This is a genomic window from Pseudarthrobacter enclensis (assembly GCF_001457025.1).
Classification (GTDB): Bacteria; Actinomycetota; Actinomycetes; order Actinomycetales; family Micrococcaceae; genus Arthrobacter; species Arthrobacter enclensis.
In genome coordinates this window covers 341,402-397,704 of record NZ_KQ758599.1, presented here as the reverse complement: position 1 = coordinate 397,704, position 56,303 = coordinate 341,402, and the positions used below count along the sequence as shown (strand labels likewise).

Here is a 56,303-nt window from a genome sequence, read left to right as displayed (position 1 = left end):
GGCAATCCATACGTCGGTCCAGGCCGGCGGGATGCCGATGCCCTCAAGCCGGTCCCGCACAGGCCCCGGCGGCACCGTCGTGCCGTCCAGGTCCCGGTAGCTGAAGCCTTTGCCGGCGGCCACCCGGCGGTACCCGCGGCCTGAGGCGTTGCTGCGCCGGAGCCTCATCGGAAGGCTTTCGGAAGGTTGGCTGCATCCATGAAAGCAAGCCTACTGACTAATTGCCGGTTTTCGGACCCCGCCGCTTGGAATACCGCACCGGCTGCTGATGTTATGGGTTCCGTGCCGATCCCCGATCCGTCCTCCCAAGCCAACGTTCCAGCCCCTTCCGCGTCCGCCCCCGCGCCGCCTCCGGCCGGGTCGCCGGGCGCAGCGGCCCGGACGGCGGACAAGGACACGACGGCGGGAATCCTCTTCGGCATCGGCGCCTACGGGCTGTGGGGGCTGCTGCCGCTGTACTTCTTCGTGCTCAAGCCCGCCGGCGCCGTCGAAATCGTGGCCAACCGGGTGGTCTGGTCGCTGCTGTTCTGCGCGCTGCTGGTCACCGTAACCAGGGCGTGGCCGGTCCTGGTGGCAGCGCTGCGGAACCGGGCAGTCTTCGGCTCTTTGGCCCTGGCGGCGTTCCTCATCGCCATCAACTGGCTGACCTACACCTACGGCGTGACCACCAACCAGGCCGTGGAAACTTCCCTGGGCTACTTCATCAACCCGCTGGTGTCCGTCCTGCTGGGCGTCTTTGTCCTCAAGGAGAAGCTGCGGCCGCTCCAGTGGGCCGCGGTGGCAGTAGGGTTCGTGGCGGTGGGCGTCCTGACCTACTCCTACGGAAAACTCCCCTGGATCGCCCTGACCCTGGCGTTCAGCTTTGGGCTGTACGGCTTCGTGAAGAAGCGCGTGGGCTCCCGGGTGGATGCCATCACCAGCCTCAGCGTCGAAACCATCGTGCTGGCGCCGTTCGCCGCGGCGGCCATGGTGTTCCTGGACACCAGCGGCGTGGCCACGCTGACCACCCAGGGGCCCGGCCACTTTTGGCTGCTGCTGGCCTCCGGCGTGATCACCGCCGTCCCCCTGGTCTTCTTCGGCGCCTCCGCCCGCCGGCTGCCCATGACCACCATCGGGCTGCTGCAGTACTTCGCCCCGGTACTGCAGTTCATCGTGGCGCTGGTGGTGTTCGGCGAGGTCATGCCCGCGGAGCGGTGGATCGGGTTCGGGGTGGTCTGGGCGGCGCTGCTGCTGCTGACCGTGGACATGCTGCGGACCGCGCGGAAGAACGCCGCGGCCCGGCGCCGCGTCCCGGTGCAGGCCGGATAGCCGGCTTCAGCCGCCCAGCACCTTCCTTACCGCATGGTAGGGAGCCGTAGGCTGCCCGTTCTCGAACAGGTAGTCGTGCCCCTGCTGGAGGCTGCCGTCGTCGTCGATCAGCCAGTCATAGCGGTTGTCCACGCCCCACGTGGTGTAGGAGACGCAGGCGCTTGACCGGAGGCAGGTTTCCACGACGGCAGCGTACTGCTGCGCCTGGGCTTCGGTGCCGTCGTCGTCCACGACATCGTTCTCCGAAATGCGCACGAGCAGGCCGGCGTCCTGGAAGGTCCTGAGTGTTCGGGCCAGGTCCCGGGCGGGAATGGCGTCTGTTTCCAGGTTGTAGACGTGCGCCTGCAGCCCGACACCGTAGATGTGCCCGCCCCTGGCGTTGGTGTCCAGCGCGAGCCTGAGCAGGGCGTCCTGGCGGGGGCCCGGAACGTCGGCCCCGTTCTCGTTGATGTACTGCTTGACGTCCGGGTCGGCGTCGTACACGGCCCGCGACACGGCAGCCGGGTAGCCGGGGCCGAAGACCCGGTACCAGATGTTCTCCTGCAGCCCGGTACCCTGGTCGGTGTCGAACGGTTCGTTGACGACGTCCAGGGAGTCCAGCCGCCCCTTGAAGTGGGTGACGACGGCGGACACATAGTCCAGCAACGCCGTGGCGCTGCTGCGCCGCTCGGCGTCGGTGCCTGCCGGCAGGTCCTGCATCCAGCGGGGCATCGCCTCGGTGAAGGCGATGGTGTGGCCGTGCACGGCCAGGCCCTTGCTCTCGGCGACGGCCAGGATCGCATCGGCCTCCCCGAAGGTGTAGACCCCCTGCTGCGGGGAGATGTTCTGCGCCTTCATGGCGTTCTCCGGGGTGATGGCGCCGAAGTTTCCCACGAGCACCCGCCCGTAGTCCGGATCGGAGGCCAGCGGGCCGAGTGCCACCGCGGCTCCAAGGCGGAAACCCGGCCGGATGCGCCCGGCCAGGGCCTGCAGGCCGTCTTCCCCCGCGGCGGCCTGTTCGACGGCGGGACCGGCCGCGGTCAGCGGGCTCCCCTCGGGTGCGGTGGCGGTGAGGGAACTGACCTGGAAAGTGCCGGCGTCGCTGGCCAGTCCCAGCCACAGCTGCCCGGAGCCGAACACGCCCTGGAGCGGCTGCGACAGCAGGGTCTTCCCGCCGCCCGCCACTTCGAGCCTGTCCCCGGCGCGGCGGACCGACAGCTCCGTGTCCGGGTTTTGGAGTGTCACCCGCTCCTCATGCGCGGGGCGGGGGGCGGTGGCGGTCTCTTGGCGCGAACCGTCGAAGACTGCGATGTCGAGCTCGTTGCCGCGGAGGGTGAGCCGCACCCCGGCGGGTTCAATCCGGAATTCGTCCGCGATCACCGGCGGGCTGTCGTAGACACTCCAGGACGCGTCCGCCGTGACGTCCGTGAGCGTGGCGCTCAGGGTGAAGTCGCCCTTGGCCTCCAGGTGGGTGCCGGCAAGGTTGAGCGGCGGGTTCGGCTGGCCTCCCCCGCCGTCCTGTTCCACGATGGTCCGGGACGTCGCTGCAACCCTGAGCCCGCCGCCGTCGGGCGTCACCCCGGGGGTGTTGCCCCAGTCCTGGCGCAGCAGGTCCAGCACCACGTCAGGCTCCGGGTTGTTCGGTGTGCAGCCGGCGGCGGCGAGCAGGAGGCCGGACGCGAGCGCCATCAGGATTCGCCGGCGCCAGGCCATCCTGCCTCCTTCCCTTGGTGTCCGCCGTTGCCGTCATCGTTCCCGTGCTGCCGCCGTAATCAGGGCTTGGTCCAGCGGACGTCGTCGAAATACGCCTGCAGTCCCGAGTTGCCCTGGACGATGACCTGCAGGCTCGCCTTGGCCACCGACGAGGTGCTTGGCGAGTAGGTCAGGTCGACGTTGGTGACGCCGGTCGCCGCCACCCCGAGTTTGTACTGCCCGGAGATCCACTGCCCGGCGGCGTTGTACTCGTCGATGTAGAAGCCGGTTTCACCGCTGGTCCGTGCCGTGACGTTCAGGTACGCGGCGATGTTGTAGGTGCCTGCCGTGACGGGCACCTGCGGCGAGAACAGGTGCTTGTTCGCCGTGGTGGACGTCAGCCTGACCGAGTTGACCGGGTTGGCGGGGCTCCCGTGGTTCGCAGCGTCAGCCAGGATGGTGGAAGCGGAATCGGTGGTCCAGCCGGAGCTGATGCCGCCGTCGAAGGTGCCGTTGGCCACGAGATTCGTGGCGGCCGGCGGCGGCGGGTTGGTTCCGGCGGCGAGCGCCAGCATCTGCACGTTGTCCAGGTAAGCGGTGATGCCGGTGCCGGTCACCCAGACCTGCAGGCTGGCCTTGGCCACGTTCGTGGAGCTGGGCGTGTAGGTGAAGTTCATGGCCTCCACCCAGCGGGTATTTTCGCGTTTGCGGAACTGACCGGAGATCCACTGCCCCGCCGCGTTGTACTCGTCCACGTAGAAGCCCACTTCACCGCTCGTGATGGCGGCGACGTTGAGGTAGGACTTGAACAGGTAGTTCGTGGTGGGCGAGACCGCCACGGCCGGCGAGAACAGGTGGCCGGTGGCCGTGCCGGAGACCATCTTGACGGACCGGGCCGGATCCGGGAAGCTGCCGTTGGTGCCGGCGTCGGCGGTGATGGCCGCCGGGGCGTCGGTCCGCCAGCCGTCCGCGATGCCCGTATTGAAGGACGGGTTGGGCATCAGGTTCGGCGACCCCGTGACCAGGCCCTTGCTGACGTTCACGTTGCGGATCTGTCCGGCCGCCACTTTGGTCTTCACGTACGCGGCGAGCTGGTCCAGTTCGGCGGTGCCGTACTGGTAATCGTCCGGGTTCTGGCTGGGGTTGGGCCGGATGTCATGGAAGGTGAATACCACCCACTGCTTGTTGGCGATCGCCGCGTCCACCTGGGCCTTCAGCGCCGACACGGGGGTGGTGACTTCCTGTACCGGAACATTGCGGAGCAGGTAGTCGCCCAGCGGCCAGATGTTGTTGCCCGTGTCCGCGAAGCCGCGCATGGAACTGTAGTACTTGGCCACCCGCGCAATGATGGGCATGTCGTAGTCGCCGTAGGGCGGTGCGAAGGCCGTGGCGTTGATGCCCTGGGCTGCCAGTGCTGACTTGCTGTTGGCGAGCTGCGCCTCGACCTGGGCGGTGGTCAGCTTGGTGGCCTGGCAGTCGTCCCCAGCGCTGACCAGGCACTGGTGGTTGACGGTGTGCGAGCCGATCTCCCACCCGTAGCTGTTCTGCAGCTGCAGGATCTGGCTCCAGGTCATGTACGGCACGTCGGTGTCGGCCCGACAGGTGTTGGGGACCGTGGTCATGCCCACGCAGCCGGTGATGACATAGTTGGTGCCCGTCAGCCCGTACTTCTGCAGCGTTGGAGCGGCCTGCGTCAGGGAGCTGAGGGCTCCGTCGTCGAAGGTGAAGGACACGAGGGGCCCGGGTGCGGGGTTGTCCACGGCCGCGTTGGCCGCCCCGGGCGTCAGCAGGGCGGCGGCCATGGCCACCACCGCCACCGCGGTGCTCATGAGCCTGGCGCGCCACCGCGCCATGCCCGATCTGGTTCCGGTCATGTGCTCTTCCGTTCCTCTATGGTTGCCGGCGGCGCCGGGTTACACCGCCGGACACTGCTCACGGTCCCTGCAGCTGCGCGTATGCCTGGGCCACCGGCTGGACGTCGATGTTGCTGTCATCGATGAGCTGGAGCTGCGCGGCCAGGACGTCGCTGGTGATGGTGCTGCGGTCCGCCGCGATGGTGTGCTCCTGGGTGCCGGTGGATTCGGGCGTGGATATCTGGTGGTAGACCAAGATGAGCCACCCGTTCATCCGCCGTGTTTCGGCGAGCGCCTGGGACAGGGTCTCCAGGGTGGTCTGGTCCGTGACGTAGAAGACCTTCAGGTCCTGCGGGTCGAGGCTTTGGCGGGTGTTGATCCCGTCATCGGTGCCCCGGATGAGGTCGAAGTATTTGCCCGCGTACCAGTCCACCTGCGGGTCGGTCCGCCCGTACGGAGGCGCCAAGTCGCGGGTGTCCAGCCCTGCGGCGGCCAGTGCTTCCGAGCTTCGCCGCACCTGGTCGTCCAGCCGGTCGGTGCCGATGGATGTCAGGTCCACGTGTTCGTAGCTGTGGGCGGCGATCTCGTGTCCGGCCTGGTGCAGCTGCTGCACCTCGGCGGCTGTCATGAAGTTGGGCGTCTCGATGGAGCTGGCGTTGACGTACTGGGTGGACCGGAATCCGTGCCGGTCCAGCAGCGGGAGGGCGCGGTCGTAGACGGACTGCCAGCCGTCGTCGAACGTAATCGAGACCATGGGCCGGTCCCAGCGGAGGGGGCCGGGCCTGGTGACGTCGGTCAGCGAGTAGCCGCGGACACTGGTGGTGCCGTCACCGTGGGCCACCAGGGTCACCATGGCGGAGGTGGCTCCGACAGGCGCCTGGAAGGATTCGCTGACCGTGGTCCATTCATCGGCGGGCAGCACGGTTTCCAGGCTGTGGAATGCCCGGCCGCCGCCGGCCAGTTCGAATTCCGCCACGATGTCCACTTCGCGGTCGGCCCGGTAGGACGCGCCGAATTCGAAGTACCGGTCCTGGGCGACGGGGACCGGCTGGTACTGCCACTTGGCCTCGCCGTTGCGGTAGTTGGTGATGCGGGTCCACAGGAAGCTGCCTCCGCCGTCCTGCCCGCGGCCCGATTCTGCCGTCAGGGCCCCGGCGGAGTAGGGAGACCAGCTGTCAGGGCCGTCAGGCTGCATGCCGGCGAATCCGGGATTGGGCACGAGGTTGGTCCCGGCCTGCGGCGCGCTGCCGGGCCGGACGTCGCTGGCGGGTTCCAGGTAGGCGCCCTCCACGGTGAGGGTGCCTTCGGACGCGAGCCGGAAGACGTATTCGACGGCGGTGGTCGCGTCCCCGGAGTCAAAGGCGTCGCTCACCGTGAAGGGAGTGTTGCCGGGCCGCTCGAGCGGGTTGCGCAGCTGTTCCAGGGTGCTGCTGCCGTCCGGGTGGTGCCGGCGCGCCAGCAGGGTGAAGTCGGTGTCGCTGGAGGCAAAGGCCTTGAACAGGTAGGTCTGGTGCGGCTGGACGGACACCCGGGGTGTCGCCAGGGTGACGTCGCCGGACCTGTAGTCGGTCACCACGAGCTTCAGCGCCTGGCCGCCCAATTCCCCGTCGGCCAGCTCCAGCGACGCCTCCGCGGCGCCGCCGTGGGCCTCGGTCCAGCCGCCCACCTGGCTGGAGGCCCGGGCCGGTGCCGATGCGGCGGGTGTGACCTCCGCCGTCGTGCCGAACGCCGGAAGCAGGTTCGCGCCCGGCCTGGCCTGCGCCATGCTGCCTGTGCCGCGGGTGAACAGGAACCACGCGGCGGTCATCACGGCCACCACCGCCAGGATGACCACCAGCGGATTCAGCAGCACACGCAGGATCAGCCGGCGCCTACGTGGCATGGGCCACCGCCACGCTGCCGGACCGCTGTGGCGACGTCCAGGTATTGATCTCCGGACGCCGGAACAGCCCCCGGGAGCTGGCGATACAGCGCAGTGCGGCCGTCAGCTGCACCAGGTCCATGATGTAGAACAGGAAGTAGGCGGTGGGCGCGTAGACGGACAACCGGGCACGCTCCCGCACCGTCAGGTTTTCATCCAGCCAGACCGTGAGCAGCGTGTAGGCGGTGATGGTGGCGTACGCTCCCAGGATCAGCGCGGGCGTGCGGGTGGCCAGCGACCAGTACACCGCGTACGTCCAGGCCAGCGGCGAAATCAGCAGCGTGAATTCGCTCAGCAGGGCCATGGGCATCCGGTAGTAGGTCAGCGTGGGCGCATACCGGCGGCTCGGATTCAGCATCATTCCCCGGTACTTGATCAGGTTCTGGATGCTCCCGTACTTCCAGCGGTACCGCTGCTTGGCCAGGGCGCGGAGGGACAGCACGCCTTCCGTCTTGGCCACCACGTCGGCGCCGTAGACCATGCGGAAGCGCCGGTTGCCAAGGTTGGTGATCTTGGCGCTGAGTCCGATGTCCTCGGTGACGGTGTCGGTGTCGTAGAAGTCCACTTTCCGCAGCACGCGCATCCGGTAGGTGGATGCCACGCCGCCCACCACGAACTCGGCGTTCATCAGGGAAAAGAGCTTCTTGGAGCGGTAGCCGATCATGTGCTCGAACCGCTGCAGGATGCCCAGCACGGTGGTCTCCTCCAGGATCTGGACGTTCGCCGCCACACCGGCCACGCAGGGATCGTCAAAGTAGGACAGGGCGTTGGTGATAGCGTCGGGGCTGATGACCGAATCGGCGTCCAGGGTCATGACGAACTGTCCCCGTGCATGCCGTCGGAGCACCGCGTTGAGGGCAGCACCCTTGCCGATGTTCCGCCGCATCCGCACCAGCCGCAGGCGCATTCCCGGGTGCCGCACCTGGTAGTCGCGGACCAGGCGGCCGGTCAGGTCGGAGGACGCATCGTCGGCGACGAACACCTCGTAGGAGCGGTGTGTGCTCCGGCTGATGGAGTCCAGTGTCCGGACGATAACGGCTTCCTCATCGTGGGCTGCGATGACGATCGAGACCAGCCCCGGCACTTCGGGAAGTGCGCGTCGCGTCCAGGTGGCGGTCGCCGCACACTCGGGTTCGAAGTTCCCTGGCGCGCGGACGCCCGGCATCCCTTTGCGCCGTTGCTGCCAGATGTCGTAGAAGTTGGCGCCTGCCAAGTAGAGGCCGAAATGCACGACGTACAGGATGCTGACGCCGGCGAACAGCCAGAAGATGACCAGCGCGAAGTCCATGCTCATCCGTCAGTGGAGTTGGCCAGGGCGGGTACGTGCCGGCGCCGGAGGCGGAAGGCGCGGTGGGCCACCTGCACGGAAGGCACGACGGCGGCCGGGGCCTGCGCGGGCTGCAGGCCGTCGCTGAAGGTTGCGTCTGCCGCCAGAACCTCGGCGAGGGCGGCTCCGGTGGGGGCCGCAAGGCCTGCGGGAGAGGGAAGCAGCGCCGGTCCCGCTGCACTGTCTGCCGTGCCGTGGGCGGCGGTGCCGTCGGTTGCTTCGCCGGCCATCGCGGCAGTCGCGGCTGCCCGGGCGCGGGCCCTGCGGGCGGCGCCGTGGCGGTAGAGCCCCACGCCGGCAAAGCGGATGACCACGGTGAGGACGACGAGCCCCCACAGCACCAGGCTGAGTTGGGCCACAAAGTCCAGCAGGCCTTCGAACATTGCCCCGTCCCGGCCGAAAGTTGCCTGTGCAGGAACCATCAAACCTTCAATGTGCCTCACCGGAGGGCCTCCCTTGCTGCATGCGACAACTTCATCTCGCGGTTCCCCTTGTCTTGAGCAGAGTGTCCCGGGTCCGGGTGCGGCGCTTGCTGCGGTGCGCACCCCGGGGTGCCGGGCCGTTGGTAGGTGCTTACTCGTATCGCTTCGAGGCGTTGGTCATTGTAGAGGGGCTCCGCAGTCCGGAACCTCCTCATAGGTGCACTCCAGGGGCCACATCCCGGGCCCCGGTGTGTCCAAGTTACGAGTAGCGCAGAAGGGTTAACACGAGTAGCAGGTACTCCAATAAAAACTTGGGGATACTTACCGCAAGTGCTCGTTTTTGCAGGGTGATTAGGTGTTTGCCTTCCGGGCAAGTAGGGGGGATTAGGTAGTTTGACAAAACCGGGCCGTGCAGGGGGTAGCAGCCCCTGACGGTACCTGCGGGCGGGACCCCGCCGGTGGTTAACCACGAAGGCAGCACCCCCGCGGTGCGGGGATGCTGCCTTGGCGTGGAAGCGGTGGTTCCTAGGCGTTGGCCTTGATGGCTGCGGCCAGGACCTCCAGTCCGTCTGCCAGCAGGTCGTCCGTGATGACCAGCGGCGGGAGAAGGCGGATGACGTTTCCGTAGGTGCCGCAGGTGAGGATGATGACGCCCTCCTTGAGGCAGGCGGCAGCGACGGCCTTGGTCAGTTCCGGGTTGGGTTCCTTGGAGCCGGCCTGGACCAGTTCGATGGCCAGCATGGCGCCGCGGCCGCGGACGTCGCCGATGACGGCGTTGCCTGCCGCGGCGAGTTCCTCCTGCAGGGCGCGCAACCGCGTGGTGGCCAGTTCCTCGATGTGCTTGGCACGGGCGTTGAGGTTGTACTCCTCCATGGACCCGATGGACGCCAGGGCCGCGGCGCAGGCCACGGGGTTGCCGCCGTAGGTGCCGCCGAGGCCGCCGGGGTGGACGGCGTCGAGCAGATCGGCGCGGCCGGTGATGGCGGAGAGCGGCATGCCGCCGGCGATGCCCTTGGCCATGGTCATGATGTCCGGGATGACGCCCTCGTGGTTGACGGCGAACCATTCACCCGTGCGGCAGAAGCCGGACTGCACTTCGTCGGCGATGAAGACGATGCCCTTGTCCTTGGCCCAGGCGGCCAGCGCCGGCAGGAAGCCCTCGGCCGGGACGATGAAGCCGCCCTCGCCCTGGATGGGCTCGATGATGATGGCGGCAACCTGGTCGCCGCCGATCTGCTTTTCGATCATGGTGATGGCACGCTTGGCGGCCTCGGCACCCGTGATGGCGGGGTTCTCCTCGCGGTACGGGTAGCTCATGGGCATCCGGTAGACCTCGGGCGCGAACGGGCCGAAGTTGGTCTTGTAGGGCATGGCCTTGGCGGTCAGCGCCATGGTCAGGTTGGTGCGGCCGTGGTAGGCGTGGTCGAAGGCGACCACCGCGTCGCGGCCGGTGGCCAGGCGGGCAACCTTGACGGCGTTTTCCACGGCCTCGGCGCCGGAGTTGAAGAGGACGGTGCGCTTCTCGTGGTCGCCCGGGGTAAGGCGGTTCAGCTGCTCGGCGACCGCCACGTAGCCTTCGTAGGGCGTGACCATGAAGCAGGTGTGGGTGAAGTGCTCCACGGCTTCCTTCACGGCACCGACGACGGCGGGGTCGGAAGCGCCCACGCTGGTCACGGCGATGCCCGAGCCGAGGTCGATGAAGGAGTTGCCGTCGACGTCATGGATGATGCCGCCGTCGGCGTCCGCAACGTACACGGGGACGCTGGAGGCGACGCCGGCAGCCACCACGGACTTGCGGCGCTCGGTCAGTGCCACGGACTTGGGGCCCGGGAAGTCGGCCTGGACGTTGCGCTTCTGCTCGAGGCGGAACGTGATGTCTGATGCGGTGGTGGTCATGGTGATTCTTTCAGTGCTCGTGGTCGAAAATCAGGCGTCGAGGGCGGACATGACGTGCTTGATGCGGGTGTAGTCCTCCACGCCGTACATGGACAGGTCCTTGCCGTAGCCGGACTGCTTGAAACCGCCGTGCGGCATCTCGGCGGTGAGGAGGATGTGGGTATTGATCCACACGGCGCCGAAGTCCAGGTCGCGGCTGAGCCGCATGGCGGTGCCGTGGTTGGTGGTCCAGACGCTGGAGGCCAGGGCGTACTCAACACCGTTGGCCAGCTCCACGGCTTCTTCCTCGGTGCTGAACTTCTGGACCGTGATGACGGGGCCGAAGGTTTCCTTCTGCACCACGTCGTCTGTCTGCTTGGCGCCGGTGATGATGGTGGGTTCGAAGAAGTAGCCCTTCTCCCCTGCCCGGTGCCCGCCGGTTTCGATCCGGCAGTTCGCCGGGAGGTTTTCCACCACAGAGGTCACGGCGTTGAAGTGGTTGACGTTGTTCAGCGGGCCGAAGTAGTTGTCTTCGTCGTTCTGCGAGCCCGTGTGCAGGGTGCGCGTGTGTTCCACCATGGCGGCCACGACGTCGTCGTGCACCGAATCCTCCACCAGCACGCGGGTGATGGCAGTGCAGTCCTGGCCGGCGTTGAAGAAGGCGAACTCGGCAATGGCCGCGGCGCTCTTCTTGATGTCCGCGTCCTTGAAGACGATGGCGGGGGCCTTGCCGCCGAGTTCCAGGTGGGCGCGTTTGAGGCCTTTCGCCGCGCCGGAGGCGACGGCGATGCCGGCGCGGACGGAGCCGGTGATGGATACCAGGCCGGGGACCTTGTGTTCAACCATCATGGCACCGGTTTCGCCGGTGCCGAGCACCACGTTCAGGACGCCGGCGGGCAGGATGTCGCCGGCCAGGCGGGCCAGCACCAGCGTGGACTCGGGGGTGGTGTCGGAGGGCTTGAGGACCACGGTGTTGCCGGCAGCCAGTGCCGGGCCGATCTTCCAGATGGCCATCAGGAAGGGGTAGTTCCAGGGGGCAACCTGGGCCACCACGCCGATCGGTTCGCGGCGCACGTAGGAGGTGTGGCCCTCGAAGTATTCGCCGGCGGACTTGCCTTCCAGGATGCGTGCGGCACCGGCGAAGAAGCGCAGCTGGTCAGCGCCCGCGGCCACCTCTTCGGAAGCGATCAGGGACCGGACCTGGCCCGTGTTGCGGTGCTGGGCTTCCACGAGCTCGTCGCTGTTGGCCTCGATGGCGTCGGCGAGCTTGAGCAGCATCAGCTGCCGTTGGCCGGGGGTGACGTGCTTCCAGCTCTTGAACGCCTCCGCGGCCGCGGCCATGGCGGCATCAACATCCGCCTGCACCGAGATGGGCGACTGCGCCACCACGTCCCCGTTGGTGGGGTTGACGACATCGAGCAGGCTGGTGCCGGCGGGCGTAACGAACTTCCCGTTGATGAAGTTCTGCAAGGTTTGGACCACGGTGTGCAACCTCTTTCCTTAGGGGCCATCTGTGCCCTGGGGAACTCAGGGAGGATGGATGGAACTGCCTTGAGCCTATGACAGCCCCCACACTGAGTGAATAGCCACCTGCACACCCTTCCCGCCGGAACTTAGTGCGCTTGTCCAGCATGCCCGTATCCTTGTCCCATGGCCATTTCCCTCGCTGCCCTGCTGGGCGTGAACTCCCTGAAGCTGTCCAAGGCGGGGGTGGCGGAGACCACCTGGCACCAGGACATCAACTGGGTGGCGGTGACCGAACTGGAGGATCCGCAGCGGTTCCTCAACGGCGGGGAGCTGATCCTCACCACCGGCCTGCGGCTCAAGTCGGCCCCGGAACAGCGGCGCTTCGTCCGGCAGGTCCAGCGGGCCGGGGCGGTGGGCATCGGCTTCGGGGTGGGCCTCTCCCATGACGCGGTCCCGCCGGCGCTGCTGGCGGAAGCAAACCGGTGGGGCCTGCCGGTGGTGGAGGTGCCCTACGAGACGCCGTTCATTGCCATCACCAAGCTGGTGGCGGACGCCCAGTCCGCGGATCACTACTCCAAGCTCGAGCGGCTGATTGCCGGGCACCAGGTCCTGGCCCGGGCGCTGCTGACCGGCGGCGGGCTGGCCGAGCTGCTGAAGCAGCTGGGCAGCATGCTGCGGACGGACATCGCCCTGACCCAGTTCACGGCCCAGCTGTACAACAGCAGCGCCGCCAACCCGGCGGCGGATTCCTGGTCCTCCTACCCCATCCCCACCGGCCGCCGGGACGCCTGCACCCTGTGGGTGCGCCAGCCGTTCGAGGACACGGGCATCATTGGCTACGCCCAGAACCTCATCAGCGTGGAGCTGAACAACATGGTCAAGCAGCGGCAGGCCCAGCGGGCGCTGTGCGGCCAGGTCCTGGAGGACGTCATCCACGGAGCGCTGGAAACCAGCGAGGCCCAGCGCCGGCTCGCCGGCGTGGGGGTCAACAGCACCCGGAAGAACGTGGTGCTCCTGGCTGTCTCCCCCGCTCACCACAAAGCGCTGGGAAGCACCTCGGTGCCGCGCGGGCTGGAAGACGGGGTGGCCGCAGTCGTGGGCAAGGACCTGGTCCTGGTCATCAATGACGACGGCGGCGCGGCGCCGGCATTGGCCCGCACGCTCAGCGACCACCTGGCCGAGGCCGGGATCCATGCCACGATCGGCATCGGCGGCGCCTATACCAAGCCGAACGGGCTGCGCTGGAGCTACTTCGAAGCCCGGGACGCGGCCGGCCACGGGCTGCCGGTCAACGAGCCGGAGCGGCTGAGCCTGACTTCTTTGCTGCTGGCCAGCGAGGATGTTCCGCTGGCGGACATGGCCAACGAGTCGCTCAACCCGCTGAGGGCGTTCGACGCTGCACACGGGGCCGAGCTGATGGCCACGCTGGAAAGCTACCTCAACAACAACGGTTCAGTGGCCGCCGTGGCCGAACAGCTGACCCTGCACCGCAACACGGTCCGCTACCGCCTCGCCCAGATCACCGAGCTGACGGGCTACGACCCCGCCGTCACGCCGGACAGGGTCCAGCTGTGGCTGGCGCTGGCAGTGGCCCGCCTGTCCGCGCGGCAGGGGAACAGCGGCCGCCGGAGCTAGGACGCCAGCCGTTCGGGAGCGGCGATTCCGGGACTTGAGCGTCCGCTTGCGCCCGGATGCGGCGCCGCTTGGCTGATCTCGGCCCACACGGCGTCCAGCGACAGCCCCAGGACACCGGCAATGGCGGCAATCGTGGAGAACGCCGGGGTGGCCACCCTTCCGGACTCTATTTTCCGCAGTGTTTCCGGCGACACCACGGCGTCGAGCGCGGTTTCGAGGATGGACCGGTCCCCCCGGGCACGCCGCAGCAGCGCGCCGAGGCGTTGTCCGCGTTCGACTTCTTCGGGGGTGAGCGGCAGTCTGACCATGCTCCAATAATAATACCGGTATAGTTATTGGGTGCACCGGCGGCCGGCCTGGAACAGTACCGGTGGACATCAGGGGCGCACAGCAGTGGAAAGGGCACCAGCATGATCGAGATTCTCAATGCCGCCGAGATCGCCAAGGCACGGGTCACCGGAGCGCTGGTGGCCGACATCCTGCAGACGCTGAAAAGCCGTACAGCCGTGGGAACCAACCTGCTGGACATCGACCGCTGGACGGCTGAGATGATCGCCGGCGCCGGAGCCGAATCCTGCTACGTGGACTACGCACCCTCGTTCGGCCGGGGCCCTTTCGGCCACTATGTGTGCACCGGTGTCAACGACGCCGTGCTGCACGGACTCCCCCACGACTACGCCCTGGCCGACGGGGACCTGCTGACCCTGGACCTCGCCGTCGTCAAGGACGGGATTGCCGCGGACGCCGCCATCAGTTTCCTGGTGGGCGGGTCGCAGCCGGTTGACAGCGTGGCCATGATCGAGGCCACCGAGCGGGCCCTGGCCGCCGGCATCGCCACCGCGGGGCCGAATGCCAAAATCGGCGACGTTTCCTACGCGATCGGCCGCGTCCTCACCGATGCCGGCTACCCCATCAACAGGCAGTTCGGCGGCCACGGCATCGGCTCCACCATGCACCAGGACCCGCATGTGCCCAATATGGGCCGGCCCGGCCGCGGTTTCAAGCTCCGGCCCGGCCTGATGCTGGCCCTTGAACCCTGGGTCATGGCGGACACCGCGGAACTCGTCACGGACGATGACGGGTGGACGCTGCGCAGCGCCACCGGGTGCCGCACGGCGCACACCGAACACACGGTGGCCATCACGGCGGACGGCGCGGAGATCATGACCCTGCCCACCGGACGGCTCCTCTAATCCCCAGTTGCCCTATCAGATCGGGTCCCTAACACAGGGTTTTAGGGACCCGATCTGATAGCGCAACCGGGGGGGTTAGAGGACGCCGCGGCGCAGAAGGTCCCGGGACTTCTTCCTTGCTTTGCTGTACTTTTTCTCTCCTGCCGCCATCAGCTCATCCTGCAGCTTCAGCAGGGCAGCGTAGGCCTCGGTGGCAGCAGGCGGATGCGGCTCCGACATCAACTGCACCAGCAGGTCACGGGCGATCACGGCATCGTGGTAGTCACCCAGGATTTTCTGCTGCCGGTGGGCGGCTTTGGCCACCTTCCGGGCACGCTTGCCGCTGACGGCCATGGCCGATTCGGCCACGTGCCGCAGGCGTTTGGCGTCCTTGCGTACCTGGTGCAAGGCCGTTTCATGGGCCTTCCCCCGCCGGGCGTGAGCGGCCGCCCTGTGGGCGCGGCGGAGGCGCTTGGCCGCCTTGTCCACGGCCTTGGCCACCACCCGCCGGCCCGGCGCCACCGCGGTGCCGCGCACCGGAGGGCTGTCCCGGAAGTCTTCGAGGCTGTCCAGGAGCCGGAAGTAGCGCTCAGACTCCAGGGCCTCCTGCAGCAGCCTGTATCCGGCGTCGAAAGCCGCTCCGGCCTGCCGGTCCACGGCGTCGCGGACAGCTTCGGGCCCTTCCCCCGCCGGCAGATCGTCGATTCCGGCAGCCAGGTGCCCACGCAGCACCTCGGCGTCGCGCGGTCCACCCAGGATCCCGCCCAGCCATTTCAGCTCGTCCCGGAGCCGCCGGACGGGAACGGCCCGGTACAGCTTGCGGTAGGCAGCGAGCGCCGAGCGCATCCGCCGGGTGGCCGAGCGCATGTCATGGATGGCTTCGGGTTCTTCGAGCCGGACCCCGGCGTCTCGCGCCATGAGCAGGTCAATCTGCGCCGCCAGGAAGACGGTCACGACGGCGGCGGCCGGGGCCTGCTTTCCGGCCAGCAGCGCGGGGGTTCCGGCGGTCCCACTTCCGGAGTGCCGCCCGGCAGTTCCGGGGCCGAGTGCCTTGGCCAGCTTGGAGGCGTGGCCTGCGGGCGTGGCTCCGGCCGCTGACAGCACGGGGTCCGCCTGCGCAAAGAGTCCTGCGTCGCCGTGGATCAGCTCGAGTTCCCACTCGCGCCATTCCTGCAGACGGGGTGCGCCGGCGCGCGGCGAACCCTCCGCGCCGGAATCCTTGGCGCCCGGATCCTGAGTGCCTGGGGCCTGGCCGCCGGCCAGCACCTCGGCGGCAACCCTGTCGTCGGCCAGGTCGGCCAGGTGCACGCCGTCGGCGCCATACAGCGGGTAGGTGGTCCGTTCGGTCTTGAGCCGGACCACAGGAAGCACCGGTGCGCCGCGGAGGAACGCCTTGACGTAGGCCAGCAGGCTCTCCGGCACGGCGTCGGGCCGGCCCAACGGGGCATGGAGCTCACGCCTCCCGGCTGGTTCCGGGGAGGGCGCTGCTGGCTCGGGCGGCAGCTTGAGGTGCCACCCCGCGTCAGTCCCGCCGGTCCGGCGGCGCAGGGTGATCCGGCGCCGCTGCAGCGTGCGGACGCCGGTGTCGAAGTAGACGGCCTCGAGGTGCGCGATGTGCGGTTCGCCCACCCGTGCCACACCGGGCAGGCCATCCAGCGGCGGCACCTTGGCGTCGCTGCCGACGTCGTACTTCTTTTCGACCTCGAGTCCCTGCTCTGCCTTCACAACCCCATCCTTTCGCGTCCGGGCCCGGCGCCCGGCCGGACCGGCACGGCAGCCGGGCTCCCGCTCGCATTCTATTGCCCCCGCGCGCGGGGCCGGGAGAGCTTGCCCACAAAGCCTAGACATCAAACGTCTAACCTTTAGGCTGGGAGGATGTCCGCCACCCCGCCCTCCCCCGCAGCGCCCGCCACCAGCCCCGCTTCCGCAGCCGCAACCCCTGCCGGAGCCCCCGTCCCCGTTGCCAGGCCGCGCGCCGCCGTCGTCTTCGGCGTCATCGCCCTGGTGCTGATCGGGCTGAACCTGCGCGCCGGAATCACCGGGGCCTCGGCGCTGCTGCACGATCTCCAGGCGGTGCTGGGCTACGGCCCACTGGTGGCGGCCATCATCCCGTCCATTCCCACGCTGTGCTTTGCCGTGGCCGGCGCCGCCACCTCCTGGCTGACCGGACGGGTGGGAGTGGAAAAGGCCATCCTGCTGGCCCTGGCCATGCTGGCGGGCGGGCTGCTGCTCAGGGGCATCCCCGCCACGGGAATGCTCGTGGCGGGGACCGTGGCGGGCATGTCCGGACTCGCGGTGTGCAACGTGGCCATGCCGTCCTTCATCCGCGAGCACTTCGCCTCCCGGACCTCCATGATGACCGCCGTATACACGGTGACCATGACCACCGGCGGAACCCTGACGTCCGTGGCGGTGGTTCCGCTGGCGCAGGCCCTGGGATCGCCGTCGGCCGCGCTGGGGTCCATTGGCATCATGGCGTGCGCCGCGCTGCTGGGTTTCCTGCCCGTGGTCCTGCACGCCCACCGGCACAGCGCCCCTGCCACCGGCACCGGGGTTCCGCCGTGGCCGCTGCTGCGGACCCGCAAGGGCGCCCTCCTCACGGCCATCTTCACCCTCCAGGCCCTGCTGGCGTACGCGCTCCTGAGCTGGTTCCCGTACATGCTCACCACCCTTGGCCTCAGCGCCTCGGACAGCGGACTGATGTTCGGAGTCATGCAGCTGGTCTCCGTCCCGGCCGGCGTTACCCTGATCGCGCTTGGATCCAGGCCCGGCATGCTGCGGCCGGCGTTCTACCTGGTCAGCGCCACAATGGTGGCCGGCGTGGCGCTCCTGCTGTTCCTTCCGGCCACCCTGGCCCTGGTCCCGGCAGTGCTGCTGGGCTTCGGGCTCGGCATCTTCCCCCTGGTCATGGTGATGATCAGCCGCAGCGGAAAGGACACGGCGGAAACCACCGCACTGTCCACGCTGGCCCAGTCCACCGGCTACCTGCTGGCCACGGCGGGTCCGTTCGGGATGGGCATGCTGCACAGCGTCACCGGCGGCTGGACCCTGCCGTTGGCCCTCCTGCTGGGCCTGGCCGTGCTGCAGATGGCCGTGGCGCACCTGCTCACGTCAAAGAAAGTAAAGTAGCCAGCCATGAGCCTTAGCCCGTCCACCCGCCCGCCGCTCGCCGACGAGGTCACCGCCAAGCTGCGCGCCATGATCCATTCCGGTGAATGGCCGCTGCAACAGAGGATCCCTCCGGAACCCGAATTGATGGCCACACTGGGCGTGTCCCGCGGCACCCTCCGTGAGGCGGTCAAGGCCCTGGCCCACAGCGGCATGCTCGAAGTACGGCGCGGCGACGGCACCTACGTCCGCACCACCAGCGAGATCTCCGGCGCCGCCCGCAGGCTGTTCCAGGACCATACGGCCGAACACATCCTCGAAGTGCGGCTGGGACTGGACACCCAGGCCGCCCGGCTCGCCGCGAAGAACGCCACGTCCGACGACGTCACGGCCCTCCGCACGCTCCTCGCCACCCGGGACCAGGCCTGGCGCAGCGGTGACTGCGAAGCCTGGGCGCGGGCCGACTGGGCCTTCCATGAACGCGTCGCCCAGGCCTCCGGCAACCCCCTGCTGCACGAGCTCTATGTCAGCTTCGGCCCGGCCCTGCACCAGGACCTGCTGGCACAGCAGCAGCGGCCGGGCTTTGACGGGCTCCCGCTGGAGGGCCACGGAATCCTGGTGGATGCCCTGGAGGCCGGCGATGCCGAGGCTGCGGTGGCCACGGTCAGCAGAAACCTGAACTCGTGCGCAGAGTGGCTCGGCGCCTGATTCATCAGTAGGCTTACTATCCAATAATGACAGTAAGCCCACGGTTCAGGCCGCGGGCCACAGCCGATGAGGAGTTCCCATGGCCCGCCCCCCACACCTGACCACCAAACCCGAGGAAGCTGCACCACCGCCTCCCTTGAAGGCAAAAGCGTCCGCAGGTTCCGCCGCCCCCGCCCGGGAGAAACGGACACCGTCGGAGCTGTGGGCCGACGGCTTTGGCCGCGTCGGCACCCGGGCGGCCCAAGTCCTGCTCATCATCATCGTGGCGGCCGTGTCCGTGTTCGCACTGATGCAGATCAAGCTGCTGGTCATTCCGGTCCTCATCGCCTTGATCCTCGCGGCCGCCATCGGCCCGTTCGTGAACCTGCTGCGGCGCCGCGGCCTGCCCGGCGGGCTGGCCACCGGCGTCGCCTTCGTGGCGCTGCTGCTGGTGCTTGCCGGAGTGTTCACGGTCATCTACTTTTCCGTCCGGAACCAGTGGGCCGAACTGGCGGCGCAGGCCTCCTCGGGTCTGGACGAGCTGGAACAGTTCCTGCGGACCGGGCCCATTCCCGTGGAACAGGCGCAGCTGGAACAGGCGCGGGAAAGCATTGTCCAGTTCGCCACCAGCAGCCAGGTCCGCTCCGGAGCCATCACCGGCCTGTCCGTAGTCACCGAATTCCTTGCCGGCGCCGCCCTGATGGTGGTCATCCTGTTTTTCTTCCTCAAGGACGGCGCCAAAATCTGGAACTTCCTGCTGCGGCCGTTCACGGGACAGCGGGAGGCCAAGCTGCGCCGGGTGGGCCGCCGCACCCTGGAGGTCCTGGGCGGTTACGTCCGCGGCACAGCCATCGTCGCCCTGGTGGACACGGTGGCCATCGGCGCGGCGCTGCTGATCCTGCAGGTTCCGCTGGCATTCCCGCTGGCCATCATCGTGTTCATCGGCGCCTTCATCCCCCTGGTGGGCGCCACGGTGGCGGGCATCCTGGCAGCCCTCGTGGCGCTGGTGGCCAACGGCCCGGTGGTTGCCCTGATCGTGGTGGCAGTGGTCATCGCCGTCAACCAGCTTGAAGGCGACCTCCTGCAGCCGGTGGTCATGGGCAAGTCGCTGCAGCTGCACGCGCTGGTGATCCTGATGGCACTCACGGCCGGGACCATCCTTGCCGGGATCATCGGCGCCGTGCTGTCCGTGCCGCTGGCCGCCGTTGCCTGGGCCATCGTCCAGGTGTGGACGGCCGAGGACCCCGGACTGGAGGACATGAACCCGGACCTCCCGCCGGCGAACTCCCAGCCCGTCTGAGCCATCCCGCGTTCCCTGCAGGACGGAACGCACGACGGCGGTGCGGCACCCGGGTGCCGCACCGCCGTCGTGCGTTTGTTCTGTGCGTTTGTTCTTGGCGTCCGCTACTGGCGAAGCCCTGCGAAGACGTTCTTGGGCCGCTGCATCTCACCGTGCTTGGCACCCAGGACGATCACTGCGGCGGCGAAGGCCGGGATGGCCCACTGCAGCGCCTTGAGCTGCTGCTGCGCGGCCTTCAGTTCCTCGGATGCTCCGGCACGGGGCTCGGTGGCACCCTCGGCCCCCTCGCCGGCAAGCTTTTCCACCTTCTTGCCGAGGATGCCCGAGTAGAGGGTGACGGCGGCGCCGGCAACGGTGACGGCCGTCTTGATCGCGGTGTCGCGGGCGACGCCGTCCTGCTTGGCGATGCGGCCCTTGTTCTCCCAGGCGATGGCCAGGTCTGCGGCCAGGTGGGTGGCGAAGGCCGCGGTCTGGACCGGCGCCCACCGCATCCAGCCGGCGCTGGAGAGCCGGGTGCGCTCGGCCGGGTCCTTGGCTTCCGCCGCTGCGCCGTTCAGGCCGATGGCGCCCATCAGTGAGCCACCGAACCATGCTGCTGCCGTCAGATCGTGGACTGACCGGGCAATGAGGTTTCCTGCCATGTTGTGCATTCCTAACGTTGGTCTGGTTCCGGGCTGCCGCGGGTGCGGCCTGTGGTTTCCTGCTGCCCCCGCGGGATCGCGGTGCGCCCATGGTAAGCACACTTACTAATGTTACGAAAGCCCGTCGTCTCCGGCCGGACCGCGTAATATCGTCGCCATGGGAAACACAGGGACATTGTTCGGCTGGGCCTTCGGCGACCCGGCCCGCGAAGGTGACGGAACGTATGTGGACGGGCTCCAGGGCGAGGCGCTCCGGAATGCCACGGAGACCGCCAAGGCCAAGCACGTCACCGTGGTGGCCGGTTCCGAAGTCTTCACCGTCCTCAGCGGCGACGATTCCCTGGTGGAACTGGACAACGCCCCCGGCCGGCTGGTGGTCCGCTGCACGGTTCACGTTGAAGGACCCGGCGCGGAGAAGCTGCGTGCCGAGGGGCCCATGAACGGCTGACCATGGCGGACGGCGAATCCACCCTCAGCCAGGCGGCTGACGCCATCGAGGAGGCGTCCAACCACAAGGTGCTGGATGTCCTTGCCCGGCTTGGCTTCGCCGTCATGGCCCTCCTGCACGTCATTGTCGGCGCCATTTCCATCGCCATTGCCCTGGGCCGCCCCGGCCAGGCCGACGCCACGGGAGCCATCGAGCAGCTGGCCGCAAACCCGTGGGGACCGGCCGTGATGTGGTTCTGCGTGGCAGCGTGCGCCGGTCTGTCGCTGTGGCAGGCCAGCGAGGCAACCCTGAGGATGCGCGGCGAACCCCGCAAGGAGCGGGTGGCCAAACTGATTTCCTCTGGCTTCCTGGCCGTCGCGTACGGCAGCGTCGGGCTCAGCTTTGCCGGCTTCGCCGTGGGCCTGCGCGGCGACTCCGGGGACTCCACCCGGGACTTCAGTGCAGCGGTCATGGCGCACCCGCTGGGTATCTGGCTGCTGGTGGCAGTGGGGCTCACCATCATCGGCATCGGCGCCTATTTCGTGGTCAAAGGCATCACCCGCGGCTTCAAGAAGGAGGAACTCTTCCACTTCAACGGAACCCGGCGGGGCCGGCTCATCGACACCCTCGGCGTCGTGGGACACATCGCCAAGGGCATCGCCCTGGGCCTGACCGGGATGCTGTTCATCATTGCCGCGGCCAAGCACAGCCCCGAGGAATCCACCGGCCTGGACGGAAGCCTGCAGGCGCTGCGCGACCACCCCTTCGGCCCCTACCTGCTGATGGCCATCGGTGCCGGTTTTATCGCCTACGGGATTTTCGCCCTGATCAGGGCCCGGTTCGGACACATGTAGGCCGGCGGAATTGTGGGTAGGGAGGAAGCATGACCCAGAACGCCAGCCAGGCCCCTGCCGTTTCCCGCACGGCCGGACAGGCTTTTGCGGGCCTGTTCCGCCTGTTGAAGACCGTCCGGCCGGACCGGCCAATCCACCCGCACGGACTCGCCCTCACCGGCGAACTCACCCGAACGGGCAACCCGGCAGCCCCAAGTGGCATCGACTGGCTCGATGCGGCAGGGGTGGATGTTGTGGAGGCACGCTTTTCCCGGTCGGTCGGCCTGCCGCAAACGCTGCCGGACGTCCTGGGGCTCGCCCTGAGGATCACCCCGGCCGCCGGCAACCGCACGGGCGCGGCGGACGTCCTGCTCGCATCCACCGGCTGGCGTGTGCCGGGCAGGTTCCTCCTGCGGCCGCGTCTCGACGTGGCAGGAGCGGCCATGAACACGCTGATGCCCTACCGTGGCCGCCGGGGACCGGTACTCCTGGGCCTGCGTACCCGAAGCCTTCCGCCGGGCTCGCTGGCGTCAGGCGAGTGGGTCCTGGCGCTGTACTGGGCAACCCCGTCCGGGCCGTGGCGGGAGTGCGGCGAGCTGCGGCTGCACGCCGGCAACCCGCCGTCGGACAGCTCCCTGCGGTTCGATCCGCTCGCCAACCAGCCGCCGGGGGCCGCGGCCTACCCTTGGACGCGCCGGCTGCGGAAGCCCTCGTACCGGGCGGCCCGGAAAACGGCACCTCCCGCCGTCGTGCGCGGCCCGGGCGGACAGGCAGGACGGCCGGCGAAAGACGACACCACCAGCACCACCGCAACCGGAAGGAACGCCATGTCCACCGTTTCGCAGCATTTCAGCTCTTCCTCCGCCGACGTCTGGCAGGTCATTGCCAACGGCTGGCTGTACTCGGGCTGGGTGGTCGGCGCGTCACGGATCCGCGCTGTTGACGCCGAGTGGCCGCAGGCGGGAGCCCGGCTGCACCACTCCGTGGGTGCCTGGCCGCTGGTCATCGACGACAGTTCGAGGGTGTCCGCTGTCGACCCCGGCCGTTCGCTGGAGCTGGTGGCCCGCGGCTGGCCGATGGGTGAGGCCCGGGTGGTGATCACCCTTGAGGAACGTGGGGACGGCTGCCTCGTCACCATTGAAGAGGACGCCATCCGAGGTCCGGGCAAGCTGGTACCCAAGGCGCTGCGGGATGCGGCCATCTCCGCCCGGAACCGGGAAACGCTCCGCCGGCTGGAGCTCATGGCGGCCGGCGGGGCAGGACGGTAGACCGGCAGGGTTAAACGGCGGAGCCCCGCAGAACTGAAGGGTTCTGCGGGGCCGAGGCGTAGGGCTTGCTAGACCTGCGCGGCCACGCCGTCGCGGGAGATGTCCACCATGTCTTCGCGCGGGACCACCTTGATGCGCTCACGCTTGACCTCGACGCCGTGCGAACCGCCGGCCTCGGTGGCTGCGGCGCCGAGGGCCAGCTCGTGGGCGTCCAGCGCCAGCCAGCCTTCCCAGCTGGTGAACTTCACGCCGCGGGCGTCCAGGAGTTCGACGACGGCGTCCTCGGCGGGTGCCTCGGCGACCGGAAGGTTTTCGCGGTCTTCGAGCAGGTAGGTCACGGTTTCAAGGGCGTCGCCCTTGGTGTGGCCGATCAGGCCGACCGGTCCGCGCTTGATCCAGCCGGTGGCGTAGAGGCCCGGCACGTGGGTGCCGTCGGCATCCAGGACGCGGCCGCCGTCGTTCGCCACGACGCCCTTCTTGTGGTCGAACTCAACGTCCGGCAGGGCCGAACCGAAGTAGCCAATGGCCCGGTACACGGCCTGAACCGGGTAGTCGACGAACTCGCCGGTGCCGCGGGCGTTGCCGGTGCCGTCCAGCTCGGTGCGCTCGAACTTGATGCCTGCCACCTTGCCGGGGGCCTCGGCGTCGTCATAGATCTCCACCGGGCTGTGCAGGAAGTGCAGGTGCAGGCGGCGCGAGGCCTTCAGCTCGGAGAGGTCCTCGGGCTGCTCGGCGATCCAGTTGGTGAGGGTGCCCACCATGGTCTTGGTCTGGTTGTTGGTCTGGATCTGGCGGTCGGATTCCTCGTCGAATTCGAAGTCCTCCGCGTACAGGATGATGTCCACGTCCTTGGAGTGGGACAGCTCGCGCAGCTCCAGCGGGGTGAACTTGACCTGGGCGGGGCCGCGGCGGCCGAACACGTGCACGTCGGTGACGGGAGAGTTCTTCAGGCCGGCGTAGACGTTGTCCGGGATCTCGGTGGTCAGCAGGTCGTCGGCGTGCTTGGACAGGACACGGGCCACGTCCAGGGCCACGTTGCCGTTTCCGAGGACGGCGATCTCCTTGGCGTCCAGGGGCCATTCGCGGGGAACGTCCGGGTGGCCGTCGTACCAGGAGACGAAGTCGGCGCCGCCGAAGGAGCCCTCCAGCTCGATGCCGGGGATGTTCAGGTCCGCGTCCTTGATGGCGCCGGTGGCGAAGATGACGGCGTCGTAGTGGGTCCGGAGGTCCTCGATGGTGAGGTCCGTGCCGTAGTCCACGTTGCCGAAGAAGCGGATGTCGCCGCGGTCCAGGACCTTGTGCAGGGCGTTGACGATGCCCTTGATGCGGGGGTGGTCCGGGGCGACGCCGTAGCGGATCAGGCCATAGGGTGCCGGGTAGCGGTCGAAGAGGTCGATGCTGACGGTCAGCTCGCCGCTCTTGACGGCTTCGCTCTTGGTGAGGATGTCAGCGGCGTAGACGCCGGCCGGGCCGGAACCCACGACGGCGACGCGCAGCGGACGCTCGGCAGAGCCTACGGTGATGCTTGATGACACGGCTGTGTTCCTTTTCTTCGTTCCTGCCCAACTAGGTAGCGCCAAGTGCCCTTTTGGCGGTCCATAACGGCACTTGATGCTACCTGGTTGGGTGGTGGGGTTCAGGTGGTGAGGGCGGTCTTGCGGGGGCTGTTCGGGCTGGTGGTGCTGTAGTCAGCGGTTTTGAAGTGCGACGGCGCGAACGGGCTCACGCGCACCACGTCACCGATGACAATCACTGCGGGGTTCGCGACGCCGGCGGCTTCGGCCTGGTCCGCAATGGAACCGAGCGTGCCGATCGTGACGCGCTGGTCCGGCAAATAGCCGTTTTCCACGATACCAACCGGAGTGTCCTGCGGCAGGCCGGCTTCGCCCAGCGCGGACGCTGATTCACGCAGCTGGCCCACGCCCATCAGCAGGACCACCGTGTGGTCGGGACGGGCGGGCACTTCGGAGAGTTCTTCGTGGCCGGTGACCACGCTGAAGCCCTTGGCCAGCCCGCGGTGCGTGACCGGGATGCCGGCGGCGGCGGGCACGGAGATGGCCGACGTGACGCCGGAAACCACTTCCACCTCGACGCCGTGCCGGCGGCAGTGTTCGGCTTCCTCGCCGCCGCGGCCCAGGACGTACGGGTCGCCGCCCTTGAGCCGGACCACGCGGTGGCCCTGAAGGGCTTCCTCCACGAGGATCCGGTTGATCCCCGCCTGCGGGACGGGGTGGTGGCCGGGGGTCTTGCCCACTTCGATGACGCGGACGTCGGGGGCGAGTTCGTTGAGCAGTTCACGGGGGCCCAGCCGGTCGGCGACGACGACGTCGGCCTGGCCCAGGAGCCGGCGGCCGCGGACGGTGATGAGGCCGGTGTCGCCGGGACCGCCACCCACCAGGGCTACGGATCCCTGGTGTGCGCGGCGGCGGCGCAGCGGCAGGTCGCCGGTTTCGAGGGCGGTGGCCACGGCGTCGCGTACGGCCATGGCGCGGCGTGGGTCTCCCCCGGCGTTCACGGCGATCTTGACGTCGTCCACCTCGGCAACAGCGGGCGTCCAGGCGGCGGAGGCTTCATGGTTGGAGGCGTTGACGCACCAGACGCGCTGCGCCTCGGCGTCGGCCGATACCTGGGCGTCCACCGCCGGATCCCCGGTTGCGGTCTGGACGAACCAGACGCCGTCGACATCTTTGGTGTCATAGGGCCGCGCTGCCCAGGTGAGCAGGCCGGCGTCGGCCATCTCCTGCAGCGCGGGCGAGGCAACGGGAGCCACGGCGGTGACCAGGGCACCGGCGTCGAGCAGCCCCTTGGCGCGGCGGGCAGCCACGGGCCCGCCGCCCACCACCAGCACCGGGCGGCCGAGCAGCCGGAGCGCCGTGGGGTAGATATCCTGAATTGCCATGAATCAACGGTAGGGCTGCGTCACAATGGCCCACAAAGGGTCAGCAACACCAGTTCACGTAAGGTAACGCTGCGTCACAAAGGCGTGCTGCCAGCGTCGTCCCCTGCGCCGGCGAGGAACCGTCCGCGGTCCCGGATGAGCCGTTCCAGGTAACCGGCCAGGACCAGGCGTTCGACGACGCGGCCCAGGACTCCCAGCGGGGCGGTGAACTCCACCCGGTCCGTCATGATGCTGCCGGTGGCCGTCGGCTCGAACTCGTGGACGTGCCGGAAGGCCTTGAAGGGGCCCCTCACCTGCTGGTCGGTGAAGCTGCGGGGGAAGTCGAAGGACGTGACTCGGCTGGTCATGGTGAGCGGGACCCCGAAGTGTTTAGCCCGCCACGTGACCTCCTGGCCGTCTCCGATCAGCCCTTGGGTGATGCCGCCGACCGCCCGCTCCCCCGATTTCTGCTGGGAGTCCACGTGCAGGTCGATACTCCGCGCCAGGTCGAACATCTCTTCCACGGAGAGGGCCGACACGGTGCGGCACACGAAGCTGACGGTCATGGCGCCAGTCTGCCATTTGTCTGTGCCGTCCCGGGGGCCGTCGTGGGGCACTTTGCCCGGCTCCGCCGTCGTCCAGGCCTGGTTGCCCGGCGTGTCCGTGTCAAAGTGCCCCGCGACGGCGGTGGGAAGCAGTCAGGAAGCAGCAAAGAGCCCGACGGCGGGAGGTCGCCGTCGGGCTCTTGCGCTTCTTTGGGTGCGGGGCCGGGTCAGCGGGTGCTGCCGGCCAGCAGTCCGCGGCGGCGCAGGAGGCGCTTTTCGATGGGGGCGAACACCAGCAGTTCGATGAGGATGCCGACGCCGAGGATCAGCAGGATCGCGGACATCACCACCGTCATGTCGGACAGGGCCCGGCCCTGGTCCAGCAGGGAGCCCAGGCCAAAGCCGATGGTGCCGCCCACCGCGATGATTTCGGCCGCCATCAAGGAGCGCCAGGAGAAGGCCCAGCCCTGTTTGAGGCCGCCCAGGTAGCCGGGCAGCGCGGCGGGAAGGACCACCTGGAGGGCCATCTGGATCCGGTTGGCGCCCAGGACGGTGCCCACGCGGCGGAACTGCGGCGGGATCTGGTCCACGCCGGATATCAGGCCGTTGATGATGGACGGGATGGCGCCCATGAACACCACGAAGTAGACGGTGGCGTCGGTCAGGCCGAACCAGATAATGGCCGCGGGGACCCAGGCTACCGATGGCAGGACCTGCAGTCCGGAGATCAGCGGGCCAAAGGCGCGGCGCAGCGGCGCAACCTGCGCCAGCAGCAGGCCGACGGGGGTGGCGATGGCCACGGAGATGAGGAAGCCCACCAGGCCGCGCTGCAGCGAGGTCAACATGGCTTCCTGCAGCTTGCCCTCGTTCCAGAGCACACCCATTTGGCCCACCACGTCGAGGGGGCCGGGGACCAGGTCGCGGCGCTTCACACCGAGCGAAACGTAGAACTGCCAGATGAGGACCAGGACCACCAGGGCGGCGACCGGCAGGAGGATCCGGCTCCAGTCGATCCGGTGCTTGCGCTCGGCGTCCGACTGCAGGGAGTCCAGCCCGGACTCCAGCTCCCGCAGGTCCTCTTTACCGGTGGACGTCCGCGTCAAAGCGGCATGCACATGCTCCGGATTCCTGACGGGCTCGACCGCCGGTTCGCTTTCGGCGAGGGGTGTGCTGTTACTTGGCATGGCGGCGAATCTCCTCACGCAGCCGGGCGGTGATGACCCCGGTGAGCTGGCCGGCGAGCCCGGCGTCGGTTCGGTGTTCCTCGGTGACGGCCCATTCCTGGACCACGCGCCCAGGGCGGGATGAGAGCAGCAGCACGCGCTGGCCCAGGCGGACGGCCTCGCGGACGTTGTGGGTGACGAAGACGATGGTGCGCCCGGTTTCCTTCCAGATGCGTTCCAGTTCGTCGTGCAGCAGGTCGCGGGTGATCGCGTCGAGCGCGGCGAAGGGCTCGTCCATGAGCAGCAGCTGCCGGTCCTGCGCCAGTGACCGAGCCAGGGACACGCGCTGGCGCATGCCGCCTGAGAGTTCGTGCGGGCGCTTGTCCCCCGCCGCACCCAGGTGCACGAGTTCCAGCAGTTCCTGGGCCTTCGTGCGGCGTTCGGCCTTGCCCACGCCGCGGAGCTTCAGGGCCAGTTCGATGTTTTCCCGTGCGGTCAGCCAGGGGAACAGGGCGGCATCCTGGAACATGAAGGCGGCACCGTCGCTGGGGACTTCCAGGGCGCCCGACGTCGGCGCTTCCAGTCCCGCGATGATGTTCAGGAGGGTGGATTTGCCGCAGCCGGACGCACCGAGGAGGGCAACGAACTCGCCTTTCCCGATGTTGGCGTTGACGTCGTCCAGCACCGGGGCGCCGTCGCCGAAGCGCTTGCCCAGGTTTTCCAGTACGACTGGCATGGTGCCGTCCTTAGGTAGTGGGTGGTTCAGTCCTGGCCGAGGCCGGCTGCTGAAATCTTGCTGGTGCCGTTGGCGGCAGAGACCTCGTTGAGGGCCCGGAGGTCGAAGAGCCCATTGAGATCGGCCTGCTTGGTGGTTCCGGCGTTGACGCCGTCCTCCAGCAGCCGCGGATAGCTTCCGGCCAGCGGATCCAGGGTGAAGGTGATGTTGGCCAGGGAACGGGCCAGGACGTCGTCGGCCAGTGCGGCGCCGGCGGATTCCTGCAGGCCTGCGTTGATGACGGCGGCCTTTTCCTGTTCCGGAGCCTCGTTCAGCCAGGCGACGGACTTGGCGTGGCCGACCAGGAGCGCCTTGACGGTCTCCGGGTGGTTGGCGGCAAAGGTGCGGTTAACGATCAGCACCGTGGTGGGGAACTCCCCGGGCTTGCCGGTCCCGGACCCGTCCCACAGGTCCTTCTCATCCACCAGCACCTTGGCTCCGGCCTGGAGCACCAGGCGTGAGGCCCACGGCTCAGGCAACCACGCGCCGTCGAGCTTTCCGTCCTGGAAGAGCTTGAGCGTCTGGGCGTTGTCCGTGGGGTTGATATTGACGTCGCCGCTGCCGTCGACGCTGGTCTTGTAGCCCTGGTCGGCGAGCCAGGCCCGCAGTGCCACGTCCTGAGTGCCGCCGAGCTGCGGGGACGCGAGGGTCTTGCCCTTGAGGTCCGCAGCCGAGTTGATCCCCGGTTTAACCACCAGTTGGGCGCCGCCTGCGGCAGCGCCCGCGATGACCTTGACGGACTCTCCAGAGCTCTTGACGAACGAGTTGATGGCCGGGTTGGGTCCGATGTAGGCGGCATCGATGGCTCCCGCGTTCAGGGCTTCGATGGCCGCGGGGCCGGCGTTGAAGGATTCGGTGCTGAGCGCGGTGTTGCCGAGGGCTTCTGCGAGGAAGCCTTTCCGGATGCCAACGAGGGCCGGCGCGTGCGTGACGTTGCCGAAGTAGCCGAGTTTGAGGGCGGCTGCCGGTGTGGGCTCGGCGGCCTGCGCCTCGGTGTTGCGGGAAATGTTGGAGGCAACGATGGCCCCGACGGCGATCAGCAGGACCAGCCCGATGGCCAGGGCTGCCTCGATGGCACGCTTGCGCTTGGGAACCGCGCTGTCGCCTGCCACGATGCGGGTCATCCCGGGCTTGGAACTAGTCATTGTTTCACCATAGGGAGTGCCCTAAACCCGTTCAATGAAGCCTAAACGGAGGGTCACGCAGGTTCATGCAACGTCACATTCGGCCGCATGGCAGCGAGCTTTTGGACGTTCAGTTGCCCTTGACGTTGACCAGCTGCCGGAGTTTGTGCCGTACGGTGACGAGGTCCCTGGCGTCCTGCATAACCTGGTCGATCGGTTTGTAGGCTGCGGGAATTTCGTCGATGAAGGCCTCTGACGCCCGGAACTCGATGCCCGTCATGGCGCGTTTGAGTTCCTCCAGCGTGAAGGCCTTCCGGGCTGCATTGCGTGAGTATTCCCGCCCCGCTCCATGCGGTGACGAGTTCAGGGACGCCGGGTTGCCCAGCCCTTCCACCACGTACGACGCCGTTCCCATGGATCCGGGGATCAGTCCGGGGTCGCCGTGGCCGGCTTTGATGGCGCCCTTCCGTGATACCCACACCTGCTTGCCGTAGTGCGTCTCCTGCTCCGTGAAGTTGTGGTGGCAGTTGATCCGCTCGAGCTCCTTGACGGTGCCGTGGACCCAGTGGGAGAACCGGGCGATGACCCGGTCCATCATTTCCTCCCGGTTGAGCAGGGCGAAGTGCTGCGCCCAGCGGAGTTCGGCGATGTAGCGGTCGAATTCCGGGGTCCCCTCATCCAGGTAGGCCAGGTCCAGGTCCGGCAGGTGGACCTGCTTCTTCCGGCTGACCTGCTGCGCCACCCCGATGTGGTGCTGGGCGATCCTGTTGCCGACGCCCCGCGAGCCCGAATGCAGGAACAGCCACACGCCGTCGTGCTCGTCCGCCGAGACTTCGATGAAGTGGTTGCCGGAGCCAAGGGAGCCCAGTTGCAGTTCCCATGCCGGCACATACCGTGCCGGATCGAAGCCCGCGCCGGCGGCCAGGCGCCGTAATTCGGCGAGGCGGGGTTCCGCCGTCGGGAGCACCGTCCTGTTGTTGTGGCCGGCGGAGAGCGGAATGGCCCGCTCAATGTCCTCGCGCAGGCGCCTGCGGTCCTTCGGCAGGTCGTTGACCGAGTATTGCGTGCGCACGGCGATCATGCCGCAGCCAATGTCCACGCCCACCGCGGCGGGGATGATGGTCCGGAGGGTGGGGATGACCGATCCGACGGTGGCCCCCTTGCCCAGGTGGGCGTCCGGCATGAGGGCCAGGTGCGGGTAGATGAACGGCAGGCCCGCGGTCATGATGGCCTGCTCCCGGGTCTTGCTGTCCAGGATCGACGCCCAGTTGAGGAGCTTCGGGCTGATGGTTTCCATGGCTCGCCTCCCTCCGCGCCGGGACTAACGTAAGTCCTAGGCTAACCCCGCACGCGAAGAGGAGAAGCAGCATGGTCAATGTCGAAACAGCCGTTGTCATCAACCGGCCGCGCGCCGAGGTTGCCTGGTACGCGGCCAACCCGGACAACGCGCCCCGCTGGTACGTGAACATTTACCAGTCCCGGCGGTTGGCCGACGGACCGCTGCAGGTCGGCTCCCGCGCCGCCTTCACCGCCAAGTTCCTGGGCCGCGAGCTGGATTACACCTACGAGTTCGTGGAGTACGTCCCCGGTGAGAAGCTCGTGATGCGCACGGCTCAGGGCCCCTTCCCCATGCAGACCACCTACACCTGGACGGACGACGGCGGCGGGACCCGCATGACGCTCGGCAACAGCGGGAGCCCCACGGGTTTCTCCCGGCTGGCGGGGCTGGTCATGGCGCCGATGATCCGCCGGCAGACCCGGAAGGACCTGCACCGGCTGAAGACGATCCTCGAGGCCAACCCCGCATAACCGGCCCGTAACCGCATAACCGTTGACGCGCAGCACCGGTTATGCGGGCCGGGGCCGGTTATGTGAAAAGCACGAGGCCCCGCTCCGGATAACTCCAGAGCGGGGCCTCGTGCATGAACCTAGATGCTGTAGCGCTCGTCCTCATGGTCGCCCGGGTGGTCCTTGACCAGGCCGGCGGCCAGCGTGTTGCCGTCCAGCGGGTCGATCACCAGGAACGCGCCGGTGCGGCGGTGGTGCAGGTAGTTCTCCAGCGGCAGCGGCGCGGCGAGCCGGAGCTGCGCGTGGCCGATGTCGTTGAGTTCCAGGCTGGAGGCACCCTCGAGCTTGAAGGAGGCCAGGTCCAGCTTGCCGGACACACTGCGGACCAGGGCCTGGACCGTGCGGGTGCCGTGCTTGACCAGGACCTTCTGGCCTTCGCGGAGCGGCTTCGGGGACAGCCAGCACAGGGCGGCGTACAGGTCGGCCGACGCCTCGCGGACGGTCCCGGCAGCAGCGATCGTGTCACCGCGGGCGACGTCGAACTCGTCCGCCAGGCGGATGGCCACGGACTGCGGCGCGGCAGCTTCGTCCAAGGACTTCCCGGCGAAGTCGATGCCCGCCACGGTGGTGGTCCGCGGGGACTGGCCCGGCGTCAGCACGGAGACCTTGTCCCCCACCTTGACCGAGCCCTCGGTGATCTGGCCGGCGTAGGCGCGGTAGTCGCGGTAGGCCTCGACGTCCAGGCCGGCGGCCACGGCGTCGGGAGCCAGGGCGCCCTGCGGCCGGATGACCAGCTGCACCGGGAAGCGGAAGCTCTCCAGGTGGCTCTCGAGTTCATCCGCGGCGGGCAGGGTCTCGAGGACCTCCAGCAGCGCGGGGCCGGTGTACCAGGGGGTGCGCTCGGAGCGTTCCACCACGTTGTCGCCGTCGAGCGCGGACACCGGGACCACCAGAAGGTCGCTGATTCCATCGGAACCCAGGCCCAGTTCGCGGCCCACCTGTTGCACGTCGGCTTCGATGTCGCGGAACACGGACTCGCTGAAGTCCACCAGGTCGATCTTGTTGACGGCCACGATCACGTGCGCCACGCGCAGCAGCTGCAGCACGGACAGATGCCGGCGGGTCTGCTCCAGCACACCCTTGCGGGCGTCAATGAGGACGACGACGGCATCCGCAGTGGACGCGCCCGTCACCGTGTTCTTGGTGTACTGAACGTGCCCGGGGCAGTCGGCCAGGATGAAGCTGCGGCGGTCCGTGGCGAAGTAGCGGTAGGCCACATCGATGGTGATTCCCTGTTCGCGCTCGGCACGCAGGCCGTCGGTCAGGAGGGCCAGGTCGATCCCGCCCTTGTCGCCGCCGAAGCCGCGGTCCGCTGAGGTGCGGGCAACGGCGTCGAGGGTGTCCGCGAGGATGGCCTTGGAATCGTGGAGGAGGCGGCCCACCAGCGTGGACTTGCCGTCGTCGACCGATCCCGCGGTGGCGAACCGGAACAAGGTGGTGGGCAGGGCTGTTTCCAGGTCCCCCGGGAGAAGAGCTTCGGTGGTCATTAGAAGTACCCGTCCTTCTTGCGGTCTTCCATGGCGGCCTCGGAGATGCGGTCATCCGCACGGGTGGCGCCACGTTCGGTCAGGGTGGAGGCGGCGACTTCAACCACAACGTCGGCCACGGTGAAGGCGTCGGACTCGACGGCCCCGGTGCAGGACATGTCACCCACCGTGCGGTAGCGGACGGTCTTGGTGATGACTTCCTCGTGCGGCAGCGGCTGGGACACCTCGCCCACAGCGCGCCACATGCCGTCACGGGCGAAGACCTCGCGCTCGTGGGCGTAGTACAGGCCGGGCAGCTCGATGTTTTCGCGCTCGATGTAGCGCCAGATGTCCAGCTCGGTCCAGTTGCTGATGGGGAACGCGCGGACGTGCTGGCCCACAGTGTGGCGGCCGTTGTACAGGTTCCACAGTTCGGGGCGCTGGTTGCGCGGGTCCCACTGGCCGAATTCGTCACGCAGGCTCAGGATGCGTTCCTTGGCGCGGGCCTTGTCCTCGTCCCGGCGGCCGCCGCCGAAGACGGCGTCGAACTTGTTCTGCTGGATGGCGTCCAACAGCGGGACGGTCTGCAGCGGGTTGCGAGTGCCGTCGGCGCGCTCGGCGAGTTCGCCGCGGTCGATGAACTCCTGCACGGAGCCGACCACGAGCTTCAGGCCCAGCCGCTCCACGGTGCGGTCACGGAAGTCAATGACCTCGGGGAAGTTGTGCCCGGTGTCCACGTGCAGCACGGGGAACGGGACCTTGCCCGGCCAGAACGCCTTGGTGGCCAGGTGCAGCATCACCACGGAGTCCTTGCCACCGGAGAACAGCAGCGCAGGCTTTTCGAACTCGGCAACAACCTCGCGGATGATATGGATCGCTTCGGATTCGAGGGTGTCCAGGCTGGAGAGGCGCGTGGATACGGCGGCGTCGGTCACCTGGGTCTCCTCGGAAAGGTAAGTGCTCATACGTGAAGTCCGCATTCTGTCTTGTCGGAACCAGCCCAGCGGCCGGCGCGGGGGTCCTCGCCTGGCGCAACCTTGCGGGTGCAGGGCTGGCAGCCAATCGAGGGGTAACCCTGCGCGAGCAGCGGGTTGACGGGCAGGAGGTTGTCTTCGGAGTACTCCACCAGCTGGTCGAAGGTCCAGGCGGCCATCGGGTTGACCTTGACCAGGCCGTTCTTCTCGTCCCAGCTGACCAGCGGGGTGTTGGTGCGGGTGGGGGCCTCGTCGCGGCGGACACCGGTGAACCACAGTTCGTAGCCGGCGAGGGTGCGCTGCAGCGGGGCCACCTTGCGGAGGGCGCAGCACTGGGCGGCGTCACGGGCGAACAGGTCCTTGCCCAGGAGGCGGTCCTGCTGCTCCACCGTGTTTTCCGGGAGGACGTCCACCACGTTGACGCGGAGGTTTGCGGCCACCTCGTCCCGCGTGGCGTAGGTTTCCGGGAAGTGGTAGCCCGTCTCCAGGAAGAGGACGTCGACGCCGGGCATCTGGTCCGCGACCAGGGCCGGAAGGACGGCGTCGGCCATGGAGCAGGCGACGGCGACCGCCGGCAGGTCGAAGTTCCGCTCCACCCACGCGATCACGTCGCGGGCGGGGGCGTCCCAGCCGAGCTCGGCAGCGCCGGCCTCTGCGAGGGCTTTGAGTTCTTCCTTGGAACGGAGCTTGGGGGCTGCGGCAGGCGATGCCGCCCCCGCCGTGGCCTCGACCTGTGCTGAAGCCTCGGCCGGCGCAGCCACAGGGTCAACTCCGAGTGCGTGCTTAGACATTACTGCAGTGCCTCCTCGTCTGCTGCGTGGGCCCACTCGGCGAAGGTCTGGCCTTCCGCCCGCTGGGCCACGAACGTGCGGACTACGCGCTCAACGTAGTCGGGCAGGTCGTCGACGTAGACCTTCAGGCCGCGGACGGTGCGGCCCAGGCCGGCCTCGCCGCGTTCGTTGGACGCCAGCCCGCCGCCCAGGTGGACCTGGAAGCCCGGGGAGGGATCGCCGTCGGGCGTGGGAAGCATCATGCCCTTCAGGCCGATGTCCGCCGTCTGGATGCGGGCGCAGGAGTTGGGGCAGCCGTTGATGTGCAATGACAGTGCCTGCGGCAGCTGGCCCGATTCGGCGAGGTCCGCGAGGCGGCGTTCCAGCTCGGCGACTGCGGTGGCGGCCGTGTGCTTGGTTTCCACGATGGCCAGCTTGCAGTACTCGATGCCGGTGCAGGCGATGGTGCCGCGGCGGAACACGGACGGGCGGGCGGACAGGCCCAGCGCGTCCAGTTCGGCCACCAGCGGCTCAACGTGGTCCTTCTCGACGTCCAGGACCACGAGCTTCTGGTGCGGGGTGGTGCGCAGCCGGTACGAACCGCGGGCCTCCAGGGTGTCGGCGAGCTTGACCAGCGCGGAGCCGGACAGGCGGCCTGCCACCGGGGTGGCGCCGATGAAGAACTTGCCGTCCTTCTGTTCGTGCACGCCAACGTGGTCCCCGGGGGTGGCGGGCTTGGGCGCGGCGGGGCCGTCGGCCAGCTTGTAGCCCAGGTATTCGTCCTCGAGGACCTGGCGGAACTTCTCCGGGCCCCAGTCCGCCATCAGGAACTTCAGGCGCGCCTTGGTGCGCATGCGGCGGTAACCGTAATCGCGGAAGATGCTGGTGACGCCGAGCCACACGTCGGCGGCCTGGTCAGGCTTGACGAACGCGCCCAGGCGCTTGCCGAGCATCGGGTTGGTGGACAGCGCGCCGCCGGCCCAGAGGTCGTAGCCGATCCCCAGTTCGGGGTGTTCCACGCCCACCAGGGCGAAGTCGTTGATCTCATGCACCACGTCCTGGCTGGGATGGCCCGTGATGGCGGTCTTGTACTTGCGCGGCAGGTTGGACAGCAGCGGGTTGCCAATGAACCGCTCCCCCAGCTCGGCGATCAGCGGGGTGGGGTCGATGATCTCGTCCTTGGCGATGCCGGCCACGGGCGAGCCCAGGATGACGCGCGGTACGTCGCCGCAGGCCTCGGTGGTGGACAGGCCAACGCCCTCCAGCCGGTTCCAGATCTCGGGGATGTCCTCCACGCGGATCCAGTGCAGCTGGATGTTCTGGCGGTCCGTGAGGTCGGCCGAGTCCCGGGCGAAGTCCACGGAGATCTGGCCGATGACTCGCAGCTGCTCGGTGGTGAGCGCACCGCCGTCGATCCTCACACGGAGCATGAAGTACTTATCCTCGAGCTCGTGGGGCTCAAGGGTTGCGGTCTTGCCGCCGTCGATCCCGGGCTTGCGCTGGGTGTAAAGGCCCCACCAGCGGAACCGGCCGTGGAGGTCCTGGCCGGGGATGGCGTCGAAGCCTTCCTTGGCGTAAATGGTCTCGATACGCTCGCGCACGTTGAGGCCGTCGTCTTCCTGCTTCCAGGTTTCGTTGGCGTTCAGGGGCGTCTTGCCGTCCACTTTCCACTGCCCGTGCGGCTTTGCAGCGGGACGGGCGGGGCGCTTGGGGGCAGCGGAGGCCGCGGACGCTCCGGCTAGAGCTGTATCAGTCATGCAACGACTGTAGGTCCCGCCCGAATAGCGTCACAAAGGGCCGGAAATGCGAAGTCACCTAGGGAAACATTTCGTCACGAAACGCCGACGGGCCTTGAACGGACCTTCCCGCTGTGCATCATCCGGGCGCCGTGGCGGCGCTTCCCAACGGCCGCTTGAGCGGCCATTTCCACGGCGCATCCGTGCCTGGTGCCGCCGGGGTTCAGCCTCCGGTTCCGCCCATGTCCGCGACGGCGGCGTCGTACCTGTCCAGGGCGATGTCGGCGAGCACGCGGGACGGCAGCAGCGGCTCGGTCACCAGGTCCGCGCCCGCCTTGACCAGCTGGTCGTGGAAGTAGCCCGGCGCCAGCAGGTAGGACGCGATGACCACCCGCCCGCCGACGTCGACGCCGCCGGCGGACTCCCCCGCGCCGGCACCTCCGGCCAGTTCCTCCCGAAGCATCGCGACGGCGTCGGGCACGGACGGCTGGGCGGACGCACCGTACGCGGCCACCATCCTGTTGGACCGCACTCCGCGCAACTGGCCCAGGAGTTCCTCCACGCTGACGGCAGCGTTCGGGTTGGAGGATCCCGCAGCGGCCAGGACAATGACGTCGTTGTCCGTGGTGCCGGCCTCGCGCAGCCGCTGGTCCAGGAGCTGAGCCAGCCTCGGGTCCGGGCCGAGCGGCGCGGCGGCTGCGCTGCCTGGCCGGCTCTTCACGGCCCGGGCGATGTCCACCTTCACGTGGTAACCCACGCTGAGCAGCAGCGGCACCACCACGGCGGGAACACCTTCAGGAAGGCCGGCCACCACGTCCACCAGGTCCGGCTGCTGCACATCGACGTAGGCTTCGCGGACGTCGAGTCCCGGCCGGGCGTCGGCGATGGCGGCGCGCAGGGCGTTGACCTCCGCCGCTCCCTGGCTGCTGGACGTCCCGTGGGCACAGGCGATCATGATGGGGCTGTTCATACGGGCTAGCGTAACGTTGGAGCCACCCAGTCCGCCCTTCTTGAATGACCTGGACCTTTGATGACTTTCGCCTTTGACAACGCCCCGGTATGGCTGGATCTGCTCGGCGTCTTCTTCTTCGCTGTCTCAGGTTCGCTGCTGGCTGCGCGCAAGCACATCGACATCGTGGGTTCCCTGCTGCTGGCCTCCCTGGTTGGCCTGGGCGGGGGCGTGATCAGGGACATCATCCTCAACACAGGCCCGCCCGCGGCGTTCACCACCCCGGCCTACCTAGTGCCGCCGGTGCTGGCCACGGCGCTGGTGTACTTCCTCTTCCCCTACGTCCAGCGCTACACCTCCATGCTGACGCTGTTCGACGCCGGCGGGCTTGCCCTGTTCTGCATGACCGGCACGATTAAGGCACTGGCCTCCGGGATGAATCCGGTGGCGTCCGTCCTGTTGGGGGTAACGACGGCGGTGGGCGGCGGGCTGCTCCGGGACGTCACCGCCAACGAGGTGCCGGAACTGTTCAACCCGAAGTCCATCTACGCGGTGCCGGCATTCGTAGGTTCTGCAATGACGTCGGCACTGTGGGTTTTTGGTCTCTTCAATGTCCTGACGGCGGCGGTGGTGGCCGCGGTGGTCTTCGCCTTCCGGGTGCTGGCTTGGCGCCGTTCCTGGCAGGCTCCGCTGGCTGTCAACGGCTGGCAGCGCCGGAGCAGCGATCCCAAGCCGTGAGCCCGGTTTCACCGCCTGTGAAGTGGCATTTTGGTGCCCCTGCCATTGGCTAGGATATGAGCATGACTGACATGTTCCTCGAGAAATTCCGCGCGCTGGTTCCGAAGTATCTCGAGGACGAATGGCAGGAAGAGGACGGCCTGTCCGCCGAAGAGCTCGACGCAATGCTGGCCGGCCACCAGTTCCAGATTCCACTGGTGCTCCGCGAGTTCTACCTCGCCATCGGCGGTTGCGAGGACCTGATGGAGGCCTACCACTACTTCTGGGATCCCGACGAGCTCGAAGTCGATGACGAAGGCTTCCTGATGTTCCTTGAGGATGAGGAAGAGGAGTACACCTGGGGCTTCCGCACCGGCGACCTCAGCGTTCCCGATCCCATCGTCTACCGCCGCAACAATGCGCGGGGGCAGTGGAAGTCCGAGGAAGGCACGTTCTCCGAGTTCGTGTTCGACATGTTCGAGTGGGCCTTCGAAGAGGACGAGGAAGACTGATCCTTTTGCCCCAGGCCCCGGTGTACGGCCCGGATGCCCGCTGAACTTCCCCGCCTTTGAGGAAGCCCGACGGCGTGTCCCCCGGTTTTGCCGGTGCGTCTGCGGTTCCGCGGTTCAAACCTGGGGAATTTCAGCGGATCACCCTGCCCCGGAGGACCTGCCAAACCTCGGCAACCACCTTCTGCGGGTTGTAGACGACGTCGGCGTAACCGTACCGCAGGACGGAATAGCCGCTAAGGGTGCTGGCGTTGTTCCGCGAACGGTCCTTCTTGACCTGCCGCGGCTCAAGGTGGCTGCCGCCGTCGATCTCGACGATCAGGAACCCTTCCAGCAGGAAGTCCACACAGCCGATTCCTGGCAGCTCGACCTGGGTCTCCGTGTAGATTCCCTCACTGCGGAAAAGCAACCGGGCCACGACCTCAATGGCCGAGTCAGCAGTGCCGTCAACGAGGTCCAGCATTTTCCGGGCAGCCCCATTCCGGTTTCCCGGCAGCCGTTGGCGCAGATAGGGCAACGTCGTCACGCCCTGGCGCACGGCGCTCTCCACCATCACCGCCGCTTCAACCTCTGGCAGGCACCGCAGGCCGTGAATGAGTATGTCAGTGATACTTGCAACTGGCTCCGCCGTTCCATGCGGAACCAGGCTTTCGCGGTGCACCACCGTCTCCGGCGGCCCGCCGTGCCGGCAGAACAGGTGTACCTTCTCCGGCTGGTTCAGCAACCACAGCCCGCGGTGGGCGGCTCCGGAAGCGCATGTGAGCAGCCCATTACCCAGCACCGCAGCGACGAAGTCCGAGGGGGCTCCCGGCAGGGCCACCACTCCATGCCTGAGCCGGCAGACCTCACCCGCCGCCACTGCGTTGCGGATATCCCGGTGGGTAAAGCCGGCGCTCAGGACTGTTGCAGTGCGGGCTACAGAGCCGGCCTGGCGGAGAAAGCGGGGCACATCCATCCTGCCAGCCCAGCGGATAACCGGGGGTGGCGGGACGCCTCGGAGCCCCTATGTGCATAACCGGCGCCGCTGGGATTCCCCAGGTTTGATCTGCCGCTACGGTGTGGCGCTACGACCCGCCGGGCCACCGGCCATCTTTCCTCCGAAACCTGGGGAGACTCAGCAGGAAAATCTCGTGACAGCCGCAGTAAATTCAGACTTGCATCTTGTGACAGATGTGTCATAAGCTATTCACGGATCCGCTAAACGCCTCCGGCGGGTCTGATGCGAACGGAGAGACAGTCCCGGTTCACAGCAGCTTCGGTTGTTGCGGACCGGGGCTGTCCCGTTAAGCAGCAGGCATGGAAAAGCCCGGCTCCCGCAGCCAGTACAACCACGGGAAACCGGGCCTCTGCCGGAAAGTGTCAGCTGGCGCGGTCCACCACGGCCAGCGCGAAGTTGGACAGGGAATCCTTGACCACGCCGTCGGGCAGCGGAGCCAGCGCGGCAATCGCCTCGTCGGCCCAGGACCGGGCCACCACCCACGACTCGGCCGTCACGGGGTGCTCGCGCAGCCCGGCCACGGCGGCAGCCAGGGCCTCATCGGAGGACAGGTCCCCGTCAATCAGGGTCAGGAGGTCGACGGCGGACTGGTCGCCATCCGCTGCGGCCCGGCGCAGGAGCAGCACCGGCAGTGTGGGGACACCTTCGCGCAGGTCGGTTCCCGGGGACTTGCCGGACTTGACCTTGACGCCGGTGACATCGATGACGTCATCGGCAAGCTGGAAGGCCACACCCACCTTCTCGCCGTACTCCACCAGCACATCTTCGAATGCCTCGTCGGCGCCGGAGAAGATGGCACCGAACTGCCCGGAGGCGGCCACCAGGGAACCGGTCTTGTCCGCGATCACGGACAGGTAGTGCTCCACCGGGTCCTCGTCCGGACGGGGGCCCACGGTTTCGTGCAGCTGGCCCAGGCACAGCCGCTCGAAGGTGCGCGCCTGGATGCCGAGTGCGCGACCGCCCAGCTCGGACACCAGGATGGAGGCGCGGGCGAAGATCAGGTCACCGGTGAGGACGGCCACCGAGTTGCCCCACACCTCGTGGGCCGTGGGAGCACCGCGGCGGAACGGCGCGGAGTCCATGACGTCGTCGTGGTACAGCGTGGCCAGGTGGGTCAGTTCAACCACGACGGCGGCCTGCACCACGGCGGGCAGCGATGCGTCACCGAGGTGGGCGCACAGCAGGGTCAGCAGCGGCCGGATGCGTTTGCCGCCGGCCTCCACCAGGTGGCGCGACGTCGCGTCAGCCAGGGGGTCCGAGTTGGCGATGGCCTCGCGGAGCTTCTTCTCCACCCGGGCCAGGTTGTTGGTGATGGCAGGGCCGAGTTCGGGGTCCCCCGCAATCGCGGCGAATCCGGCCGGCAGCTGCAGTCCGGTGGCGATGGCGGTGGTGTTGAGACTGGGTTCGGAGTCCGGCAGGCCGTGCCCGGCGTGCGTCCAGCTGTGGTCTGCGGAGTTGGTCACGGGTTAACCCTAACTTTTTGTTGCGGATACCGCTGATTCGTCGCCTGAGAGGCATTGGATGTCGCCGGAACCAGTGATTCGAGGACCCGGATCATCCGGTCCTCGATGCCCTTGGCGGATGGATCGGTCAGGTTGGCCAGCAGCCGCACCACGAACCGCATCAGCACCGGGATAGGCATACCTGTCCGCAGCGCGAGCTTCATGACGGCGGGCTTGCCGATCAGTGTGGCGAACACCCGGCCCAGGGTGAAGTGTGAACCCCACTGGTCCCGTACATAGTCCGCGTACCGCGCGAGGTGCGCGTCGGCGTCGTACGTCCCGCCCGAAGCAGCCGTGCGCGAGGACGCGTCGATGATGAATTCGGCGGCGAACCGGGCGGACTCCATGGCGTAGGAAATGCCCTCGCCGTTGAACGGGGACACCATGCCGCCGGCGTCGCCCAGGAGGAGCAGTCCGGGCGAGTAGTGGGGCGTGCGGTTGAAGCCCATGGGCAGGGCGGCACCGCGGATTTCGCCCACCTGGTTCTCCGGCGTGAATCCCCACTCCGGGGGCATGCCGGCGGTCCATTCGCGCAGCACCTGCTTGTAGTCCAGCTTGCCGAAGTCCTTGGAGGAGTTCAGGATGCCCAGGCCCACGTTGGAGGTGCCGTCACCCACGCCGAAGACCCAGCCGTAACCGGGCAGCAGCTTGCCGTCGCGCCCGGGCAGCTCCAGCCAGCCCTCCATCCAGTCGTCGTCAGTGCGCGGCGACGTGAAGTAGGTGCGGACGGCGACGCCGAGGGGACGGTCGTCGCGCTTGTGCATCCCCAAGGACACGGCAGTGCGCGTGGAGTTCCCATCTGCGGCGAGGACGACGTCGGCACTGAAGTCGCGCGTTTCGCCCGTCTTGCGTCCGGACTCGTCCAGGAGCGCTGCGCGGACGCCGGTGACGCGGCCGGCCTCGCCCCGCAGGGCCTCGGTGACGCTGTGCCGTTCGAGGACCGTGGCCCCGGCGGATTGGGCGTGCCGGGCCAGTTCCTCGTCGAAGCCGAGCCGGGTGCGGATCAGGCCGTACTGCGGGAAGTCGGAGACCTCCGGCCAGGGCAGCTCGATGGTGCGGCCGCCGGCAATCAGGCGCAGGCCTTTGTTGCGCCGCCAGCCGTCGTTTTCGGGGTGCGGCAGTCCGAGCTTCTGGATTTCGCGGACCGCGCGGGGCGTCAGCCCGTCGCCGCAGACCTTCTCCCGCGGGAACGCTGTCTTTTCCAGGACCGTGACCTCAAGGCCGGCCTTGGCGAGGTAGTACGCGGCGGTGGACCCGGCAGGACCGGCACCGACAATCAGGACCTTCACAGGTCAGTGCGCGATGTTGCGCCGCAGCTTGGCCACCGGGCCCTTGTGCGCGGAGATGGCGGCAGCAGCGCCGTCGGGCGAGGAATCGGCAGGCTTGAAGGCGCGGTGGACCGCCACGATGCCGCCGGTGAGGTTGCGGTAGTTGACGTTCTCCCAGCCGGCGTCCTGCAGCCAGGCGGCAAGGTGGTCCTGGTCCGGCCAGGCCCGGATGGATTCGGCGAGGTAGACGTAGGCATCCGGGTTGGAGGCAACCTTGGTGGCGATGGCGGGCAGGGCACGCATCAGGTATTCGGTGTACATGGTCCGCCACAGCGGAACCACCGGCTGGGAGAACTCGGCGATGACCATCCGGCCGCCGGGCTTGGTGACGCGCAGCATCTCCTTCAGTGCCTTCTTGGGCTCATTGACGTTGCGCAGGCCAAAGGAGATGGTGCTGGCGTCAAAGGTGTTGTCCGCGAACGGCAGGTTGGTGGCGTCCCCGGCGACAAAGTTGATGTCCGGGCGGCGGCGCTTGCCCACCTTGAGCATGCCGAGGGAGAAATCGCAGGCAACCACATCTATGCCGGCATCGGCATATGGCTCGCTGGACGTGCCGGTCCCGGCGGCAAGGTCCAGGACCCGCTGGCCCTTGGAGACTTCCATCGCATCGACCACGATCTTCCGCCAGCGGCGGGTCTGCCCCATGGAGAGGACATCGTTGACGACATCGTATTTCGGTGCGACGTCGTCAAACATCGTGGCTACTTCGTCCGGACGCTTATCCAAGGATGCTCGGTTCACCATGCCATTGTCTCAAATGTTCGTGCGGGTCCGGACCAGCGCGGCTTCGCACCCTCTCCCCCGGGCCCGGGCGCGGAAAACTACTGCGAAGTACCGCCAATTACTGTCGGGGGTACTGTTGATCCATCATGACAAGCACGCTCGGCACCGGACTCCTGAAAAGCCTGACAGTCCCCCTGGATGGAAAAGAATTCCCCGGGGGGCTTCCTGCGTTTTTGGTGCGGGACGATGTCCTCTGCTGGACCCGGCGCGAGGCGGGACTGGCCGGTTTCGGCGAGATCGCCCGCTTCACCGCTACCGGCCCGGAACGCTTCCTCGAAGCGGACATCTGGTGGCGCCACCTGGTCCTCGAGGCCAGCGTCACGGACGCCGTCGAACTGCCCGGCACCGGCCCGGTGGCGTTCGGCTCCTTTGCCTTTTCCAAGACCTCCGCCCACGAATCGCGGCTGATCGTTCCCGAGATCGTGGTGGGCGTGCGGGACAACCGCGCATGGCTCACCCAGCTGACGTTCGCCGACGGCCCGCTGACCGAAGCCGGCGCCCTCGCCGCCCTGCAGCGCTGGCTGGGCAGCGATTCGATTGACGGTTCCTTTTCCGCCGGTGCCGCGCCGGAACGCACGACGGCGGCAGCGGACCCGGCCGGGGACGGCACCGAGGCGGGGGGCGCTTCACGGGAGGGCGGCGCCGTCGTCCGTCCGCTTCCCCTGGCCGCCGGGGCGACCCTGCACACGGGCTCGCTGAGCGAGGAAGCCTGGATGGAGGCGGTGGCGGCCGGTGTGGAGGAAATCCGGACCGGCGCGCTGGAGAAGCTGGTGCTGGCACGGGACGTCGTGGCGACGATCCCCTCAGGCGTCCGGGCGTCCCAGGTGCTGCGTGAACTGGCGGCCCGGTACCGGGAATGCTGGACCTACGGCGTGGACGGACTGGTGGGGGCCACCCCGGAAATGCTGATCCAGGTGGAGGGCCGCACCGCCCAGGCGCGCGTGCTGGCCGGAACGCTGGACCGGCGTGACGCCCACGGTGAGGATGGTTTGCCCATGGACTACGCCACCCGGGTACTGGCCGGTTCCGAAAAGCAGCGGCACGAGCATGAGATCGCCATCCAGTCCCTGACCTCACAGCTGGCCCCGTTCTCCGAGGCAATGAACGCCCACGACGAACCCTTCATCCTCGAACTGCCCAACGTGTGGCACCTCGCCTCGGACGTGAAGGCGGAGCTGGCGGAGGTGGAAGGCCACGTCCCCACCTGCCTGGCCCTCATCAACGCCCTGCACCCCACGGCCGCGGTCTGCGGCACCCCCACCCAGGTGGCCGGGGCCCTGATCCGCAAACTGGAACACCTGGACCGCGGACCCTATGCCGGGCCGGTGGGCTGGCTGGACGCGGCCGGGAACGGCGAATGGGGCATCGCCCTGCGCGGCGCCGTCATCGAGTCGCCGGGCACGGTCCGGTTATATGCCGGCTGTGGCATTGTCGACGGATCACAGCCGGAAGCCGAGCTGGCCGAAACGTGGGCCAAGTTCCGCCCCATGCTTGAGTCGCTGGGCATCCGGCATTAAGCCGGCGTCCGGTATCCGAGACACCAACGCTTCGCCTAGGCTTGAAGATGCGGGTATTTTAGTTATCCAATAGTGAAACTAAGTTTCCTGTGATGCACATCTCACAATCGGCGCTACACTATGAACCGATTTAGTACCGCATACCCCTGCAACAAAAGGTAAGAAACATGCAGCTCAAGTCCCTGGCTACGGCCAAAATGACCGCCAAGGCAGCAGCACTCTTTGCCGTCGGCGCCCTCACCCTCACGGCGTGCGGCGGCAGCTCCACCCCCGCCGCATCCGAAGGCGGCGTACAGCTCATCAACGCAGGCAAGTTCACGGTCTGCTCGGACGTCCCCTACGAGCCCTTCGAATTCCAGAAGGACGGCAAGACGGTCGGCTTCGACATCGACATCGCCACCGAGATCGCCAAGGACCTGAACGCGGAACTGAACATCGTGGACAGCTCCTTCGAAGCCATCGAGACCGGCACCGCACTGACCGGCTGCGACGCTTCCATCTCCTCCGTGTCCATCACCGACACCCGCAAGCAGGTCATGGACTTCTCCAACCCCTACATGGATGACGACCTGACCCTCGTGGCCAAGGAAGGCTCCGGCGTCGAGAACATCGACACCGCCAAGGGCAAGAAGGTCGGCGTCCAGCAGGCCACCACCGGTGCCAAGTACGCCCAGGAAAAGGGCATCGAAGCCCAGCAGTTCGAGGACTCCGGCCTCCTGGTCCAGGCCCTCGAGGCCGGCACCATCGACGCCGCCCTGGGCAACCAGTCGGTGCTCGGCTACGCCATCAAGGACAACACCCAGTTCACCCGCGTTGAGGACTACGCCACGGGCGAGAAGCTCGGCATCGCCATCAAGAAGGGCAACACCGCGATGCTGGACAAGGTCAACGGCACGCTCAAGCGCCTGACCGACGACGGCACCCTGGCCAAGTTCCAGACCACCTGGTTCGGCGAAACCGCCAAGTAGCCAGCGCCAGGGACCACCCCGGGTCCCGGTGAACAGAGTTCAGGCAATGAGGCCCCGGTCGGCACGCACGGCAGCCGTCCGGGGCCTCAGCCACGCACAACGAATGTGAGCACCCCAATGGCAATGACCGCACGCCAGCGAGCCAGAGTAAGCCTGTACGTCCAGGCTGCGATCTTTGTGGTGGCCATCGCCGCACTGGTCCTGGCCACTGACTGGAAGACCATGGCCACCAACGTCTTCAACTTCGGCAAGATCGGGCCGATGTTCCCCGACATCTTCCTGGTGGGCCTGAAGAACACCCTGATCTACACCTTCCTCGGCTTCGTGGTGGGCCTCAGCGGCGGCCTGTTGCTGGCCCTGATGAAGCTCTCCAGCTTCCCGCTGTACCGCTGGATCGCCACCGGCTACATCGAGTTCTTCCGCGGCATTCCCGCGCTGCTGGTGTTCATCGCCTTTGGCTACGGCGTGCCGCTGGCCTTCGGCGTCCAGTGGAACGTGACCATCATCGTGATGATCTCGCTGGGCATCGTCGCCTCTGCGTACATCGCCGAAACCCTCCGCGCCGGCCTCCAGGCGGTCCCCAAGGGCCAGCTTGAGGCAGCCCGCTCCCTGGGCATGCCGCAGTGGCGGGCCATGGTCACCATCGTCATTCCGCAGGCCTTCAAGATCGTCCTGCCGCCGCTGACCAACGAGGTCATCCTCCTGACGAAGGACTCGTCGCTGATCTACGTCCTGGGCCTGACCGCGTCCCAGTACGAGCTGACCAAGTTCGGCCGCGACGGCATCTCCAGCCTGGGCGCCGGCCTCACGCCGCTGCTCGTGGCGGGTGCCTTCTACCTGGTGGTCACCATCCCCCTGAGCCTCCTGGCCCGGAAGTTCGAAAGCCGCTCCGCGCGGACCAAGCGATAGGCAGGGAAGCCATGAACGACGTCGTAAACTCCACCGCCGTGCACGCTGCCGGCGTGGACATCACCGACCTGCGCAAGTCCTACGGATCAAATGAGGTCCTCAAAGGCATCAACCTGACCGTGAAGCCGGGCGAGGTGGTCTGCCTGATCGGGCCGTCCGGCTCCGGCAAGTCCACCCTGCTGCGCTGCGTCAACCTCCTGGAGCAGCCCAACCAGGGCAGCATCCACGTGGGCGGCTTTGAAGCCACCGATCCCGATGTGGACATCGACCGGATGCGCCGCAAGGTGGGCATGGTGTTCCAGCAGTTCAACCTGTTCCCGCACCTGAACGCCCTTCGGAACTGCTCCATCGCCCAGACCAAGGTCCTCAAGCGGTCCCAGGCCGAGGCGGACAAGGTCTCCCTGCACAACCTGGAGCGCGTGGGCCTGGGGCACCTGGCCGACCGGTTCCCGGACCAGCTCTCCGGCGGGCAGCAGCAGCGCGTGGCCATCGCCCGCGCCCTGAGCATGAACCCCGAACTGATGCTCTTCGACGAGCCCACCTCCGCGCTGGACCCCGAAACCGTGGGCGATGTCCTCTCCGTCATGCGGAACCTGGCCAAGGAGGGCATGACCATGCTGGTGGTCACCCATGAGATGGGCTTCGCCCGCGAAGTGGCGGACCGCGTGGTGTTCATGGACGGCGGCGTGGTGGTGGAGGAAGGCGTGGCCGAGCAGGTCATCGGTTCCCCCGCCCAGCCGCGCACCAAGGAGTTCCTCCGCCGCGTCCTGGACCCGACCCACATCGAGATCGAGGAGTAGGCCCGGCCTTTCTCCCGGTTCCTCCACGAAATCCCCGGCGCCCGTTCCTTCCCGGCGCCGGGGATTTTCTGTCTGCGCTCCCTCCCTGCCCCCGGGTCCGCCCGCGGAACGGCCGACGCCGGCGCCTCCTTTGCAGGGACCTTTACTTCCGCCGGTGCCCCGGCCCAGAATGGGTCCCATCACAGCCCTGGCTCAGCAGCGTGCTGCCCGTCCCCGCCGCCGCATCCGCCGGGTGGCCAGTACAGGAGCGCAGACATGAACGGCCCGTCCCCATCGTCTCCCCACCCCGCGGAGGTTTCCGCCCGCGCCGCCCGTTTGGCCTCGGTCCCCTCGTTCCAGCGGGTCGATTCCTTCATCCGGCGGTATCTCAACCGCGGAGAAGACCAGGCTGCCGCCTGCGACTTCACGTTCGGCAACCCGCACCAGATGCCGCCGGACCGGTACGTGGCCACGCTGCAGGCTGCCCTGGTGCCCCGGAACGACCAATGGTTCGCCTACCAGACCAACGGCGGCCAGGCCCGGGAGGCGGCGGCACTCGCCCTCCGCGGGCTGCTGGATGTGCCGTTCGAGGCTGGGGACATCTACCTGACCACCGGAGGGTTCGCCGCGATCGCCCTGGCCCTGAAGACAGTGGCGGATCCCGGAGACGAGGTGATCTACAGCCTGCCGCCGTGGTTCCTGTACGAGCCGCTGATCCTCGAGGCAGGGCTGGTGCCCGTCAAGGTGAAGGCGGACATGGACACCTTTGACCTGGACCTGGACGCAGTCGGGAGGGCTATCACGGACCGGACCCGCTGCGTGATCGTCAATTCGCCCAACAACCCCACGGGACGGATCTATCCGGAGGACCTGCTGCACCGGCTGGCCGGGCTGCTGGAGGCGGCGTCCGCCAGGATCGGGCGGCGGATCTACCTGATCTCGGACGAGGCCTACAACAGGATCGTATTCGACGGTCAACGGTTCCACAGCCCCGTGGAGTTCTACCCCTACACCCTGCTGGCCTACTCCTATGGAAAGACCCACCTCTCCCCCGGCCAGCGGGTGGGCTACCTGGCTCTGCCGCCCGGCATGCCGAACCGGGACGGAATGGCCCCGGCCATCTCGGGGCTGCAGGTGGCCATGGGCTGGATCTACCCGAACGCGCTCCTCCAGCACGCACTGCCGGACCTGGAACAGTTCTCCATCGACGTCAAGCAACTGGAACGCCGCCGGGACCGCCTGGTGGAAGCGCTCGGCGCCATGGGCTATGGGATGAGGCCGCCGGAAGGCACGTTCTACCTGTTTGTCAGCACCCCCGGGCCCGACGACGATGCCTTCACCGAGTCCCTTGCCCGCCGCAACGTGTTCGTGTTCCCGGGAACCCTGTTTGAGACGCCGGGCTTCTTCCGGATCTCCCTGACCGCCAACGAGGACATGATCGAGCGCAGCCTGCCGGCTTTCGAGGCGGCCATCAAGGAAAGCAGGAGCCAGCCATGACCCCACGCACCTACCCGGCCGGCGTCCCCTGCTGGGTGGATACCACCCAGCCCGACGTCGATGCCGCCGTGACCTTCTACTCCGGCCTCTTCGGCTGGACCTTCGAGGACGTCATGCCTCCCGGCGCACCCGGCAGGTACCTGATCGCGAAACTCGACGGGCAGGACGCCGCCGGGCTGGGCGGCGGTGCAGAGCTGGGTAGCGGCGCCGAGGCGGCGTGGAACACGTACATCGCGGTGGACGACGCCGACGCGGCCGTGAGCAAACTCGTCACCGCCGGTGCCACGCTCGTTGCGGGGCCGGAGGATGCCGGCGAAGGCGGCCGGGACGCGGCGCTGGCGGATCCGCAGGGCGCAGGGTTCCACGTCTGGCAGGCCAGGCGCCGGCCCGGAGCACAGGCCGTCAACGTACCGGGGGCCTGGAACTTCAGCGACCTACACACCCCGGATCCGGGCACCGCCGTCGGCTTCTACCGCGACGCGTTCGGCTGGGAAATCGATGACCTCGGCTTTGGCCTGATGGTGCGCCGGCCCGGGTACGGCGACCACCTCGCAGCCACCGTGGACCCGGACATCCGGAACCGGCAGGCTGAGATCTCAGCTCCTCCGGGGTTCGAGGACGCCGTTGCCTGGGTGGCACCCACCGGCCCGGGCAAGCCGGCGCGCTGGCACGTCACGTTCACCGTCGTGGACCGGGACCGCACGGCAGCCGATGCCGCCGGGCTCGGGGCGGAGGTTCTGCGCACCGACGACACCGAGTGGACCAGGGAGGCGCTGATCCGGGATCCCCAGGGAGCGGTGTTCTCCATCAGCCAGTTCACGCCTCCGTCCGGCTGACCCGCCGGATCCGCGCCTACTGCCCCCGGAGCACCGCTGTCACGGCCGACGCCACCGCGTCCTTGATCCGGGTGTGGAGTTGCCGCAGCGAGCTGCGGTCGGTGCGGACCTCCACGATGCTGCGCCCCTGGACCGGCTGGCCGAGCGCTTCGGCGAGTCCCGCCGTCGTGGTCACCAGGGAATGTCCGACGCCGTACGCCGCGGTCAGTGCCGCGATGTCCACCGAGTGCGGGGTGGCGAAGAGGCGTTCCACGGCGTCTCCGTAGCGCCCGCCTTCACGCACGGCTCCGTGTTCGAGCAGGTCGAAGATCGCGCCGCCGGAATCGTTGAGGACCACGATGCGCAGGTCCGGCACTTCTTCGCCGGTGCCGAGGAGGAGGCCGCCGGCGTCGTGGAGGAAGGTGACGTCCCCCAGCAGGACGGTGGTTTCCTGGTGGCCGCCGAGGGCCAGCCCGGTGGCGGTGGAGATGGTCCCGTCAATCCCGGCCAGGCCCCGGTTGGCGTAGACGGTGGCTGCGGGGTCCGGCGCGGGAAGGGCGGCGAGATCGGCGTCACGGATTCCGTTGGAGGAGCCCAGGAGCAGCTGGCCGCGGGAATGCTGCCACACCTTGGAGGCCACCGACGGCCCGGTGGCGGCAGGCACGGCGGACACCACCTGGTCAACGGCGTGCTGCGCGGCCGAGCCTGCCAGGAGCCAGGTGTCCAGCCACCCCGATGAGCCGCGGCCGGCGAATTCCGCCAGGTCGGACAGTTCCGCCAGCGGGAGTTCGGTGCGCCGGCCGGGCACGTACCAGGCCACGGGTACCGGCTGGTACAGCGCTGACTGGACGTCGGATCGGGCCAGCAGGGCTGCCACCGGCCGGGACAGCGTCGGCCGGCCGAACAGCACCACGCGTTCGATCGGCTGGTCCGCGGTGGGCCCAAAGTGCTCCAGCAGGAGCCGGTAGGCGCCCACGGCGTTGGGTCCGAACCGGGAGTTCGATGAAGGCTCTGCCAGCAGCGGCAGGTTGTGGGCGCGCGCGAACGCCTCGGCGACCGGACCGGCGTCGTGTCCGGCGAGCACCACGGTGCGGCGCTCCGGCAGTTCCTCCGGCGCGGGCGGCAGGTTCATGACCAGCGGCTCGGAGCCGATCCGGAAGCGCTGCCGGCCTGCTGCCGCGGGGAGCCCTTCCCCCTCGGCGGGCACCAGGGGGTCGCGGAAGGCCAGGTTCAGCTGGACCGGGCCCGGCGGAATGGTCTCGAACGCACCGGTGGCCGCGGACAAGGCCGTGCTGACGGCACGTTCCGGGTTGCTGCCCGCCGCGACGTCGGCGGCGAACCGGACGTGTTCACCGAACAGGTCCGGCTGGATGGTGGTCTGGTTGGCGCCCGTGCCCCGGAGTTCGTCCGGCCGGTCCGCGGACAGGACCACCAACGGGACGGCGGCGTGGTTGGCCTCCATCACCGCCGGCATCAGGTTCCCGACGGCGGTACCGGACGTGGTGAGCACGGCCGCTGGCGATCCGGTGGCCAGGCCCAGGCCCAGCGCGGTGAAGCCGGCGGCCCGCTCATCGATCCGGACCAGCAGCTCCACCTTCCCTGCCGCCGCTGCCTCGGCCAGTGCGTAGGCCATGGGCGCAGACCGCGATCCGGGGCAGACCACTACATGCTGCACCCCGCCGTCGAGCAAGGCAGCAACGGCGATCCGTGCCGCCGCGATGGCTGTGAGGCTGGCCCCGGCGTCGTCAGTGGAGGCGGAGGCGGCGGACGTGGGGGCACCGTGGGCCTGGGACGTGGAAGCGTGCCGGGCCCCGGAAGTGGCGGCGTCGTGGGCGGGATCGTTCAGCGAAGTCACCCACCCAGTCTGCCACCCCCAACGCCCCGCCCTCCCACGATGCGCCGTCACTTTGAGTCCCTAAAACCCGGTTTTAGGGACCCAAAGTGATAGGGCAACGGGAATTAGCCGCGGAACACCTGGATGACCGCGGGACGGGGTGCGCGCACCTGGCCGGCTGCCGGCGTCGAACCTGCGGCGACGTAGTCCGGGAAGTAGGACCGCGGAGCTTCGAAGGTTCCGTCTTCGCCCGGGTGCTGCACGGCGACGAACACCGAGCGCTCCTCGTCGTGGACGATCGGACCGCAGGTTTCGGCGTCACGCGGAACGGCCAGGAACTGCTCCACCTTGCCGCGCTCGGCACCTTCCAACGTCACCTTGAACAGGCCGTCGGCGCGGCCGATGCCGGAGGGGGCGCCGTCGGTGGAGATCCACAGGTTGCCCACGGAGTCGAACGCGAGGTTGTCCGGGCAGGAAATGGGCGAGACCTTGTCCACCGGGAAGCCGGAGAAGTAGGTGACGTCGCCCTGCGCCGGGTCGCCGCAGACCATGAGCAGGTTCCACGTGAAGGTGGTGGAAGTCTGGTCGCCGGTTTCGGTGATTTCCACGATGTGCCCGTCGCGGTTCTGGTTGCGCGGGTTGACCTCCGTGGCGGCTTCGTTCGCACCGGTGCCGCGGTTGGAGTTGTTGGTGCAGGCCACGTAGACCTTGCCGGTGTGCAGGCTCGGCTGGACGTCCTCGCAGCGGTCCATCTTGGTGGGGCCCACCTTGTCCGCAGCGAGGCGGGTGTAGACCAGGACCTGTTCCACGGACATGCCGGGCACCGCGGACTTGCCGTCCACCACCAGCGGCAGCCATTCGCCGATGCCGTCAAAGGCTCCGTCGGACGGGACGGCGCCGGTGCCGGTGATCTCCGCGGCCGGCGAGTTGCCGGTGAACTTGGCGACGTAGAGGTTGCCGGCGGACAGCAGGGTCATGTTGTGCTTGCGGTCCCCCTCGCGGTACTTGTCGCGGGAGACGAACTTGTAGAGGTAATCGAACCGCTCATCGTCACCGGAGTAGGCGACGGCGTGCCCGGACCGGGCGATGATCACGTTGGCGCCCTCGTGCTTGAAGCGCCCCAGCGAGGAGTGCTTCTTCGGGGTGGAGGTGGGGTCGAACGGGTCCACCTCCACGATCCAACCGAACCGGTTGGTCTCGTTTTCGTAGCCCGCGTTGCGGGTGTCCCAGCGGGGATCATCGAGCTCCCACTGGCGGGCAGTGGCCTTGGAGGTCAGCCCGTAGCGCTTGTCTTCCGCCGAGGTGCCCGGTGCAACGAAGTAGCCGTTGAAGTTCTCCTCGCCGGAAAGGATGGTGCCCCACGGTGTGGTGCCGCCGGCGCAGTTGCCCAGGGTTCCCCTGATGGCACGGCCGCTGGGGTCTGCGACGGTCTTGACCAGCGCGGAACCTGCCACCGGGCCGGTGAGTTCGTACACGGTGCTGTTCAGGAAGCGCCGGTTCAGGTCTGCGCCCTTGACGTAGGACCACGGCTTGTTCTTGTTCTTGCGCTCGAGTTCCACCACGGAGAGGCCGTGGGCTGCCGCGCCCACGGCGCGCACCTGGTCCGCCGGCATCGTGGCCGGGAACATGATGTTCTCGTTGGTGTACTCGTGGTTGGAGAAGAGGACGGCGCGGCGGCCCTTGCTGTCCGGGATCTCCAGGATGTCGGTGTAGTCGTTGTTGTAGCCGAACTGCTTTTCCTGCGCGGCCGCCGACTGGTTGTTGAGGTCGAAATCGGGTGCGTCGTTGAAGATGGGGTCACCCCAGCGGATTACGGGCTGCCAGGTGTAGCCGGCCGGGACGGTGACGGCGTCGACGGCGGCGTCCACCGACGGGATGGCGGTGAACTGGAGCTTGGACTTGCCGAAGCCCTCCTTGGCAGCCTTGGAAAGACCGGCGGCGTTGGCCGTTTCCGGCGACGTGGCGGCGCTGCCCAGCACGACGGCGAGCGCACCGGCGGCGCCGAAGCCCAGGGCCGCGCGGCGGGACATGGTGGCTGACGCGATGTCGCGGAAGTAGCTGTTGGAGCTGGTGTTGCAGACATCGCCGGCGCAGGCGTTGTCGCATTTGAGTGCGCAGGTCACGGCGCTGCGCTTGCCCTTGGTATGGCCGAGCATGGGCAGCAACGTGAATTTGCGGGTGGGCGTTTCAGACATGAGGGTGCCTTCCAAATGTTCCTCTGGGGTCGGTGACACACTGTCAGCCGCTTCCTACGCGCAGCCGTCATGCAGGTGAAGCGCAGGTTAACCGCCCGTGACCTGCAGGAACGCTGGTTGTTGCACACGCCTCGCCCCGCGAGCCGCCACCAGTGAGCGCGCGTCTACCGGGTGAGGTGCGCGTGGACGCGGCGCAGGCGTTCCAGCCACCAGTCCCGGCGTTCGGGGGCGGCCTTGTACTGCTCCAGCAGCCCGGGATCGGCGGCGGCATCGCGGAGGGTGATGGCGCCGTCGTCGGCCGTCAGCGGATCACGGGTGATGTCCGAGGCGAACAGGGACACCGTGCCCAGGCCGCAGGCGTACGGCAGGTCCGGCAGCGACGCTGCCAGGGCAAGTCCTGCCCGGATGCCCACGGACGTGTCCAGGGCGGAACTGACGACGGCGGGCAATCCGGCCTGCGCCACGATGTCCAGGGCGCGCCGGACTCCCCCGAGCGGCGCCACCTTGACCACGATCAGGTCCGCCGCCCCGGCCCGCGCCACCTTCAGGGGATCGTCCTCCTTGCGGACGCTTTCATCGGCGGCCACCGGCACGGGCGTCCCCGCGTCACGGAGCCGGGCACGGACTTCGGCCAGGCCTTCGATGGTGGGCACGGGCTGTTCGGCGTATTCCAGGCCGACGTCGGACAGCCGGGTGAGTGCCGTGACGGCGGCGGGCACGTCCCAGCCGCCGTTTGCGTCCACCCTGAGCGCCGCCTCTGGCAGGGCGGAGCGCACCGCGGCGACCCTGGCGGCGTCGTCGTCGAGGGTTTGGCCCCGCTCCGCCACCTTGATCTTCACGGCGTCCACCCGGCCGAACCGTGCCAGGACCTCCGGCACCTGGGCTGCGGGGACAGCCGGGACCGTGGCGTTGACGGGGATCCGGCTGCGCAGCGGCTCGGGGAACCCCTGCCAGCCGGCCTCGACCGCGGCGGCGAGCCAGCGGGAGGCCTCGGCGTCGCCGTATTCGGGAAACGGGCAGAATTCACCCCAGCCTGCCGGGCCCTGGAGCAGCAGGGACTCGCGCTCCATGATGCCGCGGAACTTCACGCGCATGGGCAGGCTGACCACGTGGGCGCCTGCCAGCAGCTCGTCCAGTGCGGGGATCTGTGCTTCACGGGCAGGCATGGCTTCACTGTACCGGCGCCGCGGGACCGCCCCGGGCTTCATCTCTGCGGACACCCTAGATCCACTTGTTGTGCTTGAAGGTGACGTAGAGGGCCAGGCCCATGGCAAGCATGAGGCCAATGGCGTACGGATAGCCGTACGCCCAGGTCAGTTCCGGCATGGCGGTGAAGTTCATGCCGTAGATGGATGCCACCAGGGTGGGGGCAAAGAGGATCGCCGCCCACGAGGAGATGCGCTTGACCTGCTCGTTCTGTTCCAGGCTGGACTCCGTCATGCGCTGCATCTCGTTGTTTTGCCGCTGCGCCACCAGGGCGGCGTTGACCGCGAGGGCGTTCTGCAGCAGGGCCCGGAAGGCGGCCACCCGTTCGTTGAGCCGCAGGACGTGGTCCAGCACATCCCGCAGGTGGTCCTGGAGTTCGGTGCCCGCGGGACGCTCCGGGGTGCCGGCCATCAGGGCCTGCAGGATGCCGGCCAGCGGGCTGGTGGCGCGCTGGAACGTGATGACCTGCCGGGAGAGCTCATAGATGCGGCGGGACACGTCGGGGTCGGCGCCGAAGAGGTCGTCCTCGATCTCATCGATGTCGTTTTCCAGGCCCGCGGCCACGGGTTCGTACTCATCCACCACCTGGTCGAGGATGCCGTAGAGCACTGCTTCCGGGCCGAGGGCCAGGAACTCGGGCATCGCCTCCATCCGGCGGCGGACCTTGGCCAGGTCCGGGGACTCGGCGTGCCGGACGGTGACCACATATTCGTCGCCGGCAAAGACGTGGATCTCGCCGAAATCCACCTTCTCCACGTCGTCGCGGTACCGGGCCGGGCGGAGCACCAGGAACAGGCATTCACCGTAGTGTTCCAGCTTGGCCCGCTGGTGGCCGGCGAGGGCGTCCTCGACAGCGAGCGGGTTGAGGTCGAATTCCTCGCCTACGGACTGGAGTTCTTCGGCGTCGGGACGGTACAGGCCGATCCAGGCCATCCCCTCGCGCTGCCGCAGCACGAAGTAGGTCTCGTCCAGGCTGTCCGGGTCCTCGGTCCGCAGCCCGTTCACGTACACGGCGTTGTCAATGATCGTCACGGCTCCTCCTCCTTTTCGGAGTTCCGCGGGGCCGTCCGTGGACTGTCCCTGCCACGAAGGGTAGACCTTACCTCCGTGCGTGCCAACAGGCCCGCCCCTGCGTCCTGCCAGTACATTTGAACCGTGCCTCCCGCTGCCCTGGCCACCCGTGCCGCCACCGCCCCGCTCTACGCGGCAGGTTTTGTCACCGCCTTCGGCGCCCACAGCATCGCCGCCGGCCTGGGTGCCCAAAGCGGCAACATCGGGCTGACGCTGCTGAACCTGGGCATCCTGCTGGCCCTGTACGACGTCGCCGAAGTTTTCCTTAAACCGGTCTTCGGTGCCCTCAGCGACAGGGTGGGCCCCAAGCCCGTCATCGTCGGCGGCCTCCTGGCCTTCGCTGCGCTGTCACTGATCGGGCTCTGGGCTGCGGACCCGTTCATGCTCGCCCTGGCCCGGCTGGGACAGGGCGCTGCCGCCTCGGCCTTCTCGCCGGCGTCGTCCGCCATGGTGGCGCGGCTGGCCGCGGGCGGGAAGGCGGGCGCCTACTTTGGCCGCTACGGCTCATGGAAGAGCCTGGGCTACATCATCGG

General features: G+C 68.1%; 50 protein-coding genes (2 of these 50 running past the window's edge). 19 read left to right on the top strand and 31 right to left on the bottom strand.

Features of this window, described 5'->3' with window-relative positions:
• Positions 1–168, bottom strand: partial view of a DNA topoisomerase IB gene (locus AS031_RS01745; protein ID WP_058266418.1) — the 5' portion only. 831 nt of this gene lie to the left of the window's left edge; 168 of the gene's 999 nt are visible here — the first part of the coding sequence; it begins with the start codon at positions 166–168; its stop codon lies beyond the left edge, outside the window.
• A gap of 105 nt (positions 169–273) precedes the next feature.
• On the opposite strand from AS031_RS01745, the gene rarD reads away from it, so the two are divergent.
• Positions 274–1,308: an EamA family transporter RarD gene (gene rarD / locus AS031_RS01740; protein ID WP_058266417.1), complete on the top strand. Its 1,035-nt coding sequence runs from the start codon at positions 274–276 to the stop codon at positions 1,306–1,308.
• Between the two features lie 6 nt (positions 1,309–1,314).
• Here the strand turns inward: rarD and AS031_RS01735 are convergent, their stop codons facing one another.
• From AS031_RS01735 to AS031_RS01705, 7 genes are all read right to left on the bottom strand, one after another.
• Positions 1,315–3,000 (bottom strand): endo-1,4-beta-xylanase, encoded by a 1,686-nt coding sequence (locus AS031_RS01735; RefSeq protein ID WP_058266416.1) that lies wholly within the window; start codon positions 2,998–3,000, stop codon positions 1,315–1,317.
• Between the two features lie 59 nt (positions 3,001–3,059).
• Positions 3,060–4,853, bottom strand: a complete 1,794-nt coding sequence (locus AS031_RS01730) for a polysaccharide deacetylase family protein (protein WP_058266415.1) — start codon at positions 4,851–4,853, stop codon at positions 3,060–3,062.
• A gap of 58 nt (positions 4,854–4,911) precedes the next feature.
• Positions 4,912–6,714 carry a polysaccharide deacetylase family protein gene (locus AS031_RS01725; protein WP_141688732.1) on the bottom strand — a complete coding sequence of 601 codons (1,803 nt, stop codon included), beginning with the start codon at positions 6,712–6,714 and terminating at the stop codon, positions 4,912–4,914.
• Complete coding sequence (locus AS031_RS01720; RefSeq protein WP_058266413.1) at positions 6,704–8,041, bottom strand: glycosyltransferase family 2 protein; 1,338 nt, start codon at positions 8,039–8,041, stop codon at positions 6,704–6,706. Before AS031_RS01720 ends, AS031_RS01725 begins: the two co-directional genes overlap by 11 nt.
• Before the next feature lie 2 nt (positions 8,042–8,043).
• The gene (locus AS031_RS01715) at positions 8,044–8,502 is read right to left on the bottom strand and encodes a hypothetical protein (protein WP_058266412.1); all 459 of its coding nucleotides are present in this window, start codon (positions 8,500–8,502) and stop codon (positions 8,044–8,046) included.
• A gap of 525 nt (positions 8,503–9,027) precedes the next feature.
• On the bottom strand, positions 9,028–10,398 hold the full coding sequence (gene gabT / locus AS031_RS01710) for a 4-aminobutyrate--2-oxoglutarate transaminase (protein ID WP_058266411.1): 1,371 nt from the start codon (positions 10,396–10,398) through the stop codon (positions 9,028–9,030).
• Positions 10,399–10,428: 30 nt separating this feature from the next.
• The gene (locus AS031_RS01705) at positions 10,429–11,859 is read right to left on the bottom strand and encodes an aminobutyraldehyde dehydrogenase (protein ID WP_058266945.1); all 1,431 of its coding nucleotides are present in this window, start codon (positions 11,857–11,859) and stop codon (positions 10,429–10,431) included.
• A 168-nt stretch (positions 11,860–12,027) separates the two neighbouring features.
• Here AS031_RS01705 and AS031_RS01700 point away from each other — a divergent pair, with 168 nt between their 5' ends.
• Entirely contained in the window at positions 12,028–13,479 is a 1,452-nt protein-coding gene (locus AS031_RS01700; RefSeq protein WP_058266410.1) for a PucR family transcriptional regulator, read from the top strand.
• On the opposite strand, the gene AS031_RS01695 is transcribed toward AS031_RS01700, so the two are convergent.
• Positions 13,476–13,787 carry a helix-turn-helix domain-containing protein gene (locus tag AS031_RS01695; protein WP_058266409.1) on the bottom strand — a complete coding sequence of 104 codons (312 nt, stop codon included), beginning with the start codon at positions 13,785–13,787 and terminating at the stop codon, positions 13,476–13,478. The two genes, AS031_RS01700 and AS031_RS01695, sit on opposite strands and share 4 nt — an antisense overlap.
• A 102-nt stretch (positions 13,788–13,889) precedes the next feature.
• Here AS031_RS01695 and map point away from each other — a divergent pair, with 102 nt between their 5' ends.
• On the top strand, positions 13,890–14,672 hold the full coding sequence (gene map, locus AS031_RS01690; protein WP_058266408.1) for a type I methionyl aminopeptidase: 783 nt from the start codon (positions 13,890–13,892) through the stop codon (positions 14,670–14,672).
• Between the two features lie 75 nt (positions 14,673–14,747).
• Here map and AS031_RS01685 read toward each other — a convergent pair whose 3' ends face one another.
• On the bottom strand, positions 14,748–16,376 hold the full coding sequence (locus AS031_RS01685; protein WP_058266407.1) for a CYTH and CHAD domain-containing protein: 1,629 nt from the start codon (positions 16,374–16,376) through the stop codon (positions 14,748–14,750).
• Positions 16,377–16,526: 150 nt separating this feature from the next.
• Between AS031_RS01685 and AS031_RS01680 the strand changes: the two genes are divergently transcribed.
• From AS031_RS01680 to AS031_RS01670, 3 genes are all read left to right on the top strand, one after another.
• Positions 16,527–17,780 carry an MFS transporter gene (locus AS031_RS01680; protein ID WP_058266406.1) on the top strand — a complete coding sequence of 418 codons (1,254 nt, stop codon included), beginning with the start codon at positions 16,527–16,529 and terminating at the stop codon, positions 17,778–17,780.
• 6 nt (positions 17,781–17,786) lie between these two features.
• A complete protein-coding gene (locus tag AS031_RS01675) occupies positions 17,787–18,467 on the top strand; it encodes a FadR/GntR family transcriptional regulator (RefSeq protein WP_058266405.1) in 681 nt (226 codons plus the stop codon).
• 79 nt (positions 18,468–18,546) lie between these two features.
• Positions 18,547–19,746, top strand: a complete 1,200-nt coding sequence (locus AS031_RS01670; RefSeq protein WP_082641925.1) for an AI-2E family transporter — start codon at positions 18,547–18,549, stop codon at positions 19,744–19,746.
• Positions 19,747–19,850: 104 nt separating this feature from the next.
• Here AS031_RS01670 and AS031_RS01665 read toward each other — a convergent pair whose 3' ends face one another.
• Positions 19,851–20,387: a hypothetical protein gene (locus AS031_RS01665; RefSeq protein ID WP_058266944.1), complete on the bottom strand. Its 537-nt coding sequence runs from the start codon at positions 20,385–20,387 to the stop codon at positions 19,851–19,853.
• A gap of 157 nt (positions 20,388–20,544) precedes the next feature.
• Between AS031_RS01665 and AS031_RS01660 the strand changes: the two genes are divergently transcribed.
• From AS031_RS01660 to AS031_RS20100, 3 genes are read left to right on the top strand one after another with little or no spacing between them, the layout of a single operon-like run.
• Positions 20,545–20,835, top strand: a complete 291-nt coding sequence (locus AS031_RS01660; protein ID WP_058266403.1) for a hypothetical protein — start codon at positions 20,545–20,547, stop codon at positions 20,833–20,835.
• A 2-nt stretch (positions 20,836–20,837) separates the two neighbouring features.
• The gene (locus tag AS031_RS01655; RefSeq protein ID WP_058266402.1) at positions 20,838–21,668 is read left to right on the top strand and encodes a DUF1206 domain-containing protein; all 831 of its coding nucleotides are present in this window, start codon (positions 20,838–20,840) and stop codon (positions 21,666–21,668) included.
• Between the two features lie 29 nt (positions 21,669–21,697).
• A complete protein-coding gene (locus AS031_RS20100) occupies positions 21,698–22,915 on the top strand; it encodes an SRPBCC family protein (RefSeq protein ID WP_228379542.1) in 1,218 nt (405 codons plus the stop codon).
• A 68-nt stretch (positions 22,916–22,983) separates the two neighbouring features.
• Here the strand turns inward: AS031_RS20100 and AS031_RS01645 are convergent, their stop codons facing one another.
• From AS031_RS01645 to AS031_RS01615, 7 genes are all read right to left on the bottom strand, one after another.
• Entirely contained in the window at positions 22,984–24,450 is a 1,467-nt protein-coding gene (locus AS031_RS01645) for an FAD-dependent oxidoreductase (protein ID WP_058266401.1), read from the bottom strand.
• Positions 24,451–24,551: 101 nt separating this feature from the next.
• Positions 24,552–25,814, bottom strand: a complete 1,263-nt coding sequence (gene cobA / locus AS031_RS01640; protein WP_058266400.1) for a uroporphyrinogen-III C-methyltransferase — start codon at positions 25,812–25,814, stop codon at positions 24,552–24,554.
• A gap of 74 nt (positions 25,815–25,888) precedes the next feature.
• Positions 25,889–26,359 carry an SRPBCC family protein gene (locus AS031_RS01635; RefSeq protein ID WP_058266399.1) on the bottom strand — a complete coding sequence of 157 codons (471 nt, stop codon included), beginning with the start codon at positions 26,357–26,359 and terminating at the stop codon, positions 25,889–25,891.
• Between the two features lie 206 nt (positions 26,360–26,565).
• On the bottom strand, positions 26,566–27,522 hold the full coding sequence (locus AS031_RS01630) for an ABC transporter permease (RefSeq protein WP_058266398.1): 957 nt from the start codon (positions 27,520–27,522) through the stop codon (positions 26,566–26,568).
• Entirely contained in the window at positions 27,512–28,237 is a 726-nt protein-coding gene (locus tag AS031_RS01625) for an ABC transporter ATP-binding protein (RefSeq protein ID WP_058266397.1), read from the bottom strand. The genes AS031_RS01630 and AS031_RS01625 overlap by 11 nt, the downstream gene beginning before the upstream one ends.
• 26 nt (positions 28,238–28,263) lie before the next feature.
• Positions 28,264–29,400, bottom strand: coding sequence for an ABC transporter substrate-binding protein (locus AS031_RS01620; protein WP_058266396.1), 1,137 nt, complete (start codon positions 29,398–29,400; stop codon positions 28,264–28,266).
• A gap of 130 nt (positions 29,401–29,530) precedes the next feature.
• Entirely contained in the window at positions 29,531–30,697 is a 1,167-nt protein-coding gene (locus AS031_RS01615; protein ID WP_058266395.1) for an RtcB family protein, read from the bottom strand.
• Between the two features lie 71 nt (positions 30,698–30,768).
• Here AS031_RS01615 and AS031_RS01610 point away from each other — a divergent pair, with 71 nt between their 5' ends.
• On the top strand, positions 30,769–31,209 hold the full coding sequence (locus tag AS031_RS01610; RefSeq protein WP_058266394.1) for an SRPBCC family protein: 441 nt from the start codon (positions 30,769–30,771) through the stop codon (positions 31,207–31,209).
• A 119-nt stretch (positions 31,210–31,328) separates the two neighbouring features.
• Here the strand turns inward: AS031_RS01610 and AS031_RS01605 are convergent, their stop codons facing one another.
• The 5 genes from AS031_RS01605 to AS031_RS01585 form a co-directional block, all read right to left on the bottom strand.
• Complete coding sequence (locus AS031_RS01605; protein WP_058266393.1) at positions 31,329–32,735, bottom strand: sulfate adenylyltransferase subunit 1; 1,407 nt, start codon at positions 32,733–32,735, stop codon at positions 31,329–31,331.
• Complete coding sequence (cysD, locus tag AS031_RS01600; protein WP_058266392.1) at positions 32,735–33,679, bottom strand: sulfate adenylyltransferase subunit CysD; 945 nt, start codon at positions 33,677–33,679, stop codon at positions 32,735–32,737. Before cysD ends, AS031_RS01605 begins: the two co-directional genes overlap by 1 nt.
• The gene (locus AS031_RS01595; protein WP_176716490.1) at positions 33,676–34,479 is read right to left on the bottom strand and encodes a phosphoadenylyl-sulfate reductase; all 804 of its coding nucleotides are present in this window, start codon (positions 34,477–34,479) and stop codon (positions 33,676–33,678) included. The genes cysD and AS031_RS01595 overlap by 4 nt, the downstream gene beginning before the upstream one ends.
• Positions 34,479–36,215 carry a nitrite/sulfite reductase gene (locus tag AS031_RS01590; RefSeq protein WP_058266391.1) on the bottom strand — a complete coding sequence of 579 codons (1,737 nt, stop codon included), beginning with the start codon at positions 36,213–36,215 and terminating at the stop codon, positions 34,479–34,481. Before AS031_RS01590 ends, AS031_RS01595 begins: the two co-directional genes overlap by 1 nt.
• 202 nt (positions 36,216–36,417) lie before the next feature.
• Positions 36,418–37,164 (bottom strand): sirohydrochlorin chelatase, encoded by a 747-nt coding sequence (locus AS031_RS01585; RefSeq protein WP_058266390.1) that lies wholly within the window; start codon positions 37,162–37,164, stop codon positions 36,418–36,420.
• Positions 37,165–37,224: 60 nt separating this feature from the next.
• Here AS031_RS01585 and AS031_RS01580 point away from each other — a divergent pair, with 60 nt between their 5' ends.
• On the top strand, positions 37,225–37,881 hold the full coding sequence (locus tag AS031_RS01580) for a trimeric intracellular cation channel family protein (RefSeq protein ID WP_058266389.1): 657 nt from the start codon (positions 37,225–37,227) through the stop codon (positions 37,879–37,881).
• 62 nt (positions 37,882–37,943) lie between these two features.
• Positions 37,944–38,372 (top strand): hypothetical protein, encoded by a 429-nt coding sequence (locus AS031_RS01575; RefSeq protein ID WP_058266388.1) that lies wholly within the window; start codon positions 37,944–37,946, stop codon positions 38,370–38,372.
• A 130-nt stretch (positions 38,373–38,502) separates the two neighbouring features.
• Here AS031_RS01575 and AS031_RS01570 read toward each other — a convergent pair whose 3' ends face one another.
• From AS031_RS01570 to AS031_RS01555, 4 genes are all read right to left on the bottom strand, one after another.
• Positions 38,503–39,324 (bottom strand): type IV toxin-antitoxin system AbiEi family antitoxin domain-containing protein, encoded by an 822-nt coding sequence (locus tag AS031_RS01570; protein WP_058266387.1) that lies wholly within the window; start codon positions 39,322–39,324, stop codon positions 38,503–38,505.
• A 404-nt stretch (positions 39,325–39,728) separates the two neighbouring features.
• A complete protein-coding gene (locus tag AS031_RS01565) occupies positions 39,729–40,829 on the bottom strand; it encodes a polyprenyl synthetase family protein (protein ID WP_058266386.1) in 1,101 nt (366 codons plus the stop codon).
• Complete coding sequence (locus AS031_RS01560; protein ID WP_058266385.1) at positions 40,826–42,157, bottom strand: geranylgeranyl reductase family protein; 1,332 nt, start codon at positions 42,155–42,157, stop codon at positions 40,826–40,828. Before AS031_RS01560 ends, AS031_RS01565 begins: the two co-directional genes overlap by 4 nt.
• 3 nt (positions 42,158–42,160) lie before the next feature.
• On the bottom strand, positions 42,161–42,937 hold the full coding sequence (locus AS031_RS01555) for a demethylmenaquinone methyltransferase (RefSeq protein ID WP_228379541.1): 777 nt from the start codon (positions 42,935–42,937) through the stop codon (positions 42,161–42,163).
• Positions 42,938–43,065: 128 nt separating this feature from the next.
• Here AS031_RS01555 and AS031_RS01550 point away from each other — a divergent pair, with 128 nt between their 5' ends.
• The 6 genes from AS031_RS01550 to AS031_RS01525 all read left to right on the top strand — a co-directional run bounded on the left by AS031_RS01550 (position 43,066) and on the right by AS031_RS01525 (position 49,485).
• On the top strand, positions 43,066–44,496 hold the full coding sequence (locus AS031_RS01550) for an isochorismate synthase (protein ID WP_058266383.1): 1,431 nt from the start codon (positions 43,066–43,068) through the stop codon (positions 44,494–44,496).
• Positions 44,497–44,663: 167 nt separating this feature from the next.
• Complete coding sequence (locus AS031_RS01545) at positions 44,664–45,464, top strand: ABC transporter substrate-binding protein (protein WP_058266382.1); 801 nt, start codon at positions 44,664–44,666, stop codon at positions 45,462–45,464.
• Between the two features lie 117 nt (positions 45,465–45,581).
• Positions 45,582–46,373, top strand: a complete 792-nt coding sequence (locus tag AS031_RS01540; protein WP_058266381.1) for an amino acid ABC transporter permease — start codon at positions 45,582–45,584, stop codon at positions 46,371–46,373.
• 11 nt (positions 46,374–46,384) lie between these two features.
• Positions 46,385–47,173 (top strand): amino acid ABC transporter ATP-binding protein, encoded by a 789-nt coding sequence (locus AS031_RS01535; RefSeq protein WP_058266380.1) that lies wholly within the window; start codon positions 46,385–46,387, stop codon positions 47,171–47,173.
• A gap of 255 nt (positions 47,174–47,428) precedes the next feature.
• Entirely contained in the window at positions 47,429–48,649 is a 1,221-nt protein-coding gene (locus tag AS031_RS01530) for an aminotransferase class I/II-fold pyridoxal phosphate-dependent enzyme (protein ID WP_058266379.1), read from the top strand.
• The gene (locus tag AS031_RS01525) at positions 48,646–49,485 is read left to right on the top strand and encodes a VOC family protein (RefSeq protein ID WP_058266378.1); all 840 of its coding nucleotides are present in this window, start codon (positions 48,646–48,648) and stop codon (positions 49,483–49,485) included. The genes AS031_RS01530 and AS031_RS01525 overlap by 4 nt, the downstream gene beginning before the upstream one ends.
• A gap of 16 nt (positions 49,486–49,501) precedes the next feature.
• On the opposite strand, the gene menD is transcribed toward AS031_RS01525, so the two are convergent.
• The 4 genes from menD to AS031_RS01505 all read right to left on the bottom strand — a co-directional run bounded on the left by menD (position 49,502) and on the right by AS031_RS01505 (position 55,731).
• The gene (gene menD / locus AS031_RS01520; RefSeq protein ID WP_082641924.1) at positions 49,502–51,319 is read right to left on the bottom strand and encodes a 2-succinyl-5-enolpyruvyl-6-hydroxy-3-cyclohexene-1-carboxylic-acid synthase; all 1,818 of its coding nucleotides are present in this window, start codon (positions 51,317–51,319) and stop codon (positions 49,502–49,504) included.
• 104 nt (positions 51,320–51,423) lie between these two features.
• Complete coding sequence (locus tag AS031_RS01515; RefSeq protein WP_058266940.1) at positions 51,424–53,493, bottom strand: PhoX family protein; 2,070 nt, start codon at positions 53,491–53,493, stop codon at positions 51,424–51,426.
• Positions 53,494–53,657: 164 nt separating this feature from the next.
• Positions 53,658–54,659, bottom strand: a complete 1,002-nt coding sequence (locus tag AS031_RS01510) for an o-succinylbenzoate synthase (RefSeq protein WP_058266939.1) — start codon at positions 54,657–54,659, stop codon at positions 53,658–53,660.
• A 55-nt stretch (positions 54,660–54,714) separates the two neighbouring features.
• Positions 54,715–55,731 carry a magnesium and cobalt transport protein CorA gene (locus AS031_RS01505; RefSeq protein ID WP_058266377.1) on the bottom strand — a complete coding sequence of 339 codons (1,017 nt, stop codon included), beginning with the start codon at positions 55,729–55,731 and terminating at the stop codon, positions 54,715–54,717.
• Between the two features lie 123 nt (positions 55,732–55,854).
• Between AS031_RS01505 and AS031_RS01500 the strand changes: the two genes are divergently transcribed.
• Positions 55,855–56,303, top strand: partial view of an MFS transporter gene (locus AS031_RS01500; protein WP_058266376.1) — the start only. It continues 715 nt past the right edge of the window; the window shows 449 of its 1,164 coding nt (coding positions 1–449); its start codon is at positions 55,855–55,857; its stop codon lies beyond the right edge, outside the window.

Excerpts from the sequence above, each read along its gene's own strand:
- rarD (WP_058266417.1), top strand. The coding sequence starts at position 274 with ATGGGTTCCGTGCCGATCCCCGATCCGTCCTCCCAAGCCAACGTTCCA.
- AS031_RS01735 (WP_058266416.1), bottom strand. The coding sequence starts at position 3,000 with ATGGCCTGGCGCCGGCGAATCCTGATGGCGCTCGCGTCCGGCCTCCTG.
- AS031_RS01730 (WP_058266415.1), bottom strand. The coding sequence starts at position 4,853 with ATGACCGGAACCAGATCGGGCATGGCGCGGTGGCGCGCCAGGCTCATG.
- AS031_RS01725 (WP_141688732.1), bottom strand. The coding sequence starts at position 6,714 with ATGCCACGTAGGCGCCGGCTGATCCTGCGTGTGCTGCTGAATCCGCTG.
- AS031_RS01720 (WP_058266413.1), bottom strand. The coding sequence starts at position 8,041 with ATGGACTTCGCGCTGGTCATCTTCTGGCTGTTCGCCGGCGTCAGCATC.
- AS031_RS01715 (WP_058266412.1), bottom strand. The coding sequence starts at position 8,502 with ATGGTTCCTGCACAGGCAACTTTCGGCCGGGACGGGGCAATGTTCGAA.
- gabT (WP_058266411.1), bottom strand. The coding sequence starts at position 10,398 with ATGACCACCACCGCATCAGACATCACGTTCCGCCTCGAGCAGAAGCGC.
- AS031_RS01700 (WP_058266410.1), top strand. The coding sequence starts at position 12,028 with ATGGCCATTTCCCTCGCTGCCCTGCTGGGCGTGAACTCCCTGAAGCTG.
- AS031_RS01695 (WP_058266409.1), bottom strand. The coding sequence starts at position 13,787 with ATGGTCAGACTGCCGCTCACCCCCGAAGAAGTCGAACGCGGACAACGC.
- map (WP_058266408.1), top strand. The coding sequence starts at position 13,890 with ATGATCGAGATTCTCAATGCCGCCGAGATCGCCAAGGCACGGGTCACC.
- AS031_RS01680 (WP_058266406.1), top strand. The coding sequence starts at position 16,527 with ATGTCCGCCACCCCGCCCTCCCCCGCAGCGCCCGCCACCAGCCCCGCT.
- AS031_RS01675 (WP_058266405.1), top strand. The coding sequence starts at position 17,787 with ATGAGCCTTAGCCCGTCCACCCGCCCGCCGCTCGCCGACGAGGTCACC.
- AS031_RS01670 (WP_082641925.1), top strand. The coding sequence starts at position 18,547 with ATGGCCCGCCCCCCACACCTGACCACCAAACCCGAGGAAGCTGCACCA.
- AS031_RS01665 (WP_058266944.1), bottom strand. The coding sequence starts at position 20,387 with ATGGCAGGAAACCTCATTGCCCGGTCAGTCCACGATCTGACGGCAGCA.
- AS031_RS01660 (WP_058266403.1), top strand. The coding sequence starts at position 20,545 with ATGGGAAACACAGGGACATTGTTCGGCTGGGCCTTCGGCGACCCGGCC.
- AS031_RS01655 (WP_058266402.1), top strand. The coding sequence starts at position 20,838 with ATGGCGGACGGCGAATCCACCCTCAGCCAGGCGGCTGACGCCATCGAG.
- AS031_RS20100 (WP_228379542.1), top strand. The coding sequence starts at position 21,698 with ATGACCCAGAACGCCAGCCAGGCCCCTGCCGTTTCCCGCACGGCCGGA.
- cobA (WP_058266400.1), bottom strand. The coding sequence starts at position 25,814 with ATGGCAATTCAGGATATCTACCCCACGGCGCTCCGGCTGCTCGGCCGC.
- AS031_RS01635 (WP_058266399.1), bottom strand. The coding sequence starts at position 26,359 with ATGACCGTCAGCTTCGTGTGCCGCACCGTGTCGGCCCTCTCCGTGGAA.
- AS031_RS01630 (WP_058266398.1), bottom strand. The coding sequence starts at position 27,522 with ATGCCAAGTAACAGCACACCCCTCGCCGAAAGCGAACCGGCGGTCGAG.
- AS031_RS01625 (WP_058266397.1), bottom strand. The coding sequence starts at position 28,237 with ATGCCAGTCGTACTGGAAAACCTGGGCAAGCGCTTCGGCGACGGCGCC.
- AS031_RS01620 (WP_058266396.1), bottom strand. The coding sequence starts at position 29,400 with ATGACCCGCATCGTGGCAGGCGACAGCGCGGTTCCCAAGCGCAAGCGT.
- AS031_RS01615 (WP_058266395.1), bottom strand. The coding sequence starts at position 30,697 with ATGGAAACCATCAGCCCGAAGCTCCTCAACTGGGCGTCGATCCTGGAC.
- AS031_RS01610 (WP_058266394.1), top strand. The coding sequence starts at position 30,769 with ATGGTCAATGTCGAAACAGCCGTTGTCATCAACCGGCCGCGCGCCGAG.
- AS031_RS01605 (WP_058266393.1), bottom strand. The coding sequence starts at position 32,735 with ATGACCACCGAAGCTCTTCTCCCGGGGGACCTGGAAACAGCCCTGCCC.
- cysD (WP_058266392.1), bottom strand. The coding sequence starts at position 33,679 with ATGAGCACTTACCTTTCCGAGGAGACCCAGGTGACCGACGCCGCCGTA.
- AS031_RS01595 (WP_176716490.1), bottom strand. The coding sequence starts at position 34,479 with ATGTCTAAGCACGCACTCGGAGTTGACCCTGTGGCTGCGCCGGCCGAG.
- AS031_RS01590 (WP_058266391.1), bottom strand. The coding sequence starts at position 36,215 with ATGACTGATACAGCTCTAGCCGGAGCGTCCGCGGCCTCCGCTGCCCCC.
- AS031_RS01585 (WP_058266390.1), bottom strand. The coding sequence starts at position 37,164 with ATGAACAGCCCCATCATGATCGCCTGTGCCCACGGGACGTCCAGCAGC.
- AS031_RS01580 (WP_058266389.1), top strand. The coding sequence starts at position 37,225 with ATGACTTTCGCCTTTGACAACGCCCCGGTATGGCTGGATCTGCTCGGC.
- AS031_RS01575 (WP_058266388.1), top strand. The coding sequence starts at position 37,944 with ATGACTGACATGTTCCTCGAGAAATTCCGCGCGCTGGTTCCGAAGTAT.
- AS031_RS01570 (WP_058266387.1), bottom strand. The coding sequence starts at position 39,324 with ATGGATGTGCCCCGCTTTCTCCGCCAGGCCGGCTCTGTAGCCCGCACT.
- AS031_RS01550 (WP_058266383.1), top strand. The coding sequence starts at position 43,066 with ATGACAAGCACGCTCGGCACCGGACTCCTGAAAAGCCTGACAGTCCCC.
- AS031_RS01545 (WP_058266382.1), top strand. The coding sequence starts at position 44,664 with ATGCAGCTCAAGTCCCTGGCTACGGCCAAAATGACCGCCAAGGCAGCA.
- AS031_RS01540 (WP_058266381.1), top strand. The coding sequence starts at position 45,582 with ATGGCAATGACCGCACGCCAGCGAGCCAGAGTAAGCCTGTACGTCCAG.
- AS031_RS01535 (WP_058266380.1), top strand. The coding sequence starts at position 46,385 with ATGAACGACGTCGTAAACTCCACCGCCGTGCACGCTGCCGGCGTGGAC.
- AS031_RS01530 (WP_058266379.1), top strand. The coding sequence starts at position 47,429 with ATGAACGGCCCGTCCCCATCGTCTCCCCACCCCGCGGAGGTTTCCGCC.
- AS031_RS01525 (WP_058266378.1), top strand. The coding sequence starts at position 48,646 with ATGACCCCACGCACCTACCCGGCCGGCGTCCCCTGCTGGGTGGATACC.
- AS031_RS01515 (WP_058266940.1), bottom strand. The coding sequence starts at position 53,493 with ATGTCTGAAACGCCCACCCGCAAATTCACGTTGCTGCCCATGCTCGGC.
- AS031_RS01510 (WP_058266939.1), bottom strand. The coding sequence starts at position 54,659 with ATGCCTGCCCGTGAAGCACAGATCCCCGCACTGGACGAGCTGCTGGCA.